At 39.6% G+C, this 57,671-nt stretch carries 57 protein-coding genes and 2 pseudogenes (1 of these 59 cut by a window edge); 23 read left to right on the forward strand and 36 right to left on the reverse strand.

Translation table 11 applies throughout. The features are described 5' to 3' along the window. The 7 genes and pseudogenes from ACFINW_RS07035 to ACFINW_RS07065 form a co-directional block, all read right to left on the reverse strand. A pseudogene (locus ACFINW_RS07035) lies at positions 1 to 1,438 on the reverse strand (hypothetical protein); the annotation flags it as partial. Positions 1,439 to 1,864: 426 nt separating this feature from the next. Then, positions 1,865 to 2,182 carry a hypothetical protein gene (locus ACFINW_RS07040; RefSeq protein WP_375620819.1) on the reverse strand — a complete coding sequence of 106 codons (318 nt, stop codon included), beginning with the start codon at positions 2,180 to 2,182 and terminating at the stop codon, positions 1,865 to 1,867. Then, positions 2,172 to 2,447, reverse strand: coding sequence for a hypothetical protein (locus tag ACFINW_RS07045; protein WP_375611460.1), 276 nt, complete (start codon positions 2,445 to 2,447; stop codon positions 2,172 to 2,174). Before ACFINW_RS07045 ends, ACFINW_RS07040 begins: the two co-directional genes overlap by 11 nt. Then, positions 2,402 to 2,668 (reverse strand): hypothetical protein, encoded by a 267-nt coding sequence (locus ACFINW_RS07050; RefSeq protein ID WP_375639554.1) that lies wholly within the window; start codon positions 2,666 to 2,668, stop codon positions 2,402 to 2,404. Before ACFINW_RS07050 ends, ACFINW_RS07045 begins: the two co-directional genes overlap by 46 nt. A gap of 489 nt (positions 2,669 to 3,157) precedes the next feature. Further along, on the reverse strand, positions 3,158 to 8,920 hold the full coding sequence (locus ACFINW_RS07055) for a YadA-like family protein (protein ID WP_375673997.1): 5,763 nt from the start codon (positions 8,918 to 8,920) through the stop codon (positions 3,158 to 3,160). A gap of 633 nt (positions 8,921 to 9,553) precedes the next feature. Then, entirely contained in the window at positions 9,554 to 15,871 is a 6,318-nt protein-coding gene (locus ACFINW_RS07060; RefSeq protein WP_375639562.1) for a Vomp family autotransporter, read from the reverse strand. A gap of 1,067 nt (positions 15,872 to 16,938) precedes the next feature. Next, positions 16,939 to 17,445, reverse strand: a complete 507-nt coding sequence (locus ACFINW_RS07065; protein ID WP_375639995.1) for a helix-turn-helix domain-containing protein — start codon at positions 17,443 to 17,445, stop codon at positions 16,939 to 16,941. 493 nt (positions 17,446 to 17,938) lie between these two features. Between ACFINW_RS07065 and ACFINW_RS07070 the strand changes: the two genes are divergently transcribed. Together ACFINW_RS07070 and ACFINW_RS07075 are read left to right on the forward strand one after the other, a co-directional pair. Further along, on the forward strand, positions 17,939 to 18,385 hold the full coding sequence (locus ACFINW_RS07070) for a hypothetical protein (protein ID WP_375608751.1): 447 nt from the start codon (positions 17,939 to 17,941) through the stop codon (positions 18,383 to 18,385). Positions 18,386 to 18,387: 2 nt separating this feature from the next. Beyond that, complete coding sequence (locus ACFINW_RS07075; protein WP_375634046.1) at positions 18,388 to 18,657, forward strand: hypothetical protein; 270 nt, start codon at positions 18,388 to 18,390, stop codon at positions 18,655 to 18,657. Positions 18,658 to 18,975: 318 nt separating this feature from the next. Here ACFINW_RS07075 and ACFINW_RS07080 read toward each other — a convergent pair whose 3' ends face one another. Both ACFINW_RS07080 and ACFINW_RS07085 read right to left on the reverse strand, forming a co-directional pair. Then, entirely contained in the window at positions 18,976 to 20,187 is a 1,212-nt protein-coding gene (locus ACFINW_RS07080; RefSeq protein ID WP_375639565.1) for an MFS transporter, read from the reverse strand. Between the two features lie 452 nt (positions 20,188 to 20,639). Then, positions 20,640 to 20,837 (reverse strand): annotated as a pseudogene (locus tag ACFINW_RS07085) (hypothetical protein); the annotation flags it as partial. A 1,370-nt stretch (positions 20,838 to 22,207) separates the two neighbouring features. On the opposite strand from ACFINW_RS07085, the gene ACFINW_RS07090 reads away from it, so the two are divergent. The 7 genes from ACFINW_RS07090 to ACFINW_RS07120 all read left to right on the forward strand — a co-directional run bounded on the left by ACFINW_RS07090 (position 22,208) and on the right by ACFINW_RS07120 (position 28,891). After that, on the forward strand, positions 22,208 to 23,398 hold the full coding sequence (locus ACFINW_RS07090) for a hypothetical protein (protein WP_375639999.1): 1,191 nt from the start codon (positions 22,208 to 22,210) through the stop codon (positions 23,396 to 23,398). Beyond that, complete coding sequence (locus ACFINW_RS07095; RefSeq protein ID WP_375629281.1) at positions 23,395 to 24,600, forward strand: ATP-grasp domain-containing protein; 1,206 nt, start codon at positions 23,395 to 23,397, stop codon at positions 24,598 to 24,600. Before ACFINW_RS07090 ends, ACFINW_RS07095 begins: the two co-directional genes overlap by 4 nt. Before the next feature lie 165 nt (positions 24,601 to 24,765). After that, positions 24,766 to 25,338, forward strand: coding sequence for a YqcI/YcgG family protein (locus tag ACFINW_RS07100; RefSeq protein ID WP_375673999.1), 573 nt, complete (start codon positions 24,766 to 24,768; stop codon positions 25,336 to 25,338). Further along, on the forward strand, positions 25,331 to 25,471 hold the full coding sequence (locus ACFINW_RS07105) for a hypothetical protein (RefSeq protein ID WP_375632724.1): 141 nt from the start codon (positions 25,331 to 25,333) through the stop codon (positions 25,469 to 25,471). The genes ACFINW_RS07100 and ACFINW_RS07105 overlap by 8 nt, the downstream gene beginning before the upstream one ends. A 13-nt stretch (positions 25,472 to 25,484) precedes the next feature. Next, on the forward strand, positions 25,485 to 25,655 hold the full coding sequence (locus tag ACFINW_RS07110) for a hypothetical protein (RefSeq protein ID WP_375640004.1): 171 nt from the start codon (positions 25,485 to 25,487) through the stop codon (positions 25,653 to 25,655). A 1,479-nt stretch (positions 25,656 to 27,134) separates the two neighbouring features. After that, positions 27,135 to 27,305 (forward strand): hypothetical protein, encoded by a 171-nt coding sequence (locus tag ACFINW_RS07115; protein WP_375611449.1) that lies wholly within the window; start codon positions 27,135 to 27,137, stop codon positions 27,303 to 27,305. 365 nt (positions 27,306 to 27,670) lie between these two features. After that, positions 27,671 to 28,891: an MFS transporter gene (locus ACFINW_RS07120; RefSeq protein WP_375639578.1), complete on the forward strand. Its 1,221-nt coding sequence runs from the start codon at positions 27,671 to 27,673 to the stop codon at positions 28,889 to 28,891. Between the two features lie 523 nt (positions 28,892 to 29,414). Here ACFINW_RS07120 and ACFINW_RS07125 read toward each other — a convergent pair. Both ACFINW_RS07125 and ACFINW_RS07130 read right to left on the reverse strand, forming a co-directional pair. Beyond that, positions 29,415 to 29,738 (reverse strand): HNH endonuclease, encoded by a 324-nt coding sequence (locus tag ACFINW_RS07125; protein ID WP_375612865.1) that lies wholly within the window; start codon positions 29,736 to 29,738, stop codon positions 29,415 to 29,417. Then, positions 29,731 to 30,216 (reverse strand): AAA domain-containing protein, encoded by a 486-nt coding sequence (locus ACFINW_RS07130; protein WP_375639582.1) that lies wholly within the window; start codon positions 30,214 to 30,216, stop codon positions 29,731 to 29,733. Before ACFINW_RS07130 ends, ACFINW_RS07125 begins: the two co-directional genes overlap by 8 nt. Here ACFINW_RS07130 and ACFINW_RS07135 point away from each other — a divergent pair. Further along, entirely contained in the window at positions 30,215 to 30,436 is a 222-nt protein-coding gene (locus ACFINW_RS07135; RefSeq protein ID WP_375639584.1) for a hypothetical protein, read from the forward strand. The two genes, ACFINW_RS07130 and ACFINW_RS07135, sit on opposite strands and share 2 nt — an antisense overlap. Positions 30,437 to 30,586: 150 nt before the next feature. Here the strand turns inward: ACFINW_RS07135 and ACFINW_RS07140 are convergent, their stop codons facing one another. From ACFINW_RS07140 to ACFINW_RS07155, 4 genes are read right to left on the reverse strand one after another with little or no spacing between them, the layout of a single operon-like run. Further along, the gene (locus ACFINW_RS07140; RefSeq protein ID WP_375639586.1) at positions 30,587 to 30,739 is read right to left on the reverse strand and encodes a hypothetical protein; all 153 of its coding nucleotides are present in this window, start codon (positions 30,737 to 30,739) and stop codon (positions 30,587 to 30,589) included. Then, on the reverse strand, positions 30,711 to 31,268 hold the full coding sequence (locus ACFINW_RS07145) for an AAA domain-containing protein (RefSeq protein ID WP_375639590.1): 558 nt from the start codon (positions 31,266 to 31,268) through the stop codon (positions 30,711 to 30,713). The genes ACFINW_RS07140 and ACFINW_RS07145 overlap by 29 nt, the downstream gene beginning before the upstream one ends. Positions 31,269 to 31,274: 6 nt before the next feature. Beyond that, on the reverse strand, positions 31,275 to 31,757 hold the full coding sequence (locus ACFINW_RS07150) for a ribonuclease H-like domain-containing protein (RefSeq protein WP_375639595.1): 483 nt from the start codon (positions 31,755 to 31,757) through the stop codon (positions 31,275 to 31,277). Beyond that, positions 31,732 to 33,099, reverse strand: a complete 1,368-nt coding sequence (locus ACFINW_RS07155; RefSeq protein ID WP_375674002.1) for a TM0106 family RecB-like putative nuclease — start codon at positions 33,097 to 33,099, stop codon at positions 31,732 to 31,734. Before ACFINW_RS07155 ends, ACFINW_RS07150 begins: the two co-directional genes overlap by 26 nt. Before the next feature lie 92 nt (positions 33,100 to 33,191). Between ACFINW_RS07155 and ACFINW_RS07160 the strand changes: the two genes are divergently transcribed. From ACFINW_RS07160 to ACFINW_RS07185, 6 genes are all read left to right on the forward strand, one after another. Further along, entirely contained in the window at positions 33,192 to 33,404 is a 213-nt protein-coding gene (locus ACFINW_RS07160) for a helix-turn-helix domain-containing protein (RefSeq protein ID WP_375612860.1), read from the forward strand. Beyond that, positions 33,397 to 33,822, forward strand: a complete 426-nt coding sequence (locus tag ACFINW_RS07165; protein ID WP_375639604.1) for a hypothetical protein — start codon at positions 33,397 to 33,399, stop codon at positions 33,820 to 33,822. Before ACFINW_RS07160 ends, ACFINW_RS07165 begins: the two co-directional genes overlap by 8 nt. Before the next feature lie 26 nt (positions 33,823 to 33,848). Next, on the forward strand, positions 33,849 to 34,040 hold the full coding sequence (locus ACFINW_RS07170; protein WP_375639606.1) for a DEAD/DEAH box helicase family protein: 192 nt from the start codon (positions 33,849 to 33,851) through the stop codon (positions 34,038 to 34,040). 188 nt (positions 34,041 to 34,228) lie between these two features. Continuing rightward, positions 34,229 to 36,178, forward strand: a complete 1,950-nt coding sequence (locus ACFINW_RS07175) for a helicase-related protein (protein WP_375639614.1) — start codon at positions 34,229 to 34,231, stop codon at positions 36,176 to 36,178. Then, positions 36,166 to 38,073, forward strand: a complete 1,908-nt coding sequence (locus ACFINW_RS07180) for a DNA methyltransferase (protein WP_375639619.1) — start codon at positions 36,166 to 36,168, stop codon at positions 38,071 to 38,073. Before ACFINW_RS07175 ends, ACFINW_RS07180 begins: the two co-directional genes overlap by 13 nt. Continuing rightward, the gene (locus ACFINW_RS07185; RefSeq protein ID WP_375639623.1) at positions 38,057 to 39,430 is read left to right on the forward strand and encodes a DNA methyltransferase; all 1,374 of its coding nucleotides are present in this window, start codon (positions 38,057 to 38,059) and stop codon (positions 39,428 to 39,430) included. The genes ACFINW_RS07180 and ACFINW_RS07185 overlap by 17 nt, the downstream gene beginning before the upstream one ends. Here ACFINW_RS07185 and ACFINW_RS07190 read toward each other — a convergent pair. The 10 genes from ACFINW_RS07190 to ACFINW_RS07235 form a co-directional block, all read right to left on the reverse strand. After that, complete coding sequence (locus ACFINW_RS07190; RefSeq protein WP_375639627.1) at positions 39,427 to 39,864, reverse strand: lysozyme; 438 nt, start codon at positions 39,862 to 39,864, stop codon at positions 39,427 to 39,429. The two genes, ACFINW_RS07185 and ACFINW_RS07190, sit on opposite strands and share 4 nt — an antisense overlap. After that, the gene (locus ACFINW_RS07195) at positions 39,861 to 40,154 is read right to left on the reverse strand and encodes a hypothetical protein (RefSeq protein WP_375639632.1); all 294 of its coding nucleotides are present in this window, start codon (positions 40,152 to 40,154) and stop codon (positions 39,861 to 39,863) included. The genes ACFINW_RS07190 and ACFINW_RS07195 overlap by 4 nt, the downstream gene beginning before the upstream one ends. Before the next feature lie 87 nt (positions 40,155 to 40,241). Further along, on the reverse strand, positions 40,242 to 40,799 hold the full coding sequence (locus tag ACFINW_RS07200) for a hypothetical protein (protein ID WP_375639637.1): 558 nt from the start codon (positions 40,797 to 40,799) through the stop codon (positions 40,242 to 40,244). A gap of 194 nt (positions 40,800 to 40,993) precedes the next feature. Next, complete coding sequence (locus ACFINW_RS07205) at positions 40,994 to 41,542, reverse strand: RNA polymerase sigma factor (protein WP_375639642.1); 549 nt, start codon at positions 41,540 to 41,542, stop codon at positions 40,994 to 40,996. 197 nt (positions 41,543 to 41,739) lie between these two features. Then, positions 41,740 to 42,150, reverse strand: coding sequence for a hypothetical protein (locus tag ACFINW_RS07210; protein ID WP_375639647.1), 411 nt, complete (start codon positions 42,148 to 42,150; stop codon positions 41,740 to 41,742). Beyond that, positions 42,135 to 43,013, reverse strand: a complete 879-nt coding sequence (locus tag ACFINW_RS07215; protein ID WP_375639651.1) for a recombinase family protein — start codon at positions 43,011 to 43,013, stop codon at positions 42,135 to 42,137. The genes ACFINW_RS07210 and ACFINW_RS07215 overlap by 16 nt, the downstream gene beginning before the upstream one ends. Further along, complete coding sequence (locus ACFINW_RS07220; RefSeq protein WP_375639656.1) at positions 42,980 to 43,519, reverse strand: recombinase family protein; 540 nt, start codon at positions 43,517 to 43,519, stop codon at positions 42,980 to 42,982. The genes ACFINW_RS07215 and ACFINW_RS07220 overlap by 34 nt, the downstream gene beginning before the upstream one ends. Then, the gene (locus ACFINW_RS07225; protein WP_375639660.1) at positions 43,516 to 43,971 is read right to left on the reverse strand and encodes a DUF2924 domain-containing protein; all 456 of its coding nucleotides are present in this window, start codon (positions 43,969 to 43,971) and stop codon (positions 43,516 to 43,518) included. The genes ACFINW_RS07220 and ACFINW_RS07225 overlap by 4 nt, the downstream gene beginning before the upstream one ends. 31 nt (positions 43,972 to 44,002) lie before the next feature. Continuing rightward, positions 44,003 to 44,152 carry a hypothetical protein gene (locus ACFINW_RS07230; RefSeq protein WP_375639664.1) on the reverse strand — a complete coding sequence of 50 codons (150 nt, stop codon included), beginning with the start codon at positions 44,150 to 44,152 and terminating at the stop codon, positions 44,003 to 44,005. After that, positions 44,142 to 44,354 carry a hypothetical protein gene (locus ACFINW_RS07235; RefSeq protein WP_375639669.1) on the reverse strand — a complete coding sequence of 71 codons (213 nt, stop codon included), beginning with the start codon at positions 44,352 to 44,354 and terminating at the stop codon, positions 44,142 to 44,144. The genes ACFINW_RS07230 and ACFINW_RS07235 overlap by 11 nt, the downstream gene beginning before the upstream one ends. A gap of 166 nt (positions 44,355 to 44,520) precedes the next feature. Here ACFINW_RS07235 and lexA point away from each other — a divergent pair, with 166 nt between their 5' ends. From lexA to ACFINW_RS07250, 3 genes are read left to right on the forward strand one after another with little or no spacing between them, the layout of a single operon-like run. Then, positions 44,521 to 45,984, forward strand: a complete 1,464-nt coding sequence (lexA, locus tag ACFINW_RS07240) for a transcriptional repressor LexA (protein WP_375639673.1) — start codon at positions 44,521 to 44,523, stop codon at positions 45,982 to 45,984. Between the two features lie 4 nt (positions 45,985 to 45,988). Then, positions 45,989 to 47,215 (forward strand): hypothetical protein, encoded by a 1,227-nt coding sequence (locus tag ACFINW_RS07245; protein ID WP_375639678.1) that lies wholly within the window; start codon positions 45,989 to 45,991, stop codon positions 47,213 to 47,215. Then, the gene (locus ACFINW_RS07250; RefSeq protein WP_375639683.1) at positions 47,184 to 48,242 is read left to right on the forward strand and encodes a hypothetical protein; all 1,059 of its coding nucleotides are present in this window, start codon (positions 47,184 to 47,186) and stop codon (positions 48,240 to 48,242) included. The genes ACFINW_RS07245 and ACFINW_RS07250 overlap by 32 nt, the downstream gene beginning before the upstream one ends. Positions 48,243 to 48,590: 348 nt before the next feature. Here ACFINW_RS07250 and ACFINW_RS07255 read toward each other — a convergent pair whose 3' ends face one another. The 11 genes from ACFINW_RS07255 to ACFINW_RS07305 form a co-directional block, all read right to left on the reverse strand. Beyond that, entirely contained in the window at positions 48,591 to 49,634 is a 1,044-nt protein-coding gene (locus ACFINW_RS07255) for a tyrosine-type recombinase/integrase (protein WP_375674004.1), read from the reverse strand. A gap of 2 nt (positions 49,635 to 49,636) precedes the next feature. Continuing rightward, positions 49,637 to 49,885: a hypothetical protein gene (locus ACFINW_RS07260; protein ID WP_015857131.1), complete on the reverse strand. Its 249-nt coding sequence runs from the start codon at positions 49,883 to 49,885 to the stop codon at positions 49,637 to 49,639. Positions 49,886 to 49,960: 75 nt separating this feature from the next. Next, positions 49,961 to 50,401, reverse strand: coding sequence for a hypothetical protein (locus tag ACFINW_RS07265; protein WP_375674005.1), 441 nt, complete (start codon positions 50,399 to 50,401; stop codon positions 49,961 to 49,963). Then, the gene (locus ACFINW_RS07270) at positions 50,398 to 50,940 is read right to left on the reverse strand and encodes a hypothetical protein (RefSeq protein WP_375674007.1); all 543 of its coding nucleotides are present in this window, start codon (positions 50,938 to 50,940) and stop codon (positions 50,398 to 50,400) included. The genes ACFINW_RS07265 and ACFINW_RS07270 overlap by 4 nt, the downstream gene beginning before the upstream one ends. Further along, positions 50,937 to 51,785 (reverse strand): hypothetical protein, encoded by an 849-nt coding sequence (locus tag ACFINW_RS07275; RefSeq protein WP_375674008.1) that lies wholly within the window; start codon positions 51,783 to 51,785, stop codon positions 50,937 to 50,939. The genes ACFINW_RS07270 and ACFINW_RS07275 overlap by 4 nt, the downstream gene beginning before the upstream one ends. 111 nt (positions 51,786 to 51,896) lie before the next feature. Beyond that, the gene (locus tag ACFINW_RS07280) at positions 51,897 to 52,520 is read right to left on the reverse strand and encodes a lambda exonuclease family protein (protein ID WP_375674010.1); all 624 of its coding nucleotides are present in this window, start codon (positions 52,518 to 52,520) and stop codon (positions 51,897 to 51,899) included. Position 52,521: 1 nt separating this feature from the next. Continuing rightward, the gene (locus ACFINW_RS07285; protein ID WP_375636639.1) at positions 52,522 to 53,316 is read right to left on the reverse strand and encodes an ERF family protein; all 795 of its coding nucleotides are present in this window, start codon (positions 53,314 to 53,316) and stop codon (positions 52,522 to 52,524) included. Between the two features lie 140 nt (positions 53,317 to 53,456). After that, complete coding sequence (locus ACFINW_RS07290; RefSeq protein WP_375647396.1) at positions 53,457 to 54,200, reverse strand: Rha family transcriptional regulator; 744 nt, start codon at positions 54,198 to 54,200, stop codon at positions 53,457 to 53,459. Next, the gene (locus tag ACFINW_RS07295) at positions 54,193 to 54,627 is read right to left on the reverse strand and encodes an antA/AntB antirepressor family protein (RefSeq protein WP_375627578.1); all 435 of its coding nucleotides are present in this window, start codon (positions 54,625 to 54,627) and stop codon (positions 54,193 to 54,195) included. The genes ACFINW_RS07290 and ACFINW_RS07295 overlap by 8 nt, the downstream gene beginning before the upstream one ends. A 55-nt stretch (positions 54,628 to 54,682) precedes the next feature. After that, positions 54,683 to 55,057: a hypothetical protein gene (locus tag ACFINW_RS07300; protein ID WP_375621129.1), complete on the reverse strand. Its 375-nt coding sequence runs from the start codon at positions 55,055 to 55,057 to the stop codon at positions 54,683 to 54,685. A gap of 245 nt (positions 55,058 to 55,302) precedes the next feature. Next, complete coding sequence (locus ACFINW_RS07305; protein WP_012754749.1) at positions 55,303 to 55,920, reverse strand: S24 family peptidase; 618 nt, start codon at positions 55,918 to 55,920, stop codon at positions 55,303 to 55,305. 83 nt (positions 55,921 to 56,003) lie between these two features. Here ACFINW_RS07305 and ACFINW_RS07310 point away from each other — a divergent pair, with 83 nt between their 5' ends. From ACFINW_RS07310 to ACFINW_RS07325, 4 genes are all read left to right on the forward strand, one after another. Then, positions 56,004 to 56,378 carry a hypothetical protein gene (locus tag ACFINW_RS07310; RefSeq protein ID WP_375613948.1) on the forward strand — a complete coding sequence of 125 codons (375 nt, stop codon included), beginning with the start codon at positions 56,004 to 56,006 and terminating at the stop codon, positions 56,376 to 56,378. Between the two features lie 18 nt (positions 56,379 to 56,396). Next, positions 56,397 to 56,765 carry a hypothetical protein gene (locus tag ACFINW_RS07315; protein WP_375613947.1) on the forward strand — a complete coding sequence of 123 codons (369 nt, stop codon included), beginning with the start codon at positions 56,397 to 56,399 and terminating at the stop codon, positions 56,763 to 56,765. A 120-nt stretch (positions 56,766 to 56,885) separates the two neighbouring features. Next, entirely contained in the window at positions 56,886 to 57,365 is a 480-nt protein-coding gene (locus tag ACFINW_RS07320; RefSeq protein ID WP_375647682.1) for a crossover junction endodeoxyribonuclease RuvC, read from the forward strand. Continuing rightward, on the forward strand, positions 57,355 to 57,671 hold the 5' portion of the coding sequence (locus tag ACFINW_RS07325) for a hypothetical protein (RefSeq protein WP_375674012.1). 754 nt of this gene lie beyond the right edge of the window; only the first 317 of its 1,071 coding nucleotides appear in the window; its start codon is at positions 57,355 to 57,357; the stop codon falls past the right edge of the window. Before ACFINW_RS07320 ends, ACFINW_RS07325 begins: the two co-directional genes overlap by 11 nt.

The raw sequence follows: 57,671 nt of genomic DNA on the forward strand, positions 1-57,671 counted from the left end.
TACCCTGAATTGTGTAAGTTGGTGCTTTACCATTAGATACATCTGCACCACCACCAAAATATTGTGATGTATTTTGACTTACACTTGCAACGTCCCGATTAACCTGCTCCAACTGCGCAAAATTCACTGCATCATCAGGTTCTTCCCCAGCTGCCACTCCTGTAATCTGCTTATTGCCAGCATCAATACCATCCACAGTTATTTTAGCCCCATCAGCAAACAAAATGCCATCATCACTGATAGAGCTTCTCCCAGCGGTAACTCGTTCCACTGTAATATTATTAGCTAGATCAAATGTTACATTATTGTTTTCCCCACCTTTTGTAATCTTAAGGTTGTCACTTGCAGCCGACAAATCTACAGTATCTTGTACACCAACAGCTTTAGCATTTTTACCTCCAACAGATAGTGTCCAACCTTGGTCTACGTATTTTTGTAATGATTTTAACTGTGCAACATTAACGGCATCAGTGTCGCCACTACCAGCTGCCACTCCTACAATCTGGCGCGTTTTTTTTGATTTAGCATCACCAACACTCACTGCACCTAGCGTACTCGCCCATATCATGTCGTCAGAATCTGAAGGGCCTTTAGTTAAAGAATTATACCCGATAGCGCCAGCAGCAACATCAGCCACAGACTCGCTCCCAAGAGCAACACCCTTATGCTCAGTCGCTCTTGCATCTGAACCAATCGCTATCGAAAGATCTGTTTGAGCTTGAGCACCATAACCTATAGCAATTGCTTTTTGTCCACCTGCAAGTGATTTGTTACCGAATGCAATACTATCAACGCCTTTTGCTTTTGCACGCCCACCAATAGCAATCGTATTGCTTGCTACTGCTTCAGACGCAACCCCTATAGCAATACTTGCTTGTCCACCTGCAAGTGCAGCAATACCAAAAGCTTGTGATCCCCCAAACTTTGCAGTTGCAGCCGCTCCAAATGCTGTTGAATAATGCCCCGTTGCGGAAGATCCACACCCAGTTGCAAAAGAATACACACCATAAGCTTCAGGCAGAACATTTGAAAGACCACCGGTTGCTTTTCCCATATATCCCCCCTTACCGGTCAGACCATCATCAACCCAATTAAGCTGAACCTTCGCCCAGTTAAAAGGACGCTTGCCATTAATCTCTTTATTCATAGAAACTCTTTCATATAGTTCCTCTGCAGTGATTTGGTTATTAGTACCTTGATTGCTTCCACCACGATCAACAACATTAAACACACCACAGTAATCCTTATCGCCAGCTAATACAATACTGCCATGGCTAGCGTATTGATAAGACACGCTAGGACCACTTGTACTTTGAACTTTATCACTTGTTATCGCAAGATTTGCAGCAACCACAGGAGAAACACTCGACAAGAGCGTCGCTATAACTGTTCCCAATGAAACAGCTTTAATCAAATTTGGTGTTGAATATTTTTTCATAATACCCCCTCATAACAATAGATTAAAAACACAAAAAAGGTGTGTTCTAGAGCTTTCTTATTTCCCTTGCGTGTTCCTGCTTTTACAGCGTGTTTTAGGACATAAATAAAATTAAGACGTAAGCTGTTGTTTCTGCAACGCCTTTATAGGGTAATTAGGGGTAGGTTCGTGAAAGTCAATTTGAGGAAGGTAAAAAAATACTTAATATTAGAATGGATTTCGTTTTTCTATCAAAGGTTGTGTGTCGTTTTTAGCTTTGATCTCTTTGAAAAAGGTATAATTTTTGTGCCTATTGATCATCCGCTTAGGCATCAGTTTATTTTTCGTGAATAAGATTTTTTATTTCATTAGAGGATTTATGAAAGCTTTTTACTAAAATGCCCCATCTATATCCTTACTAATGGTAATGTGTCTCGTTGCTGTATCCTATTTTACAAAAATACTCACTGCTACTTGTTCTTTTATTCCCTTCAGTTGTGAAAAATTCACTGCATCAGTATTGCTAGTTCCTTCTGCAACATTTGTTACTTTTTTACTTGCCGCATTAATATTACCGGTGGTTATTTGCGGGACATCAGTAATTACTAAGCCTGTTGCATCGACTTTTCTTTTCTCTCCTAATGTTATGCTTTTCAATGCTATATCATTAGCCAAACCAAATATGAGCTTATTTTCATCGTCCTTATCTCTTTTAACCCTGAAGTTACTTCCTCCAGATGAAAAATTTATTGTACTATCTAGCACCCATATCTTTAGCTGCCTCACCAGAAATAGACAGTTTCCAACCTTTTTTTCTTACGACTTCTTCTAAATCCTGCAACTGTCTAAGGTTCACTGCATCGGCAGGTTTGCTACCAGCTGCTACACCTATAATTTGTCGCGTTATGTTTTTACTAGGAACACCAATACTTACTGCAAATTTCGTACTTTTCCATTGAGATTCAGTGTTTTTAGCCGGTCCTTTCAGAAGAGACGTATACCCAAAAACGCCATCAGCCCTACCGGACACAGAGTTGTTCTCAATAGCCCCCCATCAACCGTCACTTTAGAATAAGAACCTAAAGCGATACTTCCAACCCCATTTGCTTTTGAATAGAAGCCCATAGAAATAGCTTCTTGAGCAAATGCATATAGCACGGAATGACCAAGTGAAATCGAACCACATTCCAAAGCTTTAGAAATAGCTCCCACTACTGTTGAATAATCACTCTTCGCAAGTTGTATAATCATTTTCCCCGTATTCGCTCTTCTTATTATATTCACTACCTATTGCGATACTGCTTTTCTCTAAAGCGTAAGCCATATTGCCTACAGAAACGCTTCATTCTTTTTCCGTTTGCGCTCCACTACCCTAAAGCAATACTTGTGTTTGGAGTACGTTGCATATCTGTAGATCGTTGCATTATAAAGCATACGTTTAAAACTATACGAAAATAAAAGCTAAAACTGTCTTCTTTTAATAAAGGGTATATTCGTATTTACATTTCTTGAAGCATTTTAATAAATCAAAATAATAGCAATCAATTTTTTAAATCTTTACCATTAAGGTCTTTTATTCTCAAAAAAAGTTGTCATAGGCTTTTTATATTCGGATTTTATATAATTACGGGTGTTTTATACATTTAGAATAGCTTTAGAGAGCTCTGGAAGAAAGTAAAAAATTTGCCCTTTTCTTCAATTAAGAAAAAGGCAAATCAATTTTATGGATTTAGTCGTTTATTAGTTGAGTATCACATTAACCCCTGTACTTATACCCCAGTGACCTCCAGAAGTGGTAATTGACAAGTTGGAACCAATATCACCGTTCTCTGAAGTATAACCTGCACCAAAAGCAAAAGCAGATTGACTACGCCATAAACCACTACCAAATGCGATTGTTAATTTTCCAGGAATATCACTATAGCGTAAACCAGCTACCGCTAAACCAACAGCTGCTGCTTGTCTTGCCTCTTTTCGAACATCCTCAACAGCATAACTTAATGTCGAAAACTTCATATCCGTATACGAATTAGCCTCACTAACTCCATCTTTTACAAGATGAGAAACTTGCTCATCCGTATACTTATTGGCATTTTCAAGCACAAAATCCATCTTATCTTTTAATTGACCGCCATTAACCGCTTCTTTCGAATCCTTTTCAATCTTTCCATCGGCTACATTGGCTATTAATACTGGAGAACTGTCATCTCCACCAACTAATGTAACTTTATTGGTCTTTTTGCCCGTTTTTTTATCTTTATCGTATTGTACAGATCCCTCCGTAACTTTATTTTCAATATCCTTGACCTGATCTGTAATCATTTGCTGAGTTTCCCAAAGCTGTCCTCCATTCACAGCTTCTTTTGAATCTCTGTCTACCTTGCCATCCTCTACATTGATAATCTTACTTGGACTCTTAACACCCTGAGCATCAACATGAGATGCATCATAGCTTCCTTTTTCTTCATTCCAATTCAGACTATTCGAAGAGGTACTCTTTTCAACTTCTTTTATACGATCGTTGATAGTGCTCATGCTGTCATTAACAACATCAAATGCTTCAGAGACATTATTACGCTCCTCTTTATCACCTTTCGTACCATCCTTATTAAAGACCTGAACGGTGAATTTTGGTCCTTGCCAGTTTCCTTCCTTATCATAACCAGCTCCTCCACCAAAATATGAGGCAAATGTCTGTTGAAGTGTATAAATCTGACCACCATTAATCGCATCAGTCGAATCTTCTGATATCTTTCCTTTCGCAAGGAACGTGATCTTGCTGTTTTCCTTTTTACCTTCTTTCTCATGCTGTGCTATAAACGCACCTGCATCATCACTCCACAACAACGCATTTTGCTCAATGTTGCCTGAAATCTCATTATGAAGATTCTTGAAAACCTTATTTACACCGGCAAACGCGGCTGCAATGCTATCATAATCCTTCTCTTCAAAACTTCCATCTTCTTGGAAAGTCATTATCTTGAAACCTGGAAGCGCCCAGCCATCACCATCATACTTAGCATCACCACCAAAATACTTTGCTAGCGACTGATTCAGATCATAAATCTGTCCGCCATTAACCGCATCACTCGAGCCTGATACTATAGAGCCAGCCGCAAGTGATGTGATCTTGCTTGCTTTTCTGTCTTCACCTTCCCCATGCAGAGCTACAAAAGCTTTGTCACCATCGCTCCAAGATAAAGAATCTTGTGCAATTCCCTCTGAGACCTCCTTAATGCGAGCGTTCACATTCTTGATATTGTCATCAAGCCCTTTAAAGGCAGAACCAACATCGGTATGCGGTTTATCTGTTACTTCGCCACCTTTATCAATACTGGATAAATTATAAGTTGGCCCTTTAAAAGCACCATCCTTAAATTCAGCATCTCCACCCAACAATTTTGCTATATCCATTGAAAGGATGTGAACCTGCCCTCCATTGATAACATCCGTTGAGTTTTCCGCAATCGATCCGGCGGCTACATTATGGAGCGCAACAGGTGTAGCATCCTTCCCTTTCCCAAAAGTTACATTTGTATAATCAGTTTGATTATCTGTTGTTTTATCGTAAAGAACAACAGAAGAACTATCAGACAGAAGGGTATCAGAAAGATCCTTCAAACCTTTATCAAATTGTTCTTTGTTCACGGCTTCATTGTTTTTTTCTGCCGCCTTTACACCAGAAAGAGTTCGATCCTTACCACCCTTGTTTGCGATATTGATTTCACTACCTTCTACTCCTTTACCAATGTTGATAACATCTTCATTTTTCGTAACAAGCAAATTACTGATTACATCGCTGATCGCAGTTTGAACCTTTGTGAAAAGTTTACCCACACCTGAAAATGCATCTGATACATTCTTATAGCTTGATTCAGCTTCAGTGCCATCATCATTGATAATTTTGAGCTTAAAATCAGGAACTTTCAATTCCCCATCCTTATATTCAGCGTCATCAGAAAAATATTTTGCAACCTTATCGCCCAGTGAATAAAGTTGAGAACCATTTACGGCATCCATCGATTCTTTCGTAATATCTCCTACAGCAAGCGATGTGATTTTACTTGCCTTTCTGTCATCACCTTCCCCATGCTGGGCAACAAAAGCTTTGTCAGCATCGCTCCAAGATAAAGAATCTTGTGCAACTCCTTCTGAGACTTCCTTAATGCGAGCATTCACATTCTTGATATTGTCATCAAGTCCTTTAAAGGCAGAACCAACATCGGTATGCGGTTTATCTGTTACAACACCTTTTTCATCAATATTCGATAATTTATACTCTGGTACTTTAAAGTTTTTGCCATCAAAGGATACATCTCCACCTAAAATTTTTGATAAATCCTCAGTGATTGCATGAAGCTGATCGCCATTAATCGCATCACTCGAAGCTGATATTATAGAACCAGCGGCAAGTGATGTGATCTTGCTGTTTTCCTTTTCTCCATCTTTTTCCCCATGCTTGGCTACAAAGGATTGTTCTTTACCATCCCACAACAGAGCATCGCCTTGGACAGATTCTTTGATATTCGTGACTTTGTCATTAAAATCATTAACGATGTTCTGCACATTCTTATTCACACTCTGGAAATTCTTATCAATTCCGTCAAAGGCTTCCGCTACATTATTGTAGGTTTTTTCTTCAACTTCAATTTCATTGCTCTCTAAGTTGAAAACTTTGAGTTTGAAGGTTGGTTTGTTCAATATGCCATTCTCATACGTAGCATCGCCGCCAAAATATTCTGCAACTTTGTTGCCCAGTGCATAAAGCTGGGAACCTGTTATAGTTTCGTGCGAATCTTTCTCTACCTTACCATCAGCGACATTAACAATCTTGCTCGCATCCTTCTCACCATGAGCAGCATTGTAGGCACCATCATCACCTACACTGCCATCCCAATTTAAACTATTCGAAGAGATGTCCTTTTCAAACTCCTTAATACGAGCGTTCACATTCTTGATATTATCATCAAGTCCTTTAAAGGCAGAACCAACATCGGTATGCGGTTTATCTGTTACAACACCTTTTTCATCAATATTCGATAATTTATACTCTGGTACTTTAAAGTTTGTTCCATCAAAGGATACATCTCCACCTAAAATTTTTGATAAATCTCCAGTGATTGTATGAAGCTGGCCACCATTAACGGCATCTGTCGAATTTGTGCTAAGATCTCCACCCGCAAGACCTGTTATTTTTTTACCTGCAGCATCAATACCATCCGCTATTACTTTGGGACCATTTTCAATGGTTAATCCCGTTTTATCTAAAGTGACGTCTTTTAATTTTACACTGTTCAATGTGACATCTTGTGCCAAATCAAATGTTATTTTTTTGTCTTTATTTTCTGTTGTATCACTATTTTTAATCTCAAAGTTTTTGCTTCCAGAAACCAAATTTAATATATCACCCGGCTGAAAGTTTGAAACAGCCTTATCATTAAGAGAAAGTGTCCACCCTTGTGCTACAAATTCTCTTAATTTTTTCAGCTGTGCAATGTTGACGGCATCAGTGTCTGCATAACCCGCTGCTACACCTGTAAGCTGTCGTGTTATCTTATTCGGAGTATCACCAACACTAAAAGCTCCTTGAGTGCTCTTCCATATCACACCATCATCCGTTGACTGGCTCCCTATGGAAGGATCATAGCCAACTGCGGACACTGAGTTACGAGAAACAGATTTATAACCCACAGCAACACCACCCTCAGGAAGTACTTGTACATTTGAACCTAATGCCATACTATTTTTAGCTGTTGCAGCTGAAAGTCCACCTAATGCAATACTATTTTCACCAGATGCATTTGCAAAACCACCTAATGCAATACTATTTTCACCAGATACATTTGCAGAACCACCTAATGCAATACCATTGTTGGCAGTTGCACTTGAAAGCTTACCTATAGCAATACTTTCTTGCCCACCTTTTCCCTCACTGGCAGCAATTGTAATGCTCTCCGTTTCGGCATGCCATTTAAAGACACTATCATCGGTAGCTTTTTTAATCTCATTGTGAAGATTTACATAAGACTTACCCACACCTTCAAAGGCTTTGGCTACATTTGGAAAACTTTCTTCTTCAATCTCATTCGTCTCAGGATTTAAAGTTTTAATTTTGAACTCTGGATTATCCCATTGACCATTCGTAAATTTAACACCACCACCTAAATATCCAGCTATATGGGTAGCTACAACATTCAACTGACTACCATTTACCACCTCTTGTGAATCTGCACTAAGATCACCAGATGTAACACCCGTTACCTTTTTATTTCCAGCATCAATACCACCGGTGGTTATTTTCGGACCATCAGTAATTACTAAGCCCGTGGCATCGAAGGTATTTGTACCTGTCTTTACGCTCTCCAGTGCAATGTCTTGCGCCAGATCAAATTTTACTTTATTGTCATCTTCGCCCTTTGTAATATTTAGGTTGCTACTTCTAGCGGAAAAATCTACCGCGCTATTCATAAGAACAGTGGTAGCATTTTTATCTCCAACAGAGAATTTCCAACCGTTTTGTCTTACAACTTGTTCTAAGTCCTGCAACTGTCTAAGGTTCACTGCATCGGTAACATTAGAACCAGCAGCTACGCCTGTAATTTGTCTGGTTATACCCTTACTATAATCACCAACACTAACTGAGCCCCGCGTACTTTTCCATTGCGCCTCGATGTTTGTTGCAGGACCCTGCAACAAAGAAGTGTAGCCAAACTCACCAGCAGCCCTATCGGATATAGAATCGCTTCCTAGAGCAACACCTCCCGCAACCGTCACATTAGAGCTAGCGCCTATAGCAATTCCCTGCGTCGCCTGCTCCTTTGCATATGCATTGTACCCCATAGCAATCGCTTCATTTGCATAACTATGTGCTTTACTACCGAAGGCTATTGAAAAATCACCAACTGAAACTGTTCTCTCTTTTTCATCAGAACTATCGGTTAGAGAAGAGCCGATTGCAATGCTATTTTTAGTATTTCTACTACTACCAGCTAAAGCAGTTAAGCCGATAGCAATCCCTTGGTCAGCCTTTGTCTGCGCTACTTGCCCGAAAACAATAGCATCATGCGCTTCTCCCTGAGCTCGTTCACCATAGACAAGAGGATTACCCAAATCATCCCTAGTTATCTGATCTCCCTTTACAACTCCTGGAGTTAAAGCTGCTCTTGTTATTTTTTTACTTCCAGCATTCATATCAATTGAACGTATCGAATCGCTGGTTTCTGCCAAAACATTCACTATAGGACTATAATTACTTACACCAGTAAGAGTTTTGGTTAAAAAATTTTCATAGTCATCAGCAGCACTTACCTTGAATGTCAAAGCAACATTCAGCGCTGTTAAATAATTTTCCTGTGATGAACTAGAAGAATCCAAATCATTCGAAAAAACAGGGGAAACACTGGCTAAAAGTGCCGCTATTGAAGTCAAGGATAGGACTTTAATAAAAGGAAAACGAGAAAATTTTAAATTGCTCCCTGCTAATTTTGTATATAATTTTTTCATAATGAGCTCCCCAATGAAAGAAATAACTATAAACACAAAAAAGACACATTTAAACGCTATTAGGTCCTCCAAAATTGGTTTTTCTAAACGTATTCAAAAATTTAGTACCTGACTGAAAAGATAGAGACGTTGTGTTTTAGGTTTTATGGTTAATGCGTTTTGCTCTTTTACATTTCCTAAGAAAGTAAATTTTTTTGTGGTGATTGGTTTTTTTTTAACCTTTAAACTTATTTGTTGTTTTTTGCAAGGGGTAGAGTTAATTTAGCGTATTGTTTTATAGCTTCTTCCAGTAAAGTTGAAATACATTTGAATGGAGATTTTTGTCTTAGTAGAAAGCTTTTTAATAGATTTGTAGAGAGCAAAAGGTTTTTTTATCTGTAGAGTGCTACAGATTTTTCAGATTTAAAAATTAAAGAAGAAAATAATAAACTTATAATTTATGAAAAAACTCACTATCTTATTTTGAAATAAGAAGTTCATTTTGTTGAAAGCGTCCGGTTTTTCTGTTTTTTAAACCTGTATTTATCGTTAGCGCTTATCAATTTATATATATATATTTACATACCTAACAACAATTCACCCCTGCCTCATGAGACAGGGGTGAGAAGGAGTTTTTATGTATTTTGTTTATTATCAATTCAATGTCATATTGAATCCCGCACCTACACCCCAGTGACCTCCAGAAGTTGTTGCGGATATGTTAGAGCGGTATTTTCCATTTTCTGAGGTGTAACCTGCACCAAAGGCAAATGCAGACTGACTACGCCATAAACCAGTACCAAATCCAACGCTTAATTTTCCAGGTGTATCATTGTAGCGTAAGTTAGACACCGCAAGACCAATAGCCGCTGCTTGTCTAGCCTCTTTTTTCACACTCTCAATACTATAGTTTAAGACATCAAACTTCATATCTGTATATTGCTTAGCCCGATCAACAGCATCATCAATCGCATCAATCACAATATTATTAACCCGTTGATCTGTATACTGCTTGGATTCATCAAGAATAATCTTCATCTGTTCTTTAGTATAATCATGAAGTTGACCACCATTTACAGCCTCTTTCGAGCCTTTTTCAATTTTACCATCAGCTACATTATCAATCAGAACAGGTTCACTGGCATCCCCCCCCGCTAATGTGATTTTATTGGTTTTTTTGCCGTTTTCATCTCTATCATAACGAACAGCATCCTCTTCAATGCCGTCAACTCTATTATTGATGTTATCAACTTTGGCATCAATATTGATAACTGTATCACCAATATCAGCAATCGTATTGGAAATGGTATCAACTCTGTTGGTAAGATGCTTCACATCTTTTTCAACACCAGTAACACGTTCATTGGTTTCCCAAAGTTGCCCACCATTGACGGCATCTTTCGAGCCTTTTTCAACTTTACCATCAGCTACATTGATAATTTTATTCGGCTTTCCATCGCGACCAGCATCATAGGCTTTTTCTTTATCATTCCACTTTAAGGCATCTGAATCGACCTTGTTGATGACATCATCAATACGGTTATTAATATTTGACATATTTTTATTGACGTCACCAAAAGCATCAGCAACATTATGGTGCTCTGTCTCAACAGTCGTACCATCAGCATTGACTTGAACAATCTTAAAAGTAGGATCTGTCCATTTGCCATTCTCATATTTGGCACCGCCACCGAAATAATTCGCAAGTTGGTTATTCATGGAATAAAGTTGGTTGCCCGTAATGGCATCTGTTGAACCTTGAGCAATCTCACCATCCAAAAGATACTTCAATTTGCTGTTTGTTTTCTTGCCATCTTTTTCATGACGTGCCACAAATGCTTCTTCCTCATCATCCCACAGTAAAGCATCTTTAGAGAAATCTTCAATTTTCTGGTTAAACTCATTGGATACATTCGTTAAGCGTTGATTCACATCTTGAACATTTTTATCAAGACCTGTTAAAGCATCACCAACATTGTAAAAATTAGCCTTCCCTACTTCACCACCTACAATAGCGGATAAAGTATATTTCAGCCCTTCAAAAGCACCGTTAATGAACTTTGCACCACCACCAAAAAACTTTGCAATATCTGCTGATATTTTATTAATCTGACTACCATTGATTGCATCGTTGGAATTTTCAGAAATGCTACCATCTTTTACGTTATGAAGAGCAACTGGTCCGTTGTTCTTATCGCCGCCCAAAGTTACACTACCATAATTAACACTATTATCGTCATTCTTATCATAGAGAACCGCAGCAGCAGTTACTGTCTCAATATCCTTCGTAATATCCTTTATGCTTTTATCCAGTTGGTCTTTGTTAACAGCTTCATCGCCCTTCTCTGCTGCCTTAACACCAGAAATAGAACGCGCTACACCAGCATATCCCGCAATATTGATCTCAGTACCAGCTGTATCCTTACCAATAGTGATAGGAGCAGAAACTCCGTCTTGCTTAACAAGACTATTTTTTACCACTTCGGAAATCTTATTATCAATATTTGTGATCGAAGTATTAACACCTGTAAACGCTTCCGTAACATTATGATAGGTCTCCCCCTGAATAAGGAAAGCTGGTTCTATACCGTTCAATACATCTGTACTACCACCAAAATATTTCGATGTATTTTGAGCGACTGTTTTGAGATCATTGTTAACAGTTGTAACCTTCTTATCCGTAGCAAAAAGCTGTGAACCATTTACCGCTTCCGTTGATGTTTGAGAAAGTTCTCCATCTTTTACACCGGAAAGTGTTCTTTCTTGCTTATCTTTATTTACAAGGCTGATTTCAGTACCACCGGTTGCTTTACCCACAGTAATAAGACCATCTTCTCCCTCCTGCTTCACAAGACTATTTTCTGTCACATTATTAATCTGATTATAAATATCTGTGATAGAATTATCGACACCCTCAAAAGCATCAGCGACATTATGATGCGTTTTCTCAACAATAGTGCCATCCTCATTACGCTGAGAAACTTTGAAAGTAGGATCGCTCCACTCTCCATTCTCATAGCGAGCACCACCGCCAAAATAATGCGCAATCTTATCGCCCATCTTATAAAGTTGAGAACCATTTATTGCCTCTGTTGAATCTCCTGAAATATCGCCATCCGCAAGGAACTTAATCTTACTATCTGTCTTCTGTCCATTTGGTCCACGCAGTGCGACAAACGCTTTTTCCTCTTCACTCCAAAGTAACGCGTCTTGAGAAAATTTATCAAATTTATCATCAAATTTCTTGTCTACATATTGTATATGTTTATTCACATTTTTGACATTCGCATCAAGCCCAGTCAAAGCATCACCAACATTGTCAAATGTTTTCTGTACTACTGTACCATCTGCAGAAACCGTAGATAAATTATACTGTGGTCCAACAAAAACACCATTTTCAAACGAGGTATTACCACCAAAGAATTTTGCAACATCTCCAGCTATTGTATTAATTTGACTACCATTTACAGCTTCCATGGAGTCTTTGGAAATTTCACCATTTTTTACACCTGCAATGGTTCGCTCTCCCTCAGTACCTGTGATATCAATTTTCGTACCGCCTTTTTCAGCACCAATAGTGATAAGCTTCTGATCTTCTTTCCATTTAACAAGACTATTTTCTGTTACATTATTAATCTGACTATAAATATCTGTGATAGAAGTATCAACAGCAGCGAAAGCATCCGTTACATTGTCGTGTTTTGTATTCTGAACCGTAAAAGTTGGTTTGATACCATTAAGTATATCTGTCTCCTCACCACCAAAAAAATCCACTATATTAGTAATATAATTAAACAGTTGATGGCCATTTATTGCTTCTGTTGAATCGGAACTGACTTTTCCAACTGCAACGCCAGAAATAATTCGATCTCTGCCTTCAGAGTTCGCAATATTGATTTCGATACCTTCTTTTTCAGCACCAATGGTAATATTTTTTTTACTTTTACTCCATTTAACAAGACTATTGTCTTCTATCTCAAACTTCATTTTATATAATTGTGAAAGATTAACAGCATCATGCTCATTGCTACCATCTGCGACTCCTGTAATTTTTGTATTGGCGGCATGAATACCACCCTTGGTCATTCTTGGGCCATCTTTGATCATGAAACCGGCATTACTCATTCTGCTGTCCCCTGTTTCTACACGACCAACTTTAATATATTCGCTTAAATCAAACTTTACTTCATTGTTATCACCTTTGGTAATTTTTATATTTGTGTTCTCACTCTCATTATTATCATCGTCTTTATGCTTAACTGCAACAAACTTTACTGTACTTCCTGCTTCAACATCTGTAGCTTCTTCATCTTCAACAGCAAGTTTCCAGCCCGTTTCCATCCCCGCTGTAAAGTCTTTCAGCTGTTTATAATTTACTGCATCAGTATCATCAGTACCAGCTTTCACTTTTGTAATCTTTTTGCCACCAGCATCAATACCTTTCATAGTTATGCTTGGACCACCATCAACAAACTTAAAGCCATCGTTGCTCATAATGCTGTTGCCTGTCGTGACACTCGTGAGCTTAAGAGTATCATTCAAAGAAAATGTAACTTTATTACTGTCTTTTGCAATTTTTATATTTTTGCTACCATCTTCATTTTCACCAGCAACAAAATCTACTGTACTCCCAGCTTTAACATCTGTAGCATTGTTACCATCAACAGAAAGTTTCCAGCCATTTTCTGCAAGTGTCCTTACCTCTTTCAGCTGTTCATAATTTACAGCATCAGTATTGCCTTCTGCCTTAGCTACTCCTGTAATTTTTTTATCACCAGCATTAATACCATTCAAAGTTATGCTTGGTCCATTACCATCAATAAACTTAAAGCCCTCATCACTCATAATGCTGTTGCCTGTCGTGACACTCGTAAGCTTAAGAGTATCATTCAAAGAAAATGTAACTTTATTACTGTCTTTTGCAATTTTTATATTTTTGCTTCCGTCCTCACCCGCATCCGCAACAAGATCTACTGTACTCCCAGCTTTAACATCTGTAGCATTGTTACCATCAACAGAAAGTTTCCAACCTGCTTCAGCAAGTGTTCTTACCTCTGTCAACTGCTTATAATTTACAGCATCAGTATCTTCTTCCCCTGCCGCTACTCCTTTAATCGTTTTATTACCAGCATGAATACCATTAACAGTTATGCTCGGCCCCTCATCACCGTCAAATCTAAAGCCAGCAGCATCCATAATGCTGTCTCCTGCTGTGACAGTCATTACCTGAATATCATCAGCTAGATCAAATGTGACATTGCGATCATTATCTTTTTCGATCTTGATATTTTTTGTACCTTTATTGTCAGCTGACTGAAAATTTACTGTACCATTTGGACCAATAGCCGTAGCATTTCCACCGTTAACAGCAAGCTGCCAACTCGTTTTGTTCGCGTTTTTCACCTCTTGCAACTGTTTATAATTCACTGCATCGTTAGGTTCAGACCCATCTGCTACGTTTGTGATCTTTTGCTTGGCTGCATCAATACCATCAATAGTCATGCTTGGACCATCATTACCATTAATAAAAAAGCCGTCTACAGTCATGCGTGAACCGCTTTCACCGTTAACAAAAAAGCCATCATCACTCATCGTGCTTTGGCCTGTGGTGACTTGCGTCAATTTAAGATGATCATTTAAAGTAAATTCAATTTTATGCTTATTATCTGCAGTGTTTTTTGCAATCTTTAAGTTGTCTTTTCCCGCTTCTTTTTCACTTTTCACTGAAAAATCTACGGTATTGCCTGAATTCACATCTGTCGGATCGGTATCGTTAGCAGAAAGTTTCCACCCCCCTCCCCCTGCTATGATATCTTTCATAGCTTTTAGTTGCGCCACGTTTACCGCATCGGTATCTTCACTTCCAGCAGCGACCCCTGTAATTTGTCGTGTTAGCGTACCCTTACCAATACCACCAACTTCACCAACGCTAAAAGCGCCTGTGGTGCTCTTCCATGCTATACTGGTTTTTGTTGTCCCTTTACCTGTTACAGGATCATAACCAGCAACATTCTTGTCTCTATCAGAGATAGCCCCACCACCTACAGCAACACCATCTTTAACAAGCACTTGCGAATTTACACCAATGGCAACCGAATCTTCTTTTTCAGCATAAGCTTGCGTACCTATAGCAATCGCATTTTCAGCATTCGCGATTACTTTTCTGTTAGGATCATTTTCTTGGGTTCTGTCAGAGCGCCTGCCCCCTATTGCAATAGCACCTGAAGCTTTAGCTTCAGCATCTGTACCTATAGCAATCGTATAACTCTTTTCTGCCTTTACCTTTGTACCTAAAGCAATGCTATTTGTACCTAATGCAGTTGCAAGCCCTCCAATAGAAACTGAAGATTTGCCCGATGCTTCTGAGCCTACACCCATAGCAACACTTGCTATACCACTTGCAAGTGCGGAAACACCAAAAGCTTGTGCACCCCCTGCCTTTGCTGTCGCACCTGCACCAAATACGGTTGAATAATTACCCGTCGCTGCAGATCCACAACCCGTTGCAAAAGAATAAACACCATAAGCCTCAGGCATTGCACTAACGATACCGCCAGTCGGTGTCCCCATATAACCTTTAGTGGGATCACTTAATGTCCCATCACCAGTCCAAGTAACCTTTTCAGTAGTCGTGCCATAAGGTTTACGACCTCCAAAAACTTTCTCACCAATAAATCTCTCATATTGTTGCTCTGCGGTTATTCGTTGACTTTCACCAACTCTCTCTTGTTGTTTGCCGCCACGACCAATAACGTTGTCTACACCACAGTAGTCATCATCACCAGCAAAAACAACACTCCCATGACTACCGTGTGGATATACAACACCAGTACCAGTTGTACTTTGACTCGCCCCTCCTACTATCGCAAGATTAGCAGCAAAAACAGGAGAAACACTCGATAAGAGTGTGGCCATTACCGTACTAAGAGAGACAACTTTAATTAAATTTGGTGTGGAATATTTTTTTTTCATAAGAATCTCCTCCTACAGAGTTCAACATCATCACAACGCGCGAAAACACACATGGCAAAACCCTTAGTTTGCGCACTTCAAAAACCAATAAATCAAGACAAAACTCCCCCCTACGATACCGATAGTTATCCGGCATCGACCTAAAATCTCTGCAACAACATCAAATCTAGAAAAGTCCCCAACCCTTTTAGCTAGAGGGTTTCAAGCTAAAAAATAAATAAAAACACAAGACTTTGAAAATATACCGTAATCTCCATTCAAAAACACTGCGATTTATCTCTTAACAAAAATAGTTTCACTAAAGAGCAATTCTACTTTTCAAATAAAGCGCATCAGAAGAATGGCAAGAGTGTAAAAATAATTTTTTATAAATTTGTAAAAATACTTCTCAATAAATTAGCTGTTCTTATAAGCACAAATTTATGATTTTTTTAACTTATCGCACAATGTAATAGATAATGATTATCATCATAATCTCACTTTTTGTTGCGAGGTAAACTGTTTCAATATACTATACATCTCTTTGAAAGAAATCTGTCTTAAATATAATGATGCACGCTCTGTAAAAAGTTTTAACGTACTCATCTTATCATCTTCATAAAAAGACAAAAGCGCATCTATAAATAGTCTTTCGTTCTTCTCTCTTATATATCTGTTACCCTTCTATAGGAACAAAACATCGTCATTGTATTTTCACTATTGTATAAATTTTTTAATATCACAAACCGAAAAGAAGCTGTTTTCTAAACTCTTTCCTCTCACAGAACCCACTGTATTTTCACTGTTGTCCGTATCTTTTCTTCAACCAACAAATATTTCAGGAATGATGCTATACTCGCTTCCTTTTGAAGAAATTTTGTTTGTATTGCTACCTGTCGTTCTTTTTATGAACCGTTTTATTTTTAATCAGAACAGTCTATTGATTTATAATGATAGTTTCTCGTTTTTCAGGTTGAATAAGAGACTCGAAGATCGTGAGATCTTCACATTCCAAACTTGGTTATACAGCAGAAAACCAAAAAAGTTTTATTTTTTAAAAGGCTGTTCATTCGTATCTTATGAAATTTCTAGATGTGCTTTTCAGTTTCGATTTTACGCTTTAAATGTAATTTTAAAAGTGGCAAAGTGGCTTCGACTTCTTCTATATCATTGAGGTTTTGAATAAGCTCTTGCAATCTTCCATAAAGCTCTGCTGCTAATTCCGCAACATCTTCAGGAGAAAGTGTTATTTTTGCATCATGATAGGTCGTATAAGCTAAATGTCCAAGCTTTTTCATCAGCCCAACAGGTATCGCTTGCGGTTTAAAACCAGCTGCTTTTGCCTTTGCCATATCTGAAAACATCTCGCCATTTCCCGTTACTAGCCAATCTAATGAAACACCACAAATTTCTTGATATTTGGAGAGCGCAGAGGCTGTAGGCTCACTTATACCAGTTTCATAAGTTCCTATAGAACCAGCAGTGATACCAAGATGTTCAGCAAACTGCTTACGCTCTGTAAAACCAAGAGCGTGACGCACTTCACGAAAACGTTTTGCCAACTCAGTTTTAGGTTTTGCTTCCGGACGAGCCAAAAAAAACACTCCAAAATCAATATAATTGTTGACTAAATAACTATATTGATTTATATCTATCATTACTACCCCTTAAGAAGAGCAGTTATCACATACATAACCCCACAAAAACGGATGTTACAGCATCCATTCAAGCAGGAGCGAAAATTATGACAATTACAAAAAATGCAATCGCCGTGGTATTTTTCTGAGCTGCGCCCCTGTAATATAACCTCGAAAAAACTCAAGCCTATCAGAGGTTATTTTCCAGAGTCAAAAACATTTGGACACAGGCCAATGAAAAAACTAAATGCGCCACTGCCAACTCTATCAGTTTGCATGCCAAGCCAATTCTTGCCAACTGCTTTCTCAAAAGTTGCAGTCATATTCTTTCAAAAGCAAAAAGCCTAATACGATTCTCTTCATTTCATGCTGTGCAATATACCACTGAAATCTTATTACAAAAATATGCTAATGCATTTCCCATAGGTTTTATAAGGTAAAAAGTTTATCAATGTCTAAAAATCAATATAAAATAGGCAAAATAATTGGTATTCTACAAAAAATGAGATTATCACTCGTTATTAAAAAGTTAGACGTTTACAAACCCTGTTTGCTTATTTTATATATTAATGGCACTGATTTAGCTGTAACTGGCAATAGAGATTTCAGGGTTTTTGGTTTATCGTCAGAATACTCTTCCTCTACGCATATTAAAAGCCTTTTGGCAATGTATTTTAAATGCTATAAATTCTATAGCAAACACATTGCCATCCATATTTACAATTGGGCGCTTCAAAATCTTGGAGTAATAAAATCTTTAATAGGCTTTGATTTAAAAGCGCGTATTTTGCAGAAAATTGACAAAACCATGAGGTTCGTATACATGGCAATTTTAAGTGATGATAGTGGAGTGATACTTAAAAAAGCTGCATGGAAACCCGCAACGTTGAGGAATTAAGCATGACCTCTTTATGCGATAAAGAATTATCTGATACACTGGTTGGTCTTTATGACGACTATCAACGCGGTTTCGACATTGGAGAAGAGCTTAAATTGTGCGTGGATTTGGCGTTATCTCTTGAATTGGAACTCAGTATTCACCGTTTAAGTGAAACAGATGCTGTTTTAAAAAAAGAGATTGTGCAAACCTTGCATCGTCGTAGAAATACTCATTCCAGTGAAGATGAAATTGATACAATTTTTCATATGGATTTTGAAAAACAAAAATAATACAATACTCTCCCCATATGATAAGATATTACCTCATTGCTTTACTTTCTACTACGCTTAAACAAAAAACTTTCAAGAAGATTTAAAGTGTTACGTTTTCGTCTTCTTAACAACAGTGAGATGAATTAAAGAAACGCATCAATTCTTTTAGATCATTATCAAAAAATAGAGAGTATTCTCTAGCATACATCAATTTATACTTTGTTCATTAAGCACCAACTTTTACATTTTCTCAACTCTCCTTTAAAAGCAAAATATGAAATGTGCTGCAGCGTAAATGTTTAAAAATAGCGTATATTGACCACTCTTAAACGTAATTTATTGTTTTTCATGTTTATAAAACAGCACTATGAGTATTCCAACAAACGCAACAATGCTTTGAAAAAAATATATCGATTGAGGTGATATGTTACTGTTATCGCTTGCCATGATGAGATAGACTCCGAGGATCAAGCATCCAGAGATACCATTAAAACTTGCCTGCAATCTTCCTTGGTATTCAGGATCACAAGAGAGTTGTGATAAAGAAATCGAAAGAGCCCAACTCGAAAGTCCAAATCCAATCATAAAGTAAACAGGAAAAACAACAAAATTGTGTGTATTAACAGATAAAATAGCGAGGCCAATAGCCATAAAAGCTAATAAAATGGCTAATGTTTTCCTGATAGATAAAACTTTACAAAGAAGTGGTGAAAAAAACGCACCTGTCAATACACCCATAGAATAAAGCACCTCAAATATTGCAAAGGTCCTGTTATCCGCATGTAAAACCTCTTGTATATAAGGAACGAGAATAACAGGAATGGTCATCAAAAGAGTCATAATAATCATCTGGCTTATATAAGGTACAAAAAGAGCCGGATTCTGTTTAAAATAATGAAGGGATGCTGTATAATTTTCCCACCAATTTTGCTGGTTTTGTTTTTTAGATCTTCGGTTTTTAGGTACCTTCATTGCAAAATTAAATAAACCAGCAATGATAAAGAATATACCACCTATTAGAAGAGTTCCTTTTGTTCCTGCATAGGACAGTATAAATCCACTTAAGCCCATACCTACGATAGTGCCAAGTTCATAAACCATATCGATGGTTGCATTTGCATTGATGAGCTGTTCCTTCAGCACAATACTTTGAATTAAAGAAATAGCTGATGGCATATAAAAAGGGATAAAAATACCCAAAAGAGCAGATAAGACCATCAATTCAATTTTTATACCAAAATGCCAAAGCATTACCCAGCTCACGATTACCAAACCTCTCACAAGATTTGAAATAATAATCTGCGTTTTACGGTTATATTTATCTGCCAATATGCCAAAAATAGGCGCAAAAATAATGCTAGGCGTCCAAAGAAAAAGCATTATCAACGCCACACCACGGATTGAGCCCGTCTGATTGTAAGCGATCCATGACAATGTAATATAATTTAGTCCACTTCCAAATGTAGCAAATAAGCCGCTCAAAGTAAAATAGAGAAAAGTTCTATTTTCAAATAAAGCAATGCGTTCCTTCAAATTTGAAGTGAACATAAATTATCCTCTAAAATGAATATCAGTCGATATGCATGATACATCCTGTTTAAAAACAGGCATTCTTACAATTTTCATTTTAGATCATTAAATTTAAGAAAGCAAAATTTCTTTTTTGAGGCTTTTACAATCTTTGTGCTGTTTTATGATTAATTCTTCTATGAAAACGGAACATTTATGGACAAAAACAAAATTAATATTTTATGTGCGTTTTATTCAGAAGCTACACCTTTATACATATGTGAAACAATTTTACGGTATGGAAGCTTCACTCACATTTTATTGTCCTTATTATTCCGTGCACTAAAATATGCTCGAGTATATTCCTCCATGTCGTTCTTCTATCACCACACTTCATCTCTAAAAGAATAAACATACTATTATCCTCACAATAAATATTGCTAACTTTTCTACTCCCCTTCTCTAAATCTTTTAAAACAAGCCCATTACAGTTAGTTTTCTAAATACATTTTTTCAATAAAAGAGAGTTTTTCTTCGTATTTTAAGTTTAAACCATTCCTTTTCTGCAATCGTTCCAGTACTGTAGTGGGCGGTAAATGAAGATAAAATGTAATATGGGGTCTTGGAATAGATTGATTTAATTTAACGACACTTTCAATAGAAAGCTCTCGAGCATAAAAATAAGCAAGACTAGAATAAACAGATCAATCGCTAATTAATAAATTTTGCAATGAAGCTAAGGAAGGTTCAATAATTTCAAGCGTATGTTTGCGTCTATCTGTCTTGCTAAGAGTGCTAAAAGCAACGGATCAATTGCTTTTCCTTTATCTAAATATCTCTAATTTATGGATTATTTCTATACTAAGAACTGTGTTAAAAGTTTGTATTATATGTTTTTCTGTTGAGTAATGACGAGAAATTTCTTTGAAGACCGCATGGAGTTATAAACTTTTTTATCAAGATACATTCTGTCTATATACTCTCCATAAGTTAAATTGTTTTTTGTCTAAAATCTTTTAATGTTCAATAAGATGTTTTTTAACTCGTCTCTAAACAGAAAAACACAATACTCCCGCATTTTGTATAACTTATTAACTTTATGATAAATGGCAGTATATAGACTTAGTTTTAAGATAAGGTTATATTTTAGACAACTTAAAATAAGATTAAGTATTTGTAAAAAATATATTTTTTTGTTCACACTCCATAACCTGCCATTTTCTAACGAATTCTAGTAGATTTCTGAGGATTACTCCTATAGCGTCGTGTAAATATATAGAAATGAGTTCGATCTCAGTATATTATTGTCCTAAGAGCTAGTACTGGATTGCACTACATAGAAATCTAATGAAATCAGCTCTATCTTTTCTCAAACCACCGCTCACACTATAAGCATTTGATATTCAATTCCGTCAAAAAGCAGCAGAGCAATTCTCAGAAAACATCGCTGAGATATTGAAATATGTCTTGCAAAAGCGTTTGAATCAAATGTTTCAATATATCTTTCGGTATATTCATAAACTGAAACTAAGAATATTATAATAAGCCCTCAAACAACGACGACGCCCAAATCGGCCGTAATAAAGCCTCCTAAAACTGAACCAATAATACCTCTCTCTGAAAAAGACTACTATGTAAAGGCTTTAATACAATACCTTAGCGCTAATGCCATAAATGTTTCTGATAGATAACGAAGTTTATTGTCACAATAACATCTAACAACGGTCAATAGAAAAACCTCAACCTTGAGTATAAATGGAGGCAATCTTGAGAGTGCAAACACAGCCTTCCCAAGAACATAGCTATACTGGTCATTTAGCGAAGAAACTCCTCATTGGAAAAGCACCTCACAAGAGATACAGTAAAAATACCAACCGCCTCCGCTCTCAGTTTCTCCAAAATTAGCTATCGCTATGATAAACGTTATCGTTCAAATCTGTACCATGCTTCTATCGAAAAAACTTGACATGCCTAACAACATATATATTAGCTTTTTGTAAAAATGTATAATTTATAGCATGTCTATTTAACATGGGGGGATAATGTGCACAAACAACTGATGTTTCGGTTTTATGGGCTTGTTGTCCTGCTGTATCTTTCTGATATGGTTTTATTTTTAAGTAATCTTTGGAATGCTTATCGCATAACATCCTCATCGGTTTTTCTAGGCGTAACCATGGCTTTGGGCACCCTTATGCCCTATCTTTTGAAAAAAAGCAGTCTTGTGCGCATTAAAGCCTCACTGCGGTTGGTCGATTTATACAAAAGGCGAATCATTATCTATAGCCTTCTTTTATTGATTGCTCTTTTCCATTACGCTGATTCCCCCTTTGGTTTTATTGCTGTCTCTATCTCTATCGGCTATCTCTCTTTGATTACCTTAAGCACACTCGAGACTTATAATACTAAACTAGCACTTAGTGGTTATATTAGCGCCCAAAAGGCTTCCCGCATTATGCAAACAGTGGTGCAAATTGGCGCATTTTTGGGAGCAGCACTGAGTGGTTATCTCTTAGAAGCGACCAGCCCTCGAGGGGCAGCAGCTGAAATCGGTTATAATGGTTTGATTGTGACACTTTGTGTGTTTGACATCATTATAAGCCTTATAGCCGGATATATTATCTTTTGCGATGAATACAACGCTACAGATACCACAGCACTTGCAACTGGTAAGAAGCCAGCACCTACACCGCAAGTGGATGAGCTCTCCCATGAGCTTAAACTTTTATGCGTCTGCATAGGACTTATTGGCTTTCATATTTGCGCTTATAATACGCTGGCAACTATTCTTTTTCAGAGTGTGAAAAATTTTGGCTCTGAATATTATGGGCTTTGCAGTGCGGTTGCAGGCGTGGGCGCTTTTTTGGCTGCTTTTATCAAAATCCCTCGTTTTGAATTTATTCTCCCAGCCCTTATGTTGAGCATGGCTGATCTTATTTTTAGCACCACACAATCGCCCTATTTGGCTGTGGTCTTTTGCTTTTTTATTGGCTTTTCAATGAATACCATGCGAATTAATGCCCGCAAACATACGATTGAAGCGACCAAAACAGAGGCTCAAGCAGAGCTGGTGGGAAGCTATAGCGGCATGCTTTATACTCTCTCCCAATCGGCAGGTTATGTCATTCTTGGTCTTCTTACAAGCTCTGCCCTTATGGGTCCTCAAGCAGCTGTTTATCTTCTGCCCCTTATAGGGTTGATAATCTTTATTTATGTTCTTTTCCTTTTATCGCAGCGGAACAAAGTATGAGAAAACCTATTCTTATTGTCGACCCTTTCTCCACGGGTGCCCTCTATGGCCCTGCTTTGCAAAAATTAGGCTATGCTTGTTATGGTGTTGTCTCTCAAGCAGCTCCTTTTTCACACTATATGCTTTCTTATCAGGGAAAAGGCATGGCAGAAGCGAAGCTTCATAGTGTCGATGAGATAAAGAAACGCTTTCCTATCGGCACGATAGAGGCTGTAATAGCGGGTGCCGAAAGAGGTATCTATTGTGCAGAGAAATTGGCGGCTTATTATGGTTGTCTTGGGAATAACCCCTTGACTACCGATTGGCGACGGAAAAAAGCAGCGATGCAAAAACGCCTTTGTGAAAATGGTTTATCTTACATCCGATCAAAGATTCTTACAAAAAACGATTGTACTTTCGATGGTTTTGAAAGCCACAGCGGCTATGTGGTAAAGCCAAATGATTCTGCAGGGAGTGATGGTGTTTTATTTTTCTCTAATCTTGAGGAAGTAGTAACGTGGACCTCTGAAATCGACTGGAAGAAAAAAAATATTTTTGACGCACCTAACGAGGCTTATTTGCTCCAAGAAAGATTGGAGGGAGAGGAATACATCGTCGATGCCGTTGTAAAGGGAGAGGCTATAAAAATATGTAGTTTGTCACGATATAAAAAAGGTATTCATAATGGAAGTACTTTTGTTTATGAAACGCTTGATGTACTTGATTCTCAAGATCCCTCTTATGCCCCTCTTATCTCTTATGCAAAACAATGCATTCGCGTGCTGGGAATTGAATATGGACCTGCGCATATGGAAATCATGCAAACAGCTCGTGGTCCAGTGATGATTGAAGTAGGAGCCCGACTCCACGGAGGAATTGCACCCACCTTGTTCGCACATTGCTATGAAGATGATTTACTTGAAAGCTCCGTTAACCTTATTGCAGGCGTGTTTTCGCAAACACCAAGTCGCTTTAAGAAAAAAGGGCGTATTATCTTCCTTATCAACGAGATCGACGGTCATATTATAAAAGATGTTAATGTATGGCGGCAAAAGCTTCATTCTTGGGAAAATGTGGTTCATTTTATGCTCTTTTTTAAAGAAAATGAGCCCCTCCCCCTAACCATCGATTTAAATACCTGCCCAGCTATTATAGCAATTTGGGGACACAGTGATGATGAATTATCAGCTTTGGAGAGGATCATTCGTAGCAATTTCTTATAAAATACAGCAATTGGGAGGAAAACATGGATTCAGAAGCGCAGTCAATTGAAAATATAGACAAATATTAAAAATGGAAGCAAGTCATTTTTAAAGAATTCAATGCAACCATGAATAACACAATTAGGCCTTTTCTGCCTATTCGGTGTAAATGGATACTCAAAAAATATGCTTAGATTTGGGTTCTACAATAAGTTGACCGCAAAAAATATGATGGAAGACCTGATAACTTATTGCGATAACTATAAAAGTTTTGGAAAGAACACATCTTTTGTTGCATTCGAGAAGCCTGCCCCCGTACAAAGTATCGAAGTTTATAGAGAAAAATTCTGGTCTATACTTAAAGATTTGCGAACTCTTGATGACCAAGAATGGCCTAAGCATATACCAAAAAATATGTACAATCGTCTATGGGAGTTCTGCTTTCATGGCGAACCTATGTTTATAGTTTGCAATATCCCGTCTCATATAAACAGAATAAGTAGGAGAAGTTCTACATTTATGTTAACTTTCCAGCCTAGGTGGGTTTTTTCTGATCTGCTCGATACAGAACAAAAAGCAAAAAATGCATTCTCCGCTGTAACAAAAAGACTTGAACCTTTTGATATTATCACAAAATCTCCTTTTTTAGGAAAATATGGCGAACCCCAAAATAGAGAATGGACGCAATACTTCCTGCAAGGTAATAATATTGAATCCCCACCTTGCCCATATCATATAATGGAGCACGATAATGACTAAATTTTCTAAAATTAAATTAAATAAAAATATCTATGATATATTCAAAATGATGCTTCCAGAGCAAGGATCAATAGAGATACAAAGAGATTTTCCAAAAAAAAATACACGATTGGCATATTCACCAGGTCGATGAAACTCTCTTAATTATAGAGGGTGAGCCAGATTTTTTCTATAGCGAAAAACATATAACCTGTACACCAGGAGATATTATACATCTACCTGCCAATACAAGGCACAAATCAATTGCGGCATATGTAGGATGCATATATGCAATTGCTACAGAAAATCTCACTATTGGAGATATTAGAGATGGGTAACCGCACGCTCTTTAATGGATTCTTTCTCATACAGGATTTTATTCTTTTACTCCTGCCTCCCATAATGCGCCCATAGATTCTGCGGAAAATAAGGCTATGAAGTTTACGTCCTCTACCCAAACCAACGTGGAAACTTTTCAGAAACCGCATTTTACAGTACAAAATAGAACGTTATTCTTTAGGAAAAAAAATGGATCAAGCTTAACGGATTAAACAAAAAGGAAATAATTTTGTTTACAGCTTTATTGTCGAGCATTCACGAATGGATTCTGGTATTATCTCTATCTGAAATTCCCTACAAGCATGAAGCAGAAAAGTTATCAAGCATATTTAGTATACCTAATGAAAACTGCTATTACCATGCGTGATGGCTCTAAAATGTAGATGGATTTGAATTTTTAAATAATTTTTAACTCTTGCATCACTTTATTTCCATACTTTTTAAATAATATTCAATAACTTAAGTAAAATAAATATTTTTATTTTGGGTTTTGTTGTGTTGTTAATCTAAAGCATGTGAAGAGAATATATTAAAGAATTAAAATATTTATATATCGAAATTGAAGATGTCCTATTTTACCCAAAAAAGAACTATTATGACATAGGTGAATTTAGCTATTAATCTTTTGTTGCCAACAAGTGGTAAAATGATGCTGAATGTAGAAAAAATTGCATAAGAACCTTTAACAAAAATGATTAAAATTTAGATAGAATTACAAGGTATAAAATAGAATTTATTCCATCAGCGCTGCAATTTTTTCTGGTTAATTTATTCTACCAATATCATTAAAGCTTTCTTCTAATGACATCGTCTATCATTGGAAGGAGATATATGATTGTTTTTCGAATTGTGACAGCACAGAAATTTCGTGATTTATTTTGTCCATTAAAAGATGTTTGTTAGTTGAGTAAGTTAAAAAATACATAGCATTCCGTATAATGTAATGTGTATGTATAAAACTTCTCAGGATGATCGTGTTATTTGGGAAAGATTTTACAGCAATTACGAGTATCTCTAGAATGAAAAGCACTGATTTTTAGAACAGAGAAAAACATTGATTATAACAGTTTATTAGGCTAAACGCAAAATATTATTCTAATAATTGATGGTTAATTGTAACGGGATAGTTTTTTGATAATCATAAAGAAAAAGGTATAGAGCGTGTTTCTTTTAGTTAAGGAAAAGTATTGCTCATTTTTCTTTCTAAAAGTAAGCAAATTCAAAGATAATTTTTTGTTCTTATAGTGGTGAGAAAATAATTGTCGAAGTCAGTGAAGGGGAGATTCTAATAGATTGTTACAAAGTTTAATAAAAGTTGGAATACTTAAAAATTCTTAGTTCCTATGATGATTTAAGAATACCAGATTAGGATACGGAGAATTCAAGAGCTCAAAACTTTGTGATAATATTGGTTTAGAATTACATCTTGTTCATTCAGACGAGATGAGCCAATTATTATATGTCACAGAGACATATGGGTGGAAAATTTAAAAAAAGCTTATCCAGAATCTGACTTAAAGGTTATTGGAACTTTAGTAGTAAGATTGGCTTGGTCTCATGTTTCTCAAAAATTAGCAACCAATCTTGTTGTGACTAGACTAAATTTGGAAGATCTGCTCACTGAGCGTTTTTATAATATTATGAAATGATAAAAATATTAATATTTCTTCTTGTCCGGGACATGAAGCCGGTGCTATTTGTATTTATTATCCGTTGCACCATTGTCCGAAATATATTTTAAGTGGTTGTCACTTGAAATATGCCTTGGAAAATTATTTGGCAAGAGAGCGTACCTATATGTATTGGAAAGTAATTTCCTATTATTTGTCTCAATCTATGGGTACAACGTTGCCAAGTATAGAATTCATGCTGACAGATGACTTTCAAAAAATAAGTGCCTATAACGCATTTGAACTAAACTTTTATGAAAAACTGGAATTTAGTACCGAACCATATTCGACAATGGAGAAAATCATAAAATGGCTTGAGTCTCTGTTTAAGAGGGAGGGGGCTAGTGCGTAATTCTGTTTTTCTTATGATTGTGATTGGTTGTTTGACGAGTTTTTGTGCTAGTGGTGTATTATCTATTGGCCTTTCTTTGTTACAATTCCAAGATACAACGGGAGAAGCGTCTGCTACTTTAAATGTCGTTAATTTAATCGCAATTGGAATTGCTGGCTTATGTTTGGGAAATGTGTTGGCGTACTATCAAGGCTTTATAATTGGGTTTTATAGTCAAATTATTTGCGCTTGTTTATTGTCTTTCTTATTATTTATGAACAATCCGGTGCTTATTTTATTTGTATTTTTTTTACTTTTTCTCTTGATGGGGGCTGATAATCCAAATAACAATAGTGCCTTGAATCAGCTGGTTCCAGCTCCCAAACAAAAAGCTGGAATTTTTGCATTTTATACTAGTTGCTGTCAGTTTTTTGTTATTATATCCCCGTTGCTTATATATTTTATAATTGCGCATTTGGGGCACAAAATAGCCATAGCCTTTATTGTATTTATCTATCTTTTGAATGCCAGCTTATGGTTTTGTATAAAGTCTATACAACAACTAAACAGAGCAAAAGAGCTATTAAAAAAGCCATCTCAAAAAGCTTATGGAGTTGGGTTCAGGTGCCTTTGGCGGATTTCTGCGTTGCGTTTTTTAACGATTAATCGTATTTTGAATAATTCTCTCTATACGGGGCCTATTGTTTTATTGCCACTTGTTCTTGCTTCTATAACATCAGATAATATAAAATTTACAGCTATTCAAAATTCTATTTTTGCTTTGTCAGCACTGGGTTTTGTGATCAATGGTCTTATCTCATCTTATTATTTACGGAAATTTCCATCTTTAATTCGTTTTTTTGTATGGGGGGCACCGGCTTTTGCCGTGATCGCAATCTCTTTTGTTTTATATTTAAATTTTACTCAATATTCCCTTTATATTATGGGATTTTTATTAGGTATTGGGCAATTTTATTTTAGGGTATCGGGCATAACAATTGGACAAGCTATCACACCTAGTGAAAATTTAGCCGAGGTGATTTTGGCAGGCGATGCCAGTGTACGCATCATAACAGCTTTATTCTCTATTGTGCTTTTATATGCAGGAAAATTTTTTTCATTTTCTATATTATACGTCCTGTGTGTATTTATAGGCTTTTGCGCCCCTTTATTTATTTTGCACGGACTATCTATTTACATACAAAGCTTAGAGATAAAAGAAAGCGCCGCATGAATGATGTTCAATTATTATATTACGTCAGCCTTTTTTTGATTATCGTATAGATAAAAATTTTGTACAAATATTCATGACATTAATTTTAAATAAACACATTGCGTGAGAAAAGCTGAGGTATTCGTTACCTCTCATGTGGATAAAACGCATTTAGCCCGTTAATCAACGAAATTGCAAATAGCACTATGATCACCATTAATTCTAAAAGCTCTACCAGAAGTTAGTGATAATGGCAAAAATCCTTTAATGATATTTGAAGAGATCGTTTTAAATTAATGGCGGGGTATTGCCCCCCTTTGAGTTCGAATCCTCTACACCTACCATTGAGTTGCAACAATAGTCGTCCTGAAAGATAACAAAATCAAGGTTTTTGTTGCTACGGTACTGAGGGTTTGCATTTCAAATACTGGGTAGCATGAACCCTTTAATGCAGATTACTACGGTACTATACCGAGGGTTCGAATCCTGCCTTGCCTTCATTGGAAACGGATAATCGCCGCAAAATATACGGTGATTAAGCCAGTTATTCACCGCAACGTGCTGTAGCTATTGCTGTCTTAATAATCGGAGCAACAGAATCTTTAGATATATTTCTGTCAGAGCAATATTTAGAATTAAGCCATTCAAGCAAAGGCTTTTGTCCCTTGCTTGAATTACATCCACAACAACAGAGCGCTATATTTTCCCGTGTGATTATGGATGCGTCATTAATGATATGCTCCCAACTTGCCGCCGTTTTTCTAGAAACGTTTACTGGCGTAAATTCTGACCTGCAATAGACGCAAATCTTATCACGATCCCGCACTTCTTTTTCCAACCAATCAGGAATGTTCCAGTTATTAGCCAAGGTTACTTCTCCTCGGAATTTGTTGCGTATCTCCAGAGGCTGCATACTCATCCAGCCAGCAGAATGTGTTGACCAGTTTCATCTGCTCTACAGAGTCGCATGGGATTTCCAGCAATTTTGGATTAGCGATCACGACCGCCAAACACTGTACGCGTGACACGGCAACATTCAAACGGTTCTTGCTGTAGAGAAACTCAATGTTGCGCGGCAGATCTTCGGCGCTGGATGTCACCATAGAAATCAGCACGATCGGCGCTTCTTGGCCTTGGAACTTATCAACGGTGCCGATCTTAGCATTGTCCGGCAGGATGGAGCGCAGATAATTGACCTGCACATTATATGGCGTGACCACAAGAATATCGTCCTCGGTGGATCGGGCGGATGCCATTACGGTCGGTAAACTCTTGGCCAAGCAAAGCATCATATTTGGTTTTGATGATCTCGCCTTCCTCAACGCTTTTTTGTGAGCAGCCTTCATGCTCTGCCGGGATCATGACAATCCCTGCATTGGGCAGATCAACGCCTTGCAGATTCAGGCCGCGCTCAGCAGTGCTTTTATGAGCAGTCAGGCGACCATCATAAAAGGCATCAGAAATAAACTAGCAGATGCTTGGACGCATACGGCGTGTCTGACCAAGGAAGATGCCGCGCTCAGCCGGAATAGTGGAATAATTGCCCAACAAGAATTCCAGCACTGACAATCCAGCCTCGCCCGGATGAGTGCCTTGGATAGGCTGACCAAGCTGCATTTGATCTCCTACCAGAATGATATTCTTGGTCGCCGTGGCCATCGCCACCACATTGGCGGTAGCAACTTGTCCGGCCTCATCAATAAACAGGTAATCCAGCTAACCATCAAAGTGCGGGCTGGCAAATGTCCATGCGGTATCCGCAAACAGATCAGTGCCAAGGCTCATATTCTCGATCTTGGTTTCTGAGCGGATGAATTGCCCATCAAAGACGGTTTCATCATTACCGCTGCTGGTTTTTTTTGATGCCATGGAAGTTCCGGCCTTTTTCAGCAGCAACACTTTCCACTTTTTCCAGCAAGTTGTGAATGGCCTTGTGCGAGTTGGAGGTAACGCCGATTTTCTTGCCGCGTTTGATCAGGTCCACAATGATATGGCTACTGGTATAAGTCTTACCTGCGCCCGGTGGACCTTGGATAAAGAGATAGCTGTTATCTAATGCCGCAATGGCTTCCAGCGCATCGCCTTGCAGATCATCAGAGGTGATAACCGCTTCGCCCGACTGCTTGCCCTGAATGCGTGGTACATTTCGCGCCAGTAGTTCTGTCGCGGCATGAGTGCCTTCTGACGCTTCCAGCACATGGTCGGCATAGCGGTAAATAGCGGAGCGGATGATCTTGCTGTCAATCGGTCCCGGTGGGCCAATTGATAGGCTTTCCGGCAATGGTTCTTTGCTGACCCCGCGCTTGATTTTGACAATGCAGGCATCTTCATCGATTTCAACAATCGTGCCTGCATTTTCCATGACAGCAATATCAACGGCCTGAGCGCCGACCTTCAACTTGTATTACTGTGAAGGAAAGCGATCGCTGTATATCAGGGAACGCTTTTCAGGCTCGGGGCTGCCAACTTGCCGCAGGCCACCAAGGCACTCCGTATCGTCAACCAGCTCATCTTCAAATTTGTTCTGCCGTTCAAAGCTGCTCCACCATTGCGGCTTGGCTTCCCGATTATGAAACTCCCGCAGATGCGATAGCCGCTCATTGATCGGCGGTGGGTTATTCTCGATCACACCAAAGCGGGTTTGGTAATCCTCATATTCGATTTCCCAGTCCTTGCGCTGTAGCTTTTCTTCCTCGGCATATTCCGGAAGGCCCTTAAACCACGGCGCATCTTCCGGCTTAAGTGTCAGCAGCCAATCACGCAGCAAATGCGTGGAAACGCAATCCACCTCGTTATAATCAGGAATCTCTTGCAGCAATTCATCAGCACCTGTTTCACGCCATTCGTTGTAGACGATGATGCTATCGGCGGCGGGTCGCCACAGCATTGGCACGCTTGTCCATATAGAAGGTTTCCATGTTTTTAATGGAATAGCCGGGTTCAGAGGTGCGGATGCTTTCACGCACCACCAGATACATATCAATGAATTTCTGGTTGCGAAGCAGATTATCCAGCTGCTCTTCGCAGACCGCATAACGGCAGGCCAATCGTATCAGGGCTGTGGTTTCATAGTGGTTGTAATGATAGATATGGGCATGTGGGTGTTTAGCAAGATGATCAGCCAGAAAGCCCATGAAGCGCTTAAAGGTCTCTTTTTCTTCTTCATGGTCATGCGCCCAGAACGGAAGGAACAGCTCCTTGCCATCTTTGAAATAATACACCCCAAACAAATACTCCAAGCCATTCGGGTAAAGCGGATCGCCTTTCATATCAAAGAACAGGTCACCATTATCCGGCACTGGCATACGGGTAAAGCCCTTGCCTGGAGGAAACGGAATGATCTGGCATTTATTCTCCCCAGTGGTGGCTTTGTGGTGTTGCAGGACAGCTTGGGAGCGCAGGCGTAAAAATACATCACGGCTCAAATCAGGGATTTTGGTGTCAGGTGCAGTGGCGGCAAGCTCTGCAACGGTGCGGATACCAGCCTTCCGTAGCTTATCCATCTGTGAGCGCTGAATGTTGGCTACAAGGCTTAAATGGTCATCTTGCTCCCACTGCGCTTTGCAGCCATCACGCCACGGGCAGAAATTGCAATGGCCACAAGGCTCAGGATATGAGTCCGCAGGCGGGTTTTGCAGATAGCTTTCAAAGCGGCCTTTGGCGCGGGTGTAGTAATAGAAAAAGTCAGCCACGCGGAAGCTGTGTTTTTCATGGTCGCCCAGAAACAGATGCATATCAGCCGGGCGCAATCCTTGCAGGTCAGTCAGCAGCTCAGAATAGACGCAAAGCTGCATGATATGCTTGGGCTCAGCCGTTCGCGCCAGTTTGGTATCCAGCATCTCATAGCTGAAATCGCCTAAGTCTGATGACGTATCGCACTTAATCAGAAAGTCAGCTTCACCCCGCCAAGGCGGCACAAAGAAAACGACCTGATAAATGACATCCGCACCGGACTGCATGGCCTCCAGTGTTAGCTGGGCACAATCTTGCAGATTGCAATCTTTAGGGATTTCAACGACGGATTTACCTTCGTCTTTAAGCTGCTGGAGATACACCGCCTCATGTTCCAAGCCTTTTTGCTGCAGTAGCTGAGCTGTAGTGCTGGCTTCGGCCTTATCTATGCTCTCGCTCAGCGCCTTCACATCAAGGAAGCTCGCATGGTGACACCCCAAAAAGGTGACCAAGTCCGATGGTGAGTAGAGAATCTGATCGTTACCGTATTGCTGCACTTACATCCCTGCCATTTTTTATCATTGCCCTTGTGCTTATGAATATTTTAGAATATTTTACATCTTAATGACCAAATTATAAGTAAGAAGGCATGTCTGACGAGCACGATATTCTGACAGTTGAGGAAGTGGCCCGTTACTTAAAAGTAACAGAACGGCACGTCTATAAACTCCTTTCAGACAGGAAGATACCCGCGTTCAAAGTTGGTGGAGCTTGGCGTTTCAAACGAGAGCAGCTCGAAAAGTGGATAGAAGAAGGCGTTAACGAACAATCAAAAGAAAAAAGAACCAACAAAGATGATTGATATTTTTAAGACAAAATACAGCGATTGGAATTCTCTTGAGAGAACGCTTGAGGCTATTGGTGACAACAAAGCTAAAGGCGATGCGTTTGAATATTTCTGTTATTTTTATTTGAAGTTCTTATCTGACTTACATCAGATTAAAGAGATATATTGCCCAATTGTTGATAACCGTCCGTTTCCAAAGCATGTTGTTGATAAGCTTCGTCTGGAGAAAACAGACTATGGCGTAGATGGAGTTTTTATCAACAACGCAGGAGATTATATCGCTTGGCAAGCCAAGTTCCGGTCTGGGCGAGCAGCACTTACATCACGCGAACTTTCAACATTTTGGGCTGAAGCAGAGTACGCTGATTACAGGTTTATTATTTCTAACACTCACATTCTGCCGAATGTAGCTCATAAAAAACCGGGCATCTAAGTGCATTAGTTGACCGATTTACCTCTTTGGACGAAGACTTCTTTTCTTCTTTATATCAGTCTGCCATTTCTCAAAATATTCAAATTGAAAGAGATAAGAAGAGTCCTCGACCATATCAATCTGAGATACTTCAAGACATTATTTCTGGATTTTCATCAAGTGATCGAGGAAAGCTCATTGCGGCTTGTGGAATAGGAAAGACTCTCATCGCACTGTGAACCCTTGAGCATCTTCAAGCTGACAACGTAATATTTTTTGCCCCAAGCCTGCAACTTGTTAGGCAAGCACTGGAGGAGTGGTCCGCTGAGTCTTCATCGCCATTTTAGTATTTGTGCGTTTGCAGTGATCAAACAGTTGATGCAGAAGTTGATAGCAATAACATTGATATAGGCGATATTGATTACCTGTGACTACCTCAGCAGAAGCTGTACGTAATTTTATTGCCCAGCCTTCTAATAAAAAGAAGTTTATTTTTAGTACATATCACTCTGCGGAAGTAATAAAGAATGCGCTATCCGAGAATGAAAATAGCTTTTCATTCGATATCGCTTTTTATGACGAAGCGCACAGAACTGCGGGAGTTTCAAACTCTCAGTTTAATATTGCTCTTGACGATGCTGCCATAAAAACAAAGAAAAAACTTTTTCTTACCGCCACAGAGCGCCTCGTTAGACCAAAACTAAGTTCAAAACTCGAAGAACATAATCTCTCTGTTTTTTCTATGAATAATAAAAGTATCTATGGTGATGTTTTTCACCGGCTTACGTTTGGTGAAGCAATAGAGAAAAATATTATCTCAGATTATCGCATTGTATTTACGGGAATTAGCAGTTCTGAATATAATCAACTTATAAAAAACAATGTTTATGTGACTGATGATAATAGTCATACAGAAACTGTTCAAAATATTTATAAAATAGCTTTGCTAAAGAAATCCATACAAGATCTTGGATTAACAAAGGTTATATCATTTCACTCCAAGATTTCTGAATCTCGTGATTTTGCAAATCGCTTGTCTGCTGAGAGCTCTTTTTATGATAAAAAGACTGCTATTGCACACATCAACGGAGCCATGACTGCTCAAGATCGTGCTGAAATAATACAAAATTTTGAAGACTCAGAACTGGGAGTGATCACAAATGTTCGTTGCTTGACTGAAGGAATAGATATTCCTCTAATTGATGCTGTCTTCTTTGCTGACCCTAAAGGTTCAATGATTGACATTGTGCAGGCTGTCGGTCGTGCTGTAAGACAGAAATTTGGAGAAACAGGCAGGCTTTCGTATATAATCGTTCCTGTGTTACTCGATCAAGAAGGTGAAGATGTACTTTCTGGAGCTGGATTTGAAGCTTTATTTAATCTCATTCAAGCTATGCGAGATCAAGATGAAGCTCTTGCAGAATGGATCGATTCAATCAATTTGTCTGCTGCAAAAGGTCGAATAAAAGGTAGTAGTTCTGTTCCGGGAAAAGTAGTTATAAATCTGCCAACGGAATTGAACACTTCGGACTTTGAAGATGCGCTTTTGCTACGAATTGCAAACGTAAACAAAAACCCAACGGGTAGCATAGGTGTCGGTAGTAAACTTGGAAAAAATGAAAGAAAAGGCGACTTCACACGTATTTTTAAGACACTTTGTGACTATACACCAATAAAATTAGAAGAAAGCTTAATAGCTCCTACATTTGAAATTATCACTGATAACCCTGATGCAATATACACGTCAAAAGAGATCAGAATAAACAATAACAATGTATCTCACTGTAAAAGGGTTGGCTTCCTTCATGAAGTAGAGAGAAACAAATACCAATTAAGTAAACTAGGCCTTTTGTACAAGCAAGGCCATATAAGCTTTTTAGACGCTCTTAAAAACCAGTTTCTTTTGTACAGGGAAGAACATAAAGACGGTATTCTCTTTCCATATAGGGAGGCGATTAGCTTCATGCTTGAAATAAAGAGCCTGAACTACATCCAGTTTTTGTATAGCTTATTTTCAATTCAATTCAATGATGGAAAGCCTGATTTAGAACTTGCAATATCGGTTGCCAAGGAAATAGAAGCTGCATACCCTAATATTTTGCTTACAAACGAAGCAAATAAAAATGAGATACTTAAAGACTTAAATTCAAGATATGAAAAGGATTTTTCGTACAATAATGTATGGACAGATCGTACTACAGCTGGAAACCAGTATCGGTACCTTATGCGGCACCTAGAAATCTTTGATGAGTGCTTTACCTCAAATAAAAATATCTTCTTGATAATAAAGGAAAAAGAAGCGTTCCTAGCGTCACTCCTTGCGGAGTCAGAAAAACACATACATAAAGATTATGGAGATACGCTATGGGTGAAATAAATCAAAAAAAATATTTTAGCAAACATTTAAAGTCACTTGGTCACACTCCGATTTATAAAATGCATAAATATTTCGCGAGAAGACCTCACAATGTATTTCGTGAACTCATCGACTTTTATACGAAGGAAGGTCAAATAATTTTTGATCCATTTGGTGGAGGGGGCGTCACCTTAATTGAAGGGTTAACTCTTAATCGAAAAATTGTTTCGACCGATGTTAATCCGGTAGCCTCTTTCATCCAGTATTGCCAAATTTGTGACGTTGATGCCGCTAAAATTCTTTCTTATGCACTTGACCTTAAGAAAATGGTTAAAGGTCATTTTGAAGATTCTTTTACAACAAAATGCGGAAACTGCAAAAACGACAAGGCACATGTTCGTTGGATAGAGCATGCATATTTAATAAAGTGTCCACATTGTAGCAAAAACACGTCCTTTCGTAATGACAATAAAGCGCTTAACGATGCTGGAAAACCAAAGAATGGCATATATGTCTGCGACCATTGCAGCTCAAATATTAAAGCAGCAGACGCTCCCAGAATTTCCAGTGAAATAATTAGCTTAAGATATCGATGCAAGAAATGCGGAGCACATGATGCAAAGGAACCGTCTAGAGACGATATTGAGAAACATAAACAATATAGGGAAAACCTAGAGAAATTAAAAACTAGTTTAGGACTTCATTTTCCTGATTTTGAAATTCCGGCTGAATGGGACCGACAACAGGAAGACTGTCTTCATAGAAAAGGCTTTGTGAAATTTACGGATTTTTTCACCCCAAGAAACCTTTTGATTTCGGCGAGCTTTTTTGAAATGGCCAAGAAGCTTAAAATTCAAAAAGATATGAGTGATCCCGAGTATGATTTTTTAATATTTATATTGAGTTCATTAATCAGGTACACCAACAACATGAACTTCTCAACTTCATCTTGGATGGATGGAAGACCTGTTGCGTGGGCAAAGCATGCGTTTTGGATACCAAATCAATTTATTGAAGCCAATCCATTTGAATATTTTGACAATAGATTAAAGGCGATCAAGTCTGGCCTAAAAGATCGAGATTCTAGATTTAATTCAAAGAAAAATACTCTGAACTTCTCAGACCTTGAAAAGGGCTCTGCCGACTTCATGGTGCAATGCGTGGATTCAAAACAGGTCGATATCCCAGATGGTTCTGTCGACATGATTATAACTGATCCACCATATGGAAGTAATGTCCAATATGGTGAATTGTGTGCTTTTTGGCAGGTCTGGTTAGAAGGCAGAACTAAGTTTCCATTTCCAGAGCATAAGCTTGCCTCTGAAGCCGTTGTTCACAGAAAAACAAAAGATAAAACCTACCAGAAAGATTTTTCCGATTACTATGAACTTTTACTCGGCGTTTTTCAAAAATGTAACAGAGTATTAAAATCAGACGGTTGCTTGGTTTACACCTTTAACAATAAAGATATTAGAGCATGGTATGCCGTTATCAAAGCAACCTTGGATGCAGGATTTCATATTGAACCGGAAGGGATTTTTTACCAAGAAGCCATTCATGCTTATCGAGATACGGCGCACCTCCGTCACGATGGAACTCCACAGGGTGATTTTATTTATACATTCAGCAAGAAAAGTCTGCCTAATGAGAAAGACTATAATGGCAGTTTCAATGAATGTCTCAATGATACGATGTTAAAGCTTCAAGAAAAAGACTGCAGTGTGTCATTCGGGGAATTTTTAGTTGAGCTTTATGCTAACTCGGCCCTTTGCCTAATACGTCAGATTAAAGATGGAGCAAATATTGAGGATATCGAAAACGAATTTAATTCGATGTCGCTAGAAAAAGCCTATGCGCGGATAGATCTAAGAACTAATCAAGAAACGGAGGGCTTAGCGGATGTTGCAGCTTGCTAAATCAGAAAATCAACCACGTTTGATATGGTCGGATTTGGAAGATACATTTTCGTCTACAGAACTCTGTAAATCTTTAGAAGATCTAGAAGAAAAATATAATGTTTCAAATGAAGAATCTTTCTTTAAAAAACTAGTTAACACTTCTGTTTCAAAATTACAGCCATACCACAGGTGGGTTAGATACCGCGAAGGTTATGCAGGAGATCTTGTTAAAGAAATTTTATCCAGATACCCAAACGTTTCTGGCAGTATTGTTCTTGATCCCATGTGCGGCTCAGGTTCAACCTCTGTAGCAGCGTCAGAGCTAGGCATTTCATCTGTCGGCCTAGACGTTAATCCTTTCGCAATATTATCTACAGAAGTCAAATCTTACGCTTTATCTACAGGTGAACTGCAGAAACTTCATAAGATAATAAATAATTGGAATAAATGTACTGACCATGAAAAATATGAATACAACGAATATGAGGATCAAATTAGTAAATATTTTGATCAAGGCAACTTTACTGAACTTGTTAAAATAAAGCGTCGCATTCACGAAGAATCAAATAAACGCATATTCAACATTTTGAATTTTTGTTTATTAGCAATTTTGGAGGACTGTTCTAATCGAAAACGTGATGGTAACGGGCTGGCAACAAGACCTTCACCTGTAGGTGACGTTAAAAAGCGTTTCTTGGACCAGCTGCAACTAATACTGATTGATTATGAAGAGAACCCACACAATGAGGACAGTTTAGCACGTGGCGTAGAATTTGATGCAAGAAAGTTGAGTTTAAGTGCTATATCTGGCGATCACGCTGGCTCTATTATATTTTCTCCGCCCTATGCAAATTCATTCGATTATTTTGAATCATATAAGCTGGAAATTGTTTTTGGAGAATATTCTCTACTAAGCAAACTTGGCAAATACAGGGAAAGGCTTGTACGAAACTATAGAATTAAAAAGTCTGCTGAAAAAACAACTGATATTGATTTAGTTGATACGCTGTGTGTTGAAATCGAAAAAAAGATTCCTGAAAAAGAGAAAATGACTGGCAAGCGTGACAGTCGTACACGTCTCGTGCTGGGTATGCTTCGATCATATTTTTATGATATGCGAACAATTATTGAAAACTGCTACGATGTTTTATTAAAAGGCGGATTTATGCACATCGTTGTCGACCAAAGTGCTTATGTAGGAATACCCATACCCACAGATACACTCCTAGCTAAGATAGCAGAAGATACAGGTTTCAAAGTAAGGGAAATGATTGTTTGCCGAGGAGCTAGCACATCTGGCCAGCAGCTGAAAATGAACCCAAGACTCAAAGAGCTGCTTAGAGAAACAATAATTGTACTAGAAAAACCACTCTAGTGTATTTGATAAAGCAAGCATTCGGCATACCTACGCCGAACTAGCCCTTTGAGCTTACGTCTGCCCGCCCAAACCCAGCGCATGAACTGTTCTGGTACTTCGGCGTATTCCTCACGATTGATTTTACGGCGCAGTGTTGAACGCTGGAGTGCTCCGCCGCCAAGATTGTAGGTGAATAACACTAGCGCATCGAATTGGCCATCTGTCAGCGGCACATTGATTAGGTGCAGGACGGCACGCTCTGCGATCGTGGCATCTTGGCGCAAGAGTTCTTCAGCCTGTGTTTCATCAATGCCTGCCGAAAAGTCCTCGTCGTTTTTCACAACATGGCCATAACCGATTGTGGGATAGCCAGCTGGGCAAAAATAAACGGTTCGAGAGAAGCCCTCGAACCGTTTGATCAGGTCCAATTCGTTTTGTGTGATATGTCTCATTTTTCCAGTGTTCCTATAACTTTAAGGTTCTTGCTCCCATATTCAAAAACGCCATGCCATTGCTCTTGCCCGAGGACTTCTTTGCGCTCAATCATCAGCGTAAAGCGGTCAATGCCGTATTGCTTGGCCGTGGCGTAATCTTCCAGTGCGTACCAAGCTTTACGGGCCAGTGTGGTGGCCATTTTCTTGACCGTGTATTCAAAAGCATCGAGCAGTGCTTCGAGCTCTGCATCGGTACACTTCTCATTTTGAACATCTTCAATCACGGCCTTGTAAAATAGTTTGCTCATGGTGTTATCTCCCTGTTTTCAATTACTTTTTACACTTACAGTAACGCTTCATTCCGGGCGCTTATCAAGTGAATAAGATCTTGTTTTTCAAGGATTTGAGCGGAACTTGGCTAAGGCACGTTGATCAAACCAGAAGGACATGACAGCGGCAAATAATGCCTGTGTTTCAGCATCCCACAGGGCGATCAGTCCGTCAGTAATTCCGACACCCTGATCCAATAACTTGAACAGTGCAGCGGTTTTGACGGTGGCGAACAGAATGAAAAACGCATAGGTGATAATCGGGCGAACAGATGCACGCAGAGCCTCAACCCATTTCACCCCACTGGGCTGGCTGGCATGAGCATAGAGCGCTTTGCTTTCTGCCACATCGGCCTGCACCTGTATTTCTTCAAGACGCTGCGTATGGCCTTGACGTTGCGCTTCCGTATAAAGCTCACGGATGACAGACAGGTGCTTGTAAATGGCGCTTTGTTCTTTATCCAAAGCCTGTGCGGCAAAGGCCAGATCATCCAGAGTGGCCTCATGGATAGGTTTGGTGGTGTCTTCTTCTATGGCACCAAGTGCCGGGATTTGAATAAATGCCGGAACATATTTGGCGTAAAGGCTGTCTTTAATCAGCTTTTGTAACGATGGTTTAAACATGAAACCTCCTTGATTTCGTGGGTTAAAATTTGCTCTTTGGTCATGTCGTTTCGGCTGCCGGGTTCTGACGCCGCCCAAAGAGCAAAGCGGTCGCGGTATTTCCTGCTTCAGGTCTTGTATTTCCGCGAGAACCCGGCATGTTTTCTTGCCTTCAAGGAGTTACTTACCGAGAGGACTCAAAAACTGTCGGCGGCTCAGTGCAGATATTCCGCAAAGCCACGCTCCTTCAGCGATCCGCGAAGTTCGGACAGCGTCCCGTAGAGGGTTGAGCGTGGGGTTTTGGTTTTGCGTGAGATTTCACTGATGCTGAGCGTTCGCAGATCAACCAGCAGAAACACAAGATGCGGCGGCATCTGCTGAACAGCTTGTTCAAGGTCAATTTGAAGGTCGCGGTTGGTCAGGTCTTCGGTTGCAGGGTCAGGCAGAGCGTTGTCGTCGCCGTCCTTATCCTCAAGCCACGCATCAAGTGAAAAATCACTGATGCCGGACCCACGTTTTTGGGCGCGGGCAGCCTCAATGAGGCTGGCACATTTGTGGTTGAGGATGCGGTCAACAAAGGTCGACCATTTTGCTTTTTCAGGAACATAAGCCTGCTTGCGGGATAAATAATCCAGCATCAGCTCTTGCTCGAGGTCCTCGACTTCTACGCCATGAATGGCGGAGTGCCGCATCAGGCTGCGTGCGTGATAACGGACTTGGTTTACGACATAAGGATAGATGCCTTCATAGTTGTTTTTGCTCATGATTTTCGTCTCCTGTTGCGGTTAGCCGCCACGCGGGCGGGTCAACTGGGACTGGCGAAAACTCACTGGAGACTCTGAAAATCGGTGCGTTACTCAAGGCGCAAAAACAAAAAAGCCCCGCATGCCGGGGCTTTGGTGGGTGTAAATTTTTTTGAAAAAAATTTCAGGGTGGTCGGTGAAATTTCACCGAAGGGAGATTAGGCAAATCCAAAATGCTTTAATTGCTCATCCCAAATATCGGGAAATGGGGTTTGTATATCCTGCAGGCTTAACTGGCGCAGCTGCGTGCCATCCAAGATGGCCTTTTTGATCTGGGGAGCAAGTTGATTGAGGCGCAGTATCCGCGACATATAAGAGGTGTTGATCTGGCGTTGGCGTGACATGTCATCAATGGATTTATAGCGCCCCGTATCAAGCAGGTTTTGCCAGTAATAGGCTTTGGCCAAGGCCGTTACGAGTGTTTCGTCTTGCTTGGGTGCTTCTTGTGGCGGGGTCATTTGGTAGCCTTCAGGCAAAATAATCATTTTCTTGCCACCATATTTCTTGATCCGCATTGGCACCCGGATTGAAATGGTGTTGTTCGCCATCATTTTTACGCATTTATCCATGCTTTCTCCTCCAGTTTTTTTGTTGAAGTGCCTTGCAGCCGCTTGTCTTGCTCGTCCAATTCCCGAGCCAAACTATCCATGCCTGCAGCCCTGATCCGGATATCGACAAATTCATAATTGACGATGACTTTTTCAATCATCAGCTCAAGGATGCGTTGTTTTTCAGCAGGATAAAGTTCTTTCCAGATCGGGACGATGTCATTCAGGTTGCTGTAAACCTCATGCTCCGTGATGGTCTCATCCTCTTTTTGTGCTTCGCGCCACGTTTCCATGATCATCTCCGGCGAGGCAAAAACAGCTTGAAGCTGATTCAATATCAATGCCTCCATTTCATTGGTGCTGACATTGCGAACCTTGCAATCCGGGTTGATACCTTTGCGGTAATGTTCACAGGTGTAATAGCGATAAAACCTGCCACCTTTTTTACGGGTATGACTTGCCACCAATCCACATTCGCATTCACCGCACTTCAAAAGCCCCATCAAAATGGCCTTGGTTTTCTTCCGCGTGATTGCGCCTCGGTTGATGGTATTTTCTTTCATGGTGGCGCGGACTTTATTCCACGTATCCATATCGATGATGGCTGAAAGGCGGCCTTCGTAGATTTTATCTTTATGTTTGATTTTTCCGATATAGATGGGGTTTTGCAGAATCTTATAAAGGCCGCCTTTATCCATTGCTTTACCACCGATAACACGTTCGTTTTTGGTTGTGCGTTTTTTGCTTAATACCCCCATGCGCGGCAACATCTTTGCCATTTCCGTGGGCGACTTGGTCATCAAAAATAGATCGAATATTTTGCGGATACCCTCAGCCTCATCGGGCTCAATCACAAGCTCACGGTTTTTGACCACATAGCCCATAGGTGTGACACCCCCATCCACATGCCTTTGCGTTTGGAGGCTGCCAATTTATCGCGGATACGTTCGCCGATCACTTCACGTTCAAATTGGGCAAAGCTGAACAGGATGTTCAGCGTCAATCGGCCCATTGATGTGGTGGCGTTGAATTGCTGAGTAACGGAAACGAAGGACACTTTGTGCTCGTCAAACAGATCAATCAGTTTGGCAAAATTAGCCAAGGAGCGTGACAAGCGGTCAACCTTGTACACGACAACTGTATCAATCAGGCTGCTTTTGATGTCGTCCATAAGGTGTTTTAAAGCTGGGCGATCCATATTGCCGCCTGTAAAGCCGCCATCATCGTAATTATCGGGAAGCTGGAACCAGCCTTCATGCTTTTGTGAGGCGATGTAGGATTCACAAGCTTCTCGCTGAGCATCAAGGCTGTTGAACTCCATGTCTAAGCCTTCCTCGGTGGATTTGCGCGTATAAATCGCGCAGCGTTTTTTCGGTGTGGTTGTGCTCAATGTTTGCCTCTTTGTGCTTTGTTGTTTAATCCGAAGAAGGCAGCTCCAGACCAGCTGCTGCCTGTAATGGCCAGTGCAACCTTGGACAGGCTTTTGTATAGGCAGCCTGCATATTCATAACCTTCCTCTACAATGGTGACCTGATATTCGATGCCCTTATATTCCCGCACCAGTTTGGTACTGGGGATGGGCCGCTGATATTGTGTCTTGCGTTTCGGCTTGGCTTTTTTGCCAGAGCCGAATAAATCATTGGCCTGCTGTTCGATCCGGTTCTCAATCTGTGGATCAACGCCGTAAGCAAGATCCTGCAGGCGATACGCCAGTCTGCAGACAATGTGGCTTTTATGGCCACCAGGTGGTTCGGCCTGATACACATCCCGCCATAAAGCCTTTAAGTCGGATAACGGCATATTTGGGAGCGCCGCCACACGCGCCAGAAGTGTTTTATCCATTCTTCACTTCCTGCGATTCTGCTTTTTTCTTTTACTTCAAGCGGAGGCGTTGCCAGCCCAAGTCGACAATATGGGCGACTTCCTTTTGCCGATCTGCATCGGACACAAGTCCGGCAGGAAGTTGGCCCAGCTTGATTTGTAATCGCTCTCGTTCGGTGAGCTCTTTGTTTTCATGACTCATCAGGAACTCCTTGGTTTTTTGGTTCTTCGTCATGGACATGAATGCTTGGAAAAACCCTGAAGTCCAATGAATTAGAGGGATGTGTTGGCTCGAACTGACGGTTCAGGCGTATCTTGCGACGCAGGATGCCAAGTGTCAGCAAATGTGCTACCTCATTGCGGCGATCTCGTTCATTTATTAGGTTTGGAGAAAGTGAAGACATGGCGAACCTCCTTGAGAATTATTGCGTCGTTCAAGGAGTTACTTACTGAAATGACTTGAAAACTGTCGGTTCAGTCAATGCTGTGCATTGAATCAAATTAGGCTTGTGAAAATCATAAGCCTAATTTATATTAGGTTGTTAATTAAAATATAGTTGAAGTTTGAAAATGTCAATTTTGCTCAAAGATATATGGCCGATTGAAAATTTGGCCGACTATAAAATTCACTTTGCGAGATACAACCAGCACTCGCAGCCGCTAGAGGTATGGGGAAGAAGCAAAGAAGAATGGCAAGGCTGGCAGGAATACTGGCCGGGCCGCAATGATTTTAACAGGCCGCTTATTTTCTCACTCATGCAATTTCACTACGAAACCGACATCTGGCTGTTCGGTGGTGTGTTCAGAGTATTGGAGAAACATGCAGACCGCTATGAGGTTGAGCTTACTGATTTGGGCAAAGAGTTTATTGGGCGTCTGAAAATCCGATCATCTTATCGCAACCGCACGACTAGGACCAATATGGAGCCACATTACCATAAGTTTGAAGTGCAAGAGATTTTGCGTGAGCCATATTCCGGTAGAGCATTCTGCGGATACGATAAAATAGACTTATCATTTGAAGAGCTCGAAGTCTTGATCAAGAATGACAGGCCAGATTGGAAAACAGCACTAGAATGCGTTAAGGGTATTTACCCGATTACCGATACGCATACGGGAAAACGCTACATCGGCTCTGCTTATGGTGATCAAGGCATATGGTCACGATGGAAGTGTTACATTGAAACGGGTCATGGGGAAAACAAAGGCATTCATGATATGATAAACAAAGCGGGAATTGATTACTGCCGTTCTCATTTCCGTTTTGCGTTGCTTGAGCAGCGGCTTAGCACCCCCCCCCCGATGAAAAAATACTGGAAAGAGAAGTCTTCTGGAAACGCATTTTGCTCACAAGAGGCGAGCAAGGGCTTAACCATAACTGAGTGTAAGATGGATAGATTAACACAAGCACAACAGAGTTTATTACAGGCCATTGAGCGCCTGAAACGTGCCATGGAGATGTCGCCCACGGTACAAGAGCTTGCTGTGGAATTGGGGGTGAAAGCACCCAGTGTGTTTGAAGGGCTCAAGCGACTGGAAGATAAAGGCTATATTCGCAGACAGGCGCGAAAAGCGCGGTCCATCGAAATCCTCCATGCACAAACACCGGATAAGACCAACCTGACGGCTGTTCCTGTTTTGGGGATGGTTGCGGCTGGCCAACCGATTCTTGCTCTTGAAAACAAGATTGGTCAGGTCATGGTGCCGAATAATGTTCTACGCGGGAAGTGCTTTGCGCTCAAAGTGCACGGCGACAGCATGATCGATGCTGATATTTTCGAGGGAGATTACGTTGTTGTGCGCCAGCAATCTATTGCTGAAAACAGCGATATTGTGGTGGCCATGGTTGGCGAAGAGGCCACTGTAAAGCGGCTGAGTATTGAAGGGGAGCATATTGAGCTGCGCCCTGAAAATCAGAAACGAAAACCCATCATCATAGGACAACAGGATGAACTTAAAATAATTGGGAAGGTCTTACACGTCTGCTCGGGTATTGACACCGAGGCCCTCCTAGACGAACCCCAAGGAAGATAACTACATGAGCACCTATAATTTACGACGTTTTGCCCAACCTGATGTTTTGAAACACATCGAACAAGATAATCTGATTACTTTTCTTAAACGGTATGAAAGCTACCTGACCAGACGCGGGTTCAGCTTTGAACTGAATGAAGATAATGAGCTGGATTTTGAAACGCTCTGCCAAGTTCTGATGAATCCATCAGAGGATATGGACATTGAATTCGTTGAAGCCTTGTTTTTCATTCAAGAAATGTCCGATGGTGAACATTTTGAAGAGTTGAGTGAACAGGCTGAAGCCAATAATATTGACACGCATGAAGATTCAACAGCAGCTGATTTGGCCTTAGCATTATGGCTGCACGATCCCGAGCTTTTAAAGCGTCCTCACGCAGAGGCGATGATCCTCAAGCCAAAATCATTCATGTATTTCCAGTCTGATCAAAAGTCCCCTGATACGTTTACTCTTCCAAAATCAGAAACCATGCGAACGCTGGAAGCTGATATGGACGCTTGGTTTTTGAAAAATAAACGCGGCACTGACTGTCGAATTTTGCCTGTCAGCGCAGAGGACGAAGACAAGACATACTTCCTGATCCGTCATGGCATGCCGTTTAAGCGTGAGGGCAAGATTGAATCTGGACAATCCAAGACCATTTTTTACCGCCCAGAGTTTCATGACGTGATTGTCTATGATCGTGCCAATAATGAACTAGCCGTCTTTAATAAGTCCGGTGCCAAGAAAGAGCGCACCATGTATTTAGATTTGTTCAGCCAACATCTCTTCGGTCAGGCTGAATATTTCCCCGGCGCAGAAAAATATACATTGCAGCCACTGATCGATAACGGCGTTGATGCTTTGGCTTGTGCCGATATTGATGGACTGGAAGATATAAAGCTGGTAGAAATCCAGCACCAGTTTCTTGGACCGTATAATGACAAGCAGACGCTACGCTCAAATGATGTGTTTGCGTCCTTAGCCTCAAGAGATCGTGAATTCCCGAACTTTGGCAGACTAGTCTCAGCCAGTTTTTCGGTGAAATTTGAAAATGCCAAACGTCCACGCATGGTCAAGGTGCGAACACCGAATATGGCCAACTTTGATCGCAAGGAAGATTCTCACCTGATTGAAACATGGCTGCGGAAACGTGGCTTTGTAAATGAGCAGAAAGAGGAAGAAGACAGCAAACAACCCGTAGCACATCAGGAGAGTCATGACGCCGTATCAATCGCCGCCATGGCGTAAACTCACAGAGCTTTCTGGTGGCAAGGGTGTAAAAGCTGAATGGCTAGACTTTCCAGAAGAATTGCTTGCCATCACCAATGAGCAGGCATCTGCCATTCCCTGTAATGGCCGAGCTGGGTGCTACATGAATGTCGTGCAACATGGGTCTAGCGATATTGTTGGCATCTGCACATCAGATACCAAGCAGTGCGACCGACGCACGCTCAAAAAATCAGAACTGGCGCTGTATCGCATAGATCATAAAAAGCTGGCGACCAAAATTGCTGAGGCCATTGGTTTTACTGAGGAAAATGAAAAGATCACGGGCCAAACGGCTCTTTGGAAATTTGGTGTGCTCAATCCGCAAGCCGAGCATAGCTTTCCTGTCTATTGCTTTTTGGGCCAGACATCCTCGCAGTTGGATAAAATTGTCAATCAGCTTTGCATGGCTGATCAGACGTTTCTGTTAATTGCCTCCACCAGCAGTCTTATCAGCACTGCCAGCTCTGACGCAAGCATCAGGCATAAATCCAAGCTCATCGGCATAAATGATGTGCTCGTCGTTGATGCTGCAGGCAAGGTCACGGCGAGAGACAGCGCTCAAACCATCATCTCCAATTGGTTGGAAACGGTGTTGCCGAAATCAGCTAAACCGGGATCTGAGTACCAATTCCCGACACCAGCAGGCGCAACATGGGAGCAGTTTGTGTTCGAATTTACCGCAACAGAGATGTTGTCAGTGACATGCGGACAAACTCAGAAACGTCTGGAACCTGAGCATCTGAAGATGAAAGATCAGAGATCTGGAAAAAGAACGAACCAGTGGACACTCCTATTGGTTCTTGCAAAAACCGGGGGAAGCCTCTCGTGGCAGGATAGCGATGCAAATGATAAGCTAAAAAAGCAGAAGCAGGAATTAGCAAACAAACTCAAACAGACCTTCGGCCTTTCTGAAAACCCGCTTCGATGGTCGCGTAAAGAGGAGTGCTATAAAGCCCGCTTCATCATTCGCGCAGATGATAATGTCCTGCGTCAGCTCACTGGTTGACAATGCTAGGCATAGACTGCTGCGAACTGGTCAATTGCCAAACCCTTGATTTCCCATGACTAAAAGCTCCGTACTTCGTTTTTCCAAGTACGGTGTTTTTCAGGAAAGGGGCATATATAGGAGAAAAATTAGAGAAAAACGGGGTGTTTTTATAGAGAGGAAGTCAATTGCAAATAGCGAAAAAGCCCGCAAATGCTGGGCTTTTGAGGCTATGCCATATAAGGCATATGAAAGTTCGTTTTAGGTTAATGGCGGAGAGAGAGGGAGCGTTATATTTATATAAAATCAATAAGTTATATAAAAGTTCGGGAGTTTTGATTCCTTTGATTCTTTTAACTTATTTTATGTCTATCCCGAACCTTTTTGTAGCTTTTTGATTGCTTCTATTGCAAGGCGTTTTCTATCAGCTGTTTTGGTATAAAGGGATGCCATTTTATCTTCTGTCCAGCCAAAAAGCGCTTTCATTTGTGAAACCGTAGCACCAGCATTGGCTGCACGTGTTGCTGCTAATTTTCGCAATCCGTGCGCTGATTTTTTAATACCTGCTGCATTACATGCTTCACGAAAGAGGTTGCCAAAACTTTCTTTGACAAGCTTATTTCCACCTTTACCACAAATGAATGTTTCATTACCTATAGGACCAATTTTAAGGGTTTCCTCTAGTTCTGGTAAAATAGGAAGAAAAACATCTGTTTTAAATTGGCTCTTTTCTGTTTTGAGATAAATGATATTATCTTTGACGTCTTTCCAGCCGATACGAACGGCATCACCACGACGCAAGCCTGTATAAAGAAGAACATCAATCCAGACGCGTTCATGTGTACCATGTGACCAACGGTGATAATATTTGTCTATGTCCTCTTCTCGCCATGGTAGTAATCCCTCACTGTTTAAAGATTTTGGTGCTTTTATATTAAAGGCAGGATTTCTATTTAAAAGGGCATTATCAACCGCCCAATTAAAGAGACCATTTAAAGAGGTCAAAAAATGTTTTGCCGCGGCGGGGGTATCTCGCCTTCTGTCTACGGCTTCAAGAATGTGTTGTTTGTTTATGCTTTTATATGCACGATCACCGATATGTTTAGAAACATTATTCAGAATTCGATATTTAACTTTTTTAGTGGATTCTGATTGATTATGCCATTGCATGCTTTGTAAATACTGATGCAATAACCAATCGAAAGACCCTTCTGTGAGTCTGGTACGCCTCTTTGTTTTGGAGGAGCCATTTTGCGCTTGTTTAATAGCCAGCGTATAATTGTCAACAAACTCTTGCGTTCCATAGGTTCCTTCAATCCGAAACCGTGGTCCATGACCAATACGTACATACCATATAACTTTACCATGGCGTGTACGTTCACGAACAAGATGCGGTGGACGGCGTTTTGGCATGGCTAAAACTTTATACCGTCGACAGAGGGGCAACTTTTGCTGGTCTCGTAGTCTTCTTGTTCATTTTCAAGTGGTGGAAAATCGTCAATGCTATAAGTATTATCTGTCGTTGTTGGTGTTATGGTTTTATTGATATGAATTAATAATTCCCCTGTAGGTTTGATTTCTATGAGTTCACATCCTTGTTTTTTAGCTTCTCTTAAAGCACGAGCAATAGCTGGTTGCGTGATAGTAGGTGGGCGGTGTGGCATGTTTATTCCCCTTCATTTTAGATGTAATTCCCCCGTGGCGTGAATCACGCTTGTGTTTAAAAGTTGTTTGTGTGGTTAGAAAGGGACGTCGTCCCCTGTTAAGTTTTCTGTCTTTTCCTTGTAAACAATTTTGTAATCGGCATAAATTTGTGCGTCGCCATAAATTCTTGGATTACCATCAATAATTGCATATTTGTAAATTTGTGCGTCCCCAAAAATATCCCCCCCATATACTTTTCCGTTATCATAAACTTGTGCATTGCCATAAACGCGTGCAAAATAAGCAACTTTCGCGTTACCAAACACTTTAGCGCTGTCGTAAACTTCGGCACCACAATAAACCATAGCTTCATTACTAACCCAACAGTCGGCTTTATGACTTAGGTTGTCCTCATTCTCTATAAAGCCCCCAAGGTTACCTTTCTTGACGCCACCAAAATCTCTTAATGCTCTAATTCGGTGAAGCGTAAATCCATCAACATTAATTGTTTCATCAGTAAGTTCGTATTTTCTCATCTGGTTTGTTCTCCAGTTGAGATTCTTCTATTGTCATTAATCCAGTCGTCCCAACATACACATGCTTCACCGTAAATTTTTGCATGACCGTAAACATGCGCATCACCGTAAACTTGTGCACTTCCATAAATACGAGAATTGTCGTAAACCTTGGCGTTACCGTAAACAACAGCACGACCATAAACTTCTGCATTATCAAAAACGTGCGGTTCACCGCAAATATATGCATCACCGTAAACTTCTGCATGACCGTAAATGCATGGTTCATCGAAAACTTCTGCTTTGCCATAAATACGAGAATTGCCGTAAACCTCGGCATAACCATAAACTTGTGCATTTTCGTAAACCTTAGCATCATCATAAACCTTGGCATAACCCCCAATCCAGCAATTGCCATCATGACTTAGATTGTCTTCTTTCTCGATATAGCCGCCAAGATCACCTTTCTTGACGTCCCCCAAATCTCTCAATGCACGAATGCGGCGGAGCGTTTTGCGCCCAACTTCGATTGTTTCATCTGTCAGTTCATATTTTTTCATCTGGTCTTTTCTCCAGTTGATATGGCGTTATAGTCATCAACGTGTGCGCTACGATAAACTTCTGCATCACCGTAAACTTTTGCTTCTCCGTAAATTTCTGCCTTATCATAAACACGTGCTTCATCGTAAACGCGTGCATCATTGTAAACTTTTGCACGCCCATGAACATGTGCATTGCCAAAAACCAAGGCATCACCAAAAACCTTGGCATAACCATAAACCTCTGCATTATGGGAAACGCATGCATTACCGTAAACTTCTGCATGATCATAAATTTTAGCATCACCATAAATCCTTGCACTATCGCCTACATGTCCGTCTTTAATTTTTGCATTGCCATAAACTTCTGCCTTATCGGAAACGTATGCATAACCATAAACATGTGCATTATCGGAAACTTTTGCTTCATCGTAAACGCGTGCACAACTGTAAACCTCTGCCTTACCGTAAACACGTGCTTTATCGAAAACGCGGGCACAATCGTAAACCTCTGCACGACCGTAAACTTCTGCATCACCGTAAACTTTTGCTTCTCCATAAATTTCTGCACGACCGTAAACGCGCGCTTCATCGAAAACGTGTGCGCTCTCGTAAACATGTGCATTATCGGAAACTTTTGCTTCATCGAAAACAAGTGCATTGCCATAAACACGTGCATCTCCAAAAACACAAGCCTTATACCAAATCCAACAATTGCCCTCATGGGATAAGTTGCCTTCATGCTCTATAAGACCGCCTAGGTCGTCTGCTTTAATACCACCAAAGTCTCGTAAGGCACGAATGCGGTGGAAAGTTTTGCCATCAACCTCAGTTGTTTCATCAGTAAGTTCATATTTCTTTTCCATGGTTTATTTCCTTGATTTGCGCACAATCCACCCGTAGCGTGAATCATGCATTACTTAAAAGTTGTTAGTAAATGGGTGGGGGTGCTGGGAGGAGAGAGCACCCCCATAGGTTTAAGCAGCTTTTGCCAAAATCTTTTGCATCTCTTGTTCTATTTCCCCTAAAAAGATTTCGACCGCTTTATTAATCTCTTCAATGTATTGCTCATCACGGTTGATGCGTTTGATTTTCATTCTCAAACCAGTAGATCTGCCTACAAAGTTTGGATTATAGCTCATGAAATCACACCACTTTCGTCCTGTACAAGCCATTTGGAATTGCATTTGTGCGTGATATTCAGGCTTGATTTCGTCATACATAAAAAAACGAAGATGAGTTGTTGATTGTGGACATTTGACTTCAATTAAACCGTCCTCTCCAATGAACCCATCAGGACTTGCACCCGCCATTTTCATTTTTGGGTGTGGGATAAACCCGCATCTTGTGACTTCTGTGTCATAAATGAATTCATATTCTCTCAAGGCATTCTCTTCATGTTCAATGCCCCATTGCATAGCCGCTGTTGTATAAGATTGGCTTATTCCCTCTATTAAGCGTTCTGTCATGAGTTTGATTTTGTAGTCTTCATATTTACTTGTAGGCAAACCTTTTGCTGTCTTACTGAGTACGTTGTAAACGTTTGAAGCAGTGACTTTACCCAAGCGCGCTTGAAACCATTCTGCTGTTCTTTGTTTCATCTCACACCGCCGTTTGTTGCTCTTGTGGCGTTGCTATATCGGCATCTTGTATAGTAGAATCTGTTTCTACCTTTTGCTTGTTTTGTTTCTTTTTCAAAAGATGCAATACCGTTTGTGCTTGTCCTTCAGACATATCGTCAAGCTTTTTGACGTCGACATAAGCAAGTATTTTTTCTTCTTCTGCTTGGGTTTGTACGATGAGTCTTCTGATTTCATTGATCTGTTGTGGAAAAGCCTTTTTAATAGGTGTGTTCCCATCCGTATCATCATCTTCACTCACGACATTAAGAAGCATACCTAACAGATATCTGCGTGCGTATGTGATTGCAGAACCAACCGATTGTATATTTGACTTGCATCCTTTCGTGTCATAAGGAAACTTTCCTTCTGTTGAGATTTTATTTCCAGACGGATGCGTCAAAGTCATTTCTATAATTATATTGTCTGAACTCTGTTCTTTGATACGAGAAAACAAAGCAAATCGGTGTTTTGCAAGAGTATTTTTTACAGCATCAATGTACTGGTCAAGGGTTGCATATTGGCTGTTTGTATGGGTGTTTGTAGAGTTTTTTTGTATTTTTTGATATTCTATTTGCATATTCGAAAGATCACTGGCAAATCTTTCGTAGTTTTGTCGTTCTATTTCTTTTTCTCGTAAGGCAATGAGACGCTCGAGACGGTCCATATCGACGTCATTTCCTAAGGCTTTATTTAAAATGCGTTCCATAGCAGTTTGTTCTACGGCTAAATGATGTGGTTCTTCAATTTCTGTTAGGTTAGTGTTTTGTTCCCTCATCTTGATTTCCTCCTATTTGAGCGCAATTCCCCCGTGGCGTGAATCACGCTTGTTTTAAAAAGTTGTTTGTGTGGTTAGAAACGGTTTATAGAGATACTATAAGATTAGTCGTTCGTATTTCTTTTCCATAATTGTTGCTCTTAATGCATGCTTTGTCTTTTAAGCTCTTGAGACAGCACACCAATTCCTTTTGCTGTGACTTTTGCGCAAGGAATGACTTTTTCTATTCCACTTGCGGTTTGAAGTGTGATGGTTGGACAATCCATAAGTTTCTTTTGGATTTTGTCTTGATAAGGAAGCAAATTTCCACCTGCTGCTCGTCTGTAAACCCAACCTTTTTTCTGTAAGAATTGAATGAATTGTTTTGGTTGCATCTCAAGTATTTTAGCGGCTTCTGTAAGACCAAAGAGTCCATCATGGCGCTGTAAGCTTTCAAGAGCCATGGCTTTTGGTGTTAAATCTTCAATGATGGTGTCTTTTTGATCTATTTGACCTTGTAGGTAATTCAAAAAGCCAATCATAGCCTTTGGACTTGAATAGTCGATTTGTGGTGTTACTGCTTGCTTTTCCAATTCTTGCCAACGGTCTATAATCCTAGCGCGTAATGTCATGCTGTAACCCGAAACTAAAATGAGGCATTCACGTTTAGGAAGGTTGTAACAAGGGAGAGTGCGACCAGTTGAATCTTTGTAAAAACCTACAAATTCACTCAGCCCAAATTTGGGCTCAGTACTTTTAGAGTGCAACTCTTCAAGCATTTGCTTAATATCACGCATAACGTGTTTATGTTGTTTACTACACAATTCTGCAATTTCACGACTAGACATGGTTGGAATTGTTGTGTTTTGAAAATTGCTTTCAGATGTTGTAATAAAATTACGCATGCTTCACTCCGTTCGCTGTGACAACATTGTCATTCTGCTTAATTTGCTGTCTTAGATGTCTTAAGAAATCTTCTAATGTTTCAGGATTTGAATAATCGATTTTTGAATTTGCTTTTTTTTCGCATTTCAGAAAATATTCACGCACTTGTTTACCTTTGAGACCAGGTTCACAAATGGCAATGTGTTTTGCTGTGTCTAAAGTGAGAGCATAATCTTTAAAAGGATTTCCACGTGAGGAGTTTGATAATTCTTTAGTAGAAAGTACAAAGTCGACATCTTCTCTAAAGCTAAGTTCTTTAATACAGTTTGTTATCCACTTTCTAAACTCGGTTTTTACCTCTAAAAAGGTATATAAATCACGAGCGCTAATAGTTTGAACCTTTTGATGCTGAATAATATTGTATTGAGTAGCAAGAAGCTTTTCCATTACAGACCTCATATTGGTGGGATTGAAAGGGGCGTCTTTAAAACGCCCTTAGATTTTAAAGCACATCACAAGGACGCAAACGGTGTTGTTGTTCATAAGTACCGTAAATCTCATCATTATATTTTTCGTCTGCGATCTCGTCTAAAAGTTCTTGGTAAGCATCACTTTCGAGTACAAAGTCATGAACTTTACTCTCCTCGTGGAGATGTTCGATATTTTCTTTTACATATGCTTCTGCAATTTCTTCAGAGATATCTTCACAATTATTCTCAGAAGGATTGATGCGAAAGATTTGGATTGCATCATCTGCCTCGTCAATAATTTTTAGAACTTGGCTTTCATCCAGTGGTCCCGACCGACCAATGTTTTGATCATCATCATAGACAACTAATAAGATTTCATCAGAATTTATAAGAATTGGCTTATCCATAATTTTTCCTCCCTAACGCCTCTTGGCGATTGTTTGTGCGTGGTTTATGGATATATTAGTACATTATGCACTAAAGATAGTCAAGTACATAATGTACTATTTTTTAAAAAAAAATAAAAAAAGACGAATCACGGCACAATTTAGAGAATCAAAATTTTGCTGTTTACTGATAAAAATCAAGCAAACTTGCTTCAATCTGTTGATGGCAATCTAATCGATAACGTGAACAGAGAATCGTATTGTGTTTACATATCAAGAATAGTGCGCCGTACACGACCTATTATAGAGATAGCGCCTTCAAGTTTTGGAGCCTTTATTGTTTTGTCGTATGAAGCGGGCTGAAAAGGAGGATCATCATTAGGTCTGTATCGTTTATATGTCGCTTGTCCAGATTCATCTGCAATTACATAGCAGGCATTAGGCACAAGTTTTTTGTCTCGCATATTTACAAATATTATAGAATCTGGAGGGCTAATTTTATTCATAGATGCCCCATCTACACGTAAAGCAATCCATTCACCGGCAGGAAGATTAACAGCCTCTGTCATAGGATAATCTGAAAAATCCATTATCCCATCTTGCTCGCTTAATTCTCCAGCGCTAATCCATGAAACGACAGGAATACTTATATTGAGGTTAGGATTTTCTTGAGGAGACTCGCCATACAAAATCCACCCCGGATCTACATTAAATACTTGTCCATAGAGCTCGGCTATTTGGCGCGAAATACCACGATTTCCATTTTCGTGACTAATTAGGGTATTTTGATTAAGAGCTGGTATAGCGCGCGCAGCTTCGCTTGGTGTTGCGTATCCAGCATTCTTACGCGCTATTTTAAGTCTATCTTTTGGCAAATAAGTCATTTGTACATTATCCACTATTTTTTTAATTCATTGTGTACGATTTTATCTTGATTTAAAATTGTACGTAATGTACTATTTGTGTCATGGTTAATGATTTTTATGTCAAAAGTTTGATTGAATCTTGGGGATCTATACGCCAATTTGCAAAAGAAATTGGTTGTAGCTATGAGGCTGCGCGTAAAATGCGTGATCGCAATAGTATTTCTCCAAAATACTGGAATATAATTATTCAGTTGTCTAAAGCCAAGGGTCTATCTTGGGTTACACTAGATTGGTTCCTACATAATTATGGGAGTAAATCCCATAGAGTTGTTCGTCCAATGACAAAACGAAGAAAAGATACGCTTCATCTGGTGGAGAAAATTAGTACAGCAAATGCATCACAAACAGTAATATCTTCTCATATTGCTGCCCCTACAGATAATAACGAACATCAACAGCATCATTCACACTCTTAAAGAAGAAAGAAAGTAAAGATGGATTATGGTTTAGCGGCAATTATTATACTTTTTACGACCAATGTAATTACGGTTTTTTGTTTGTGGGCCTATCGTAAAGTTTTTTATTTATATCGTAAAAAAGAGCAAAGCTATGTAAATGTTTTGCAAAAATCATATTATACTTTTTATATTTTGAAAGATTTAATACAGGAAATAGGTTTTCCAGAAGGCTGTACAATCGTTTTTAATAATTCTGATTGGAATTTTTCTTTTGATGAAAACAACCATTTAATAGCCAAAAATTCTTTAGGACCAGAATTGTCCATAAAGATGCATGGCGACACAAAATATTTCAAAGAAAACTCTCAAAAAATTTTTGAAAAACACAATCGGTCCAAACATTAAATGTAACGAGATGAGGCATGCAGTGTATTTTTGAATTGAGTAAGTTCATTTTTTTTAATTTATGACTAAACGCTCTGTCATAGCAAACATATAAATAGGTAGAGCCTTAAGGGGGGGATTATGATCACTAACGCACAAACCATTTTATGTCTTGATCTAGGGACCAAGACAGGCTGGGCGATATGCGGTGCGGATGGTCACATAACAAGCGATACAGAAGATTTTCAATCACGCCGTTTTGAAGGCGGTGGCATGCGTTATTTACGCTTTAAACGGTGGCTTACTGAACTAAAGAGATCTGTTGATGAAATTGACGCGGTGTATTTTGAAGAGGTGCGCCGGCATGTGGGTACAGACGCTTCTCATATTTATGGGGGCTTTCTAGCAACCTTAACAGCGTGGTGTGAACATCATCAGATACCATATGAAGGCATTCCTGTTGGCACAATTAAGAAGGCAACAACAGGAAAAGGTAACGCCTCAAAAGAAGAAATGATTAAGGCGGTATGTGCAAAAGGACATACGCCTAAAGACGACAACGAAGCAGATGCTTTAGCAATTTTATATTTAATGAAAGAAGGGGGTATATATGTCCAGTAAATTACCGTGGACGAGGCTTTTTGCAGATAGGTGGGCAGTAGTTGTCGATTATTTACCTCCTGTAGAAGGTAATATCTATATGAGATTGCGGTTTCGCATGCTTCGTACTGGTGAACCTCTTTTTTGTAACATTAAAGTTTTGTCTCATTACACTGGTTATTCAGTAAAGAAATTTGAGACAGCTTTGAATGTTTTGCTAGAAGAAGGATATATTATTCGTTTAGCAGATGGTCGTTTATGGAATCTCGATGTTGAAGAAGAATTAAAAAATTGCAATGAGAATTTAAATAAACTTTCAGAAAAAGC

It is taken from the genome of Bartonella sp. AA18HLJMS, assembly GCF_042197245.1.
Taxonomy (GTDB): Bacteria; Pseudomonadota; Alphaproteobacteria; order Rhizobiales; family Rhizobiaceae; genus Bartonella.

What these genes read in the sequence shown, in the direction of transcription:
- ACFINW_RS07050 (WP_375639554.1), bottom strand. Translation starts at nt 2,668, where the DNA reads ATGATTATACAACTTGCGAAGAGTGATTATTCAACAGTAGTGGGAGCT.
- ACFINW_RS07055 (WP_375673997.1), bottom strand. Translation starts at nt 8,920, where the DNA reads ATGAAAAAATTATATACAAAATTAGCAGGGAGCAATTTAAAATTTTCT.
- ACFINW_RS07060 (WP_375639562.1), bottom strand. Translation starts at nt 15,871, where the DNA reads ATGAAAAAAAAATATTCCACACCAAATTTAATTAAAGTTGTCTCTCTT.
- ACFINW_RS07070 (WP_375608751.1), top strand. Translation starts at nt 17,939, where the DNA reads ATGTCTAAAAATCAATATAAAATAGGCAAAATAATTGGTATTCTACAA.
- ACFINW_RS07075 (WP_375634046.1), top strand. Translation starts at nt 18,388, where the DNA reads ATGACCTCTTTATGCGATAAAGAATTATCTGATACACTGGTTGGTCTT.
- ACFINW_RS07080 (WP_375639565.1), bottom strand. Translation starts at nt 20,187, where the DNA reads ATGTTCACTTCAAATTTGAAGGAACGCATTGCTTTATTTGAAAATAGA.
- ACFINW_RS07090 (WP_375639999.1), top strand. Translation starts at nt 22,208, where the DNA reads ATGTTTCGGTTTTATGGGCTTGTTGTCCTGCTGTATCTTTCTGATATG.
- ACFINW_RS07095 (WP_375629281.1), top strand. Translation starts at nt 23,395, where the DNA reads ATGAGAAAACCTATTCTTATTGTCGACCCTTTCTCCACGGGTGCCCTC.
- ACFINW_RS07100 (WP_375673999.1), top strand. Translation starts at nt 24,766, where the DNA reads ATGCTTAGATTTGGGTTCTACAATAAGTTGACCGCAAAAAATATGATG.
- ACFINW_RS07105 (WP_375632724.1), top strand. Translation starts at nt 25,331, where the DNA reads ATGACTAAATTTTCTAAAATTAAATTAAATAAAAATATCTATGATATA.
- ACFINW_RS07135 (WP_375639584.1), top strand. Translation starts at nt 30,215, where the DNA reads ATGCTCTGCCGGGATCATGACAATCCCTGCATTGGGCAGATCAACGCC.
- ACFINW_RS07130 (WP_375639582.1), bottom strand. Translation starts at nt 30,216, where the DNA reads ATGAAGGCTGCTCACAAAAAAGCGTTGAGGAAGGCGAGATCATCAAAA.
- ACFINW_RS07140 (WP_375639586.1), bottom strand. Translation starts at nt 30,739, where the DNA reads ATGGCATCAAAAAAAACCAGCAGCGGTAATGATGAAACCGTCTTTGAT.
- ACFINW_RS07150 (WP_375639595.1), bottom strand. Translation starts at nt 31,757, where the DNA reads ATGCTGTGGCGACCCGCCGCCGATAGCATCATCGTCTACAACGAATGG.
- ACFINW_RS07160 (WP_375612860.1), top strand. Translation starts at nt 33,192, where the DNA reads ATGTCTGACGAGCACGATATTCTGACAGTTGAGGAAGTGGCCCGTTAC.
- ACFINW_RS07165 (WP_375639604.1), top strand. Translation starts at nt 33,397, where the DNA reads ATGATTGATATTTTTAAGACAAAATACAGCGATTGGAATTCTCTTGAG.
- ACFINW_RS07180 (WP_375639619.1), top strand. Translation starts at nt 36,166, where the DNA reads ATGGGTGAAATAAATCAAAAAAAATATTTTAGCAAACATTTAAAGTCA.
- ACFINW_RS07185 (WP_375639623.1), top strand. Translation starts at nt 38,057, where the DNA reads ATGTTGCAGCTTGCTAAATCAGAAAATCAACCACGTTTGATATGGTCG.
- ACFINW_RS07190 (WP_375639627.1), bottom strand. Translation starts at nt 39,864, where the DNA reads ATGAGACATATCACACAAAACGAATTGGACCTGATCAAACGGTTCGAG.
- ACFINW_RS07195 (WP_375639632.1), bottom strand. Translation starts at nt 40,154, where the DNA reads ATGAGCAAACTATTTTACAAGGCCGTGATTGAAGATGTTCAAAATGAG.
- ACFINW_RS07200 (WP_375639637.1), bottom strand. Translation starts at nt 40,799, where the DNA reads ATGTTTAAACCATCGTTACAAAAGCTGATTAAAGACAGCCTTTACGCC.
- ACFINW_RS07205 (WP_375639642.1), bottom strand. Translation starts at nt 41,542, where the DNA reads ATGAGCAAAAACAACTATGAAGGCATCTATCCTTATGTCGTAAACCAA.
- ACFINW_RS07210 (WP_375639647.1), bottom strand. Translation starts at nt 42,150, where the DNA reads ATGGATAAATGCGTAAAAATGATGGCGAACAACACCATTTCAATCCGG.
- ACFINW_RS07215 (WP_375639651.1), bottom strand. Translation starts at nt 43,013, where the DNA reads ATGGGCTATGTGGTCAAAAACCGTGAGCTTGTGATTGAGCCCGATGAG.
- ACFINW_RS07225 (WP_375639660.1), bottom strand. Translation starts at nt 43,971, where the DNA reads ATGGATAAAACACTTCTGGCGCGTGTGGCGGCGCTCCCAAATATGCCG.
- ACFINW_RS07230 (WP_375639664.1), bottom strand. Translation starts at nt 44,152, where the DNA reads ATGAGTCATGAAAACAAAGAGCTCACCGAACGAGAGCGATTACAAATC.
- ACFINW_RS07235 (WP_375639669.1), bottom strand. Translation starts at nt 44,354, where the DNA reads ATGTCTTCACTTTCTCCAAACCTAATAAATGAACGAGATCGCCGCAAT.
- lexA (WP_375639673.1), top strand. Translation starts at nt 44,521, where the DNA reads ATGTCAATTTTGCTCAAAGATATATGGCCGATTGAAAATTTGGCCGAC.
- ACFINW_RS07245 (WP_375639678.1), top strand. Translation starts at nt 45,989, where the DNA reads ATGAGCACCTATAATTTACGACGTTTTGCCCAACCTGATGTTTTGAAA.
- ACFINW_RS07250 (WP_375639683.1), top strand. Translation starts at nt 47,184, where the DNA reads ATGACGCCGTATCAATCGCCGCCATGGCGTAAACTCACAGAGCTTTCT.
- ACFINW_RS07255 (WP_375674004.1), bottom strand. Translation starts at nt 49,634, where the DNA reads ATGCCAAAACGCCGTCCACCGCATCTTGTTCGTGAACGTACACGCCAT.
- ACFINW_RS07260 (WP_015857131.1), bottom strand. Translation starts at nt 49,885, where the DNA reads ATGCCACACCGCCCACCTACTATCACGCAACCAGCTATTGCTCGTGCT.
- ACFINW_RS07265 (WP_375674005.1), bottom strand. Translation starts at nt 50,401, where the DNA reads ATGAGAAAATACGAACTTACTGATGAAACAATTAATGTTGATGGATTT.
- ACFINW_RS07270 (WP_375674007.1), bottom strand. Translation starts at nt 50,940, where the DNA reads ATGAAAAAATATGAACTGACAGATGAAACAATCGAAGTTGGGCGCAAA.
- ACFINW_RS07275 (WP_375674008.1), bottom strand. Translation starts at nt 51,785, where the DNA reads ATGGAAAAGAAATATGAACTTACTGATGAAACAACTGAGGTTGATGGC.
- ACFINW_RS07280 (WP_375674010.1), bottom strand. Translation starts at nt 52,520, where the DNA reads ATGAAACAAAGAACAGCAGAATGGTTTCAAGCGCGCTTGGGTAAAGTC.
- ACFINW_RS07285 (WP_375636639.1), bottom strand. Translation starts at nt 53,316, where the DNA reads ATGAGGGAACAAAACACTAACCTAACAGAAATTGAAGAACCACATCAT.
- ACFINW_RS07290 (WP_375647396.1), bottom strand. Translation starts at nt 54,200, where the DNA reads ATGCGTAATTTTATTACAACATCTGAAAGCAATTTTCAAAACACAACA.
- ACFINW_RS07295 (WP_375627578.1), bottom strand. Translation starts at nt 54,627, where the DNA reads ATGGAAAAGCTTCTTGCTACTCAATACAATATTATTCAGCATCAAAAG.
- ACFINW_RS07300 (WP_375621129.1), bottom strand. Translation starts at nt 55,057, where the DNA reads ATGGATAAGCCAATTCTTATAAATTCTGATGAAATCTTATTAGTTGTC.
- ACFINW_RS07305 (WP_012754749.1), bottom strand. Translation starts at nt 55,920, where the DNA reads ATGACTTATTTGCCAAAAGATAGACTTAAAATAGCGCGTAAGAATGCT.
- ACFINW_RS07310 (WP_375613948.1), top strand. Translation starts at nt 56,004, where the DNA reads ATGGTTAATGATTTTTATGTCAAAAGTTTGATTGAATCTTGGGGATCT.
- ACFINW_RS07315 (WP_375613947.1), top strand. Translation starts at nt 56,397, where the DNA reads ATGGATTATGGTTTAGCGGCAATTATTATACTTTTTACGACCAATGTA.
- ACFINW_RS07320 (WP_375647682.1), top strand. Translation starts at nt 56,886, where the DNA reads ATGATCACTAACGCACAAACCATTTTATGTCTTGATCTAGGGACCAAG.